Origin of the sequence: Bacillus marasmi (genome assembly GCF_902168435.1) — a bacterium.
Taxonomy (GTDB): Bacteria; Bacillota; Bacilli; order Bacillales; family Cytobacillaceae; genus Bacillus_BU; species Bacillus_BU marasmi.
The window spans coordinates 1-57671 of record NZ_LR656177.1 but is presented as its reverse complement, the minus strand read 5'-3'; the positions used below and the strand labels follow the sequence as shown (position 1 = coordinate 57671).

Genomic DNA, 57671 nt, shown 5'->3' with positions numbered 1-57671 from the left:
TTATTAGAAGCGTTTAATTTAAAGGTATTAGAGGATGATAAAGGCTTCTTCCCACCGTACTATGCGGTTCCAATTGTGAATGAGGAAACATTGACCGCACACCCTGAGCTCAAAAGCGTAATTAATAGCTTGGCCGGCAAGTTGAATGACGAGAAAATGCGTGAATTAAATTATAAGGTTGATAGCTTAAAAGAAGCACCAGCCAAAGTAGCGAAGGAGTTTTTGGAAAAAGAAGGATTGTTATAAGCTTCGGAAGCGTCTTGTTCGGAGAAACGCACAAAAGATCCTATTCGCTGGTGCTTTTACTTGATATAGCGAAGAGGCTGGGACATAAGTATTTCAGCTAAACAAAAAAACGAACTATTAGGTAATTCTACTTAGAAATTCCTAATAGTTCGTTTTTCTTATTTCCATATACTATAGAGCTACCCTGTAATAAATGTGGATCACACATTGAGTGCAAATTTTTTTGCCTGTGGGTCTGTTAACCCGAATGTTGATTTCCTTGTGTTTGAAAATAAGCGGAAGAATTACGCTTATTTTGGAAAAGACCCATATTTCCCTTATAATAACGGGAGTTTTTCCGCTTATTTCATAAAAATCAATTAATTTTGTCTTTTGGGGAGTCGTTAAGCGGAAAATCTACTCTTATTTCAGCTCATTTAGCCCCCCTTACAGACAATAAGGGGAAATTCTACTCTTATTTAGATTCTCATACCTACTTGAAAATCAACACTGATCTCTAATATAGTACTACATAAAAATCATTTGGTTCTGTCCCAGCTTCTTTTTAATCCTTGTCATTCATGAAATGTAGGACGCGGTCGTAAGCCAGCTCATTGCCGATGACAAGGAGAATATCTCCTTCTAAAATCAACGCATATGGTCCTGGTGATATGATTAACTCACCCTTACGCTTAATTCCAACGACCGTTCCACCTGTATTTTGCCAAAACATCAGCTCAGAAATCGTTTTGCCAATATGAATACAGGTTGATTTTACTTCAACCTCTAGTGGCGCAAGCGGATTTGTGTGGCGTAGCTTAACCGAGTAATCGGTAATTTTCCGCAGCGTTTCAAACATTTGTTCATCTAGCTTTTCACGCTCTGTTATGAGTGCATTCATTTGCTTCTCTAGTTCATTAATACTCTCAAGACTTGAGAAACGATTAATATATTTAAAAGCATTTTCACGGGAGGAAATAATGATACCACTGCCCTTTGTCGATTGGACAATTTCAACATCTTCTAAAATTTTGATTGCCCTTCTAACTGTTTCAGGAGAAACCTTATATTCACTGGCCAAGGTTGAGCGTCCATGAATCTTTTCTCCTTCCTTAAACTTCCCATCATAAATACGATTTGCTAGATCAATCGCAATTCGTTCATAGGTTGGAATTTTCGTTCTAATCACGTTCCTGTTCACCACCAGATTTCACTGTTATTACTCTGTACTAATACATACTCACTAACTATACTCCATTCATCATTAGTTTGCGAGAAAACTTCACATATTCAAAATACTTTTTCGAAAATTTTACATTCCTCTTATATTGCCTAAATATTTCCTTTTTACAATAAGAAGAGTAGCAACAAATAATTTTTTCGGAGGATTGTTACATGAGCAGACTGCTTTTTTCGATCCATCAGTTTGAGTGTAAGGTTTTTAGAGAGGTTAATCGCCATTTTGATAAAAGGCTTTTGAATGGTTTTTTTCGCAATATTACTCATCTCGGTGGTGCAACTGTTACAATCACTGTAACTTTGCTCCTACTCTTCATTCTCCCCATTACATTAAAGTGGGTTGGTTTAGCAAGTACTCTTACATTGGCTTTAAGCCACGTACCAGTTCATTTTGTTAAAAAACTCTATCCGCGTCAAAGACCATATAAGAAGCTAGATATGATTAGAATTCCTGCTAATCCGTTACAGGATCATTCGTTTCCTTCTGGGCATACGACAGCAATCTTTTCTGTGATTACCCCATTTGTTTTATATGCACCTATGCTCGCTTTTGGGCTGATTCCTTTAGGAATTTGTGTTGGAATTTCCAGAATGTATTTGGGACTCCATTACCCAACTGATGTCATTGCGGGTGTCGTTTTAGGTTCATCGATTGGCACTGTTTGCTTTTACTTTGTGAACAGCATTTTTATGAGTTTTTAGCTAATTTTAGAACTAGGAGGCGATGGAATGAAAATCGCATTTTTCACAGATACCTTTTATCCTGACATCAATGGAGTAGCCAATACTCTGAAGCGCTATACAGATTATTTAGATTCACGCGGAATTACTTACAAGGTTTTTGCTCCAGAAGGCTTTGATAAGTCGGAAGGAAAAGAATACATTTCAAGTCAAATTCACCGTCTAAAAAGTCTATCATTTTTCCTGTATCCCGAATGCCGCTTAGCATTACCAAATGTTATGCGAATAAAAGCGGAGTTGGAGGACTTTGCCCCCGATATCATTCATGTTGCAACACCCTTTAATGTTGGCCTTTGCGGTGTTTATTTTGGAAATAAATTAAACATTCCTCTTGTCGGATCCTATCACACGGACTTCGATTACTACCTGCAATTTTATGACCTTCAATTCCTTTCAAAATATTTATGGAAGTACATGAAGTGGTTCCATCGACCGTTTCGGAAAATATTTGTCCCTTCTGCTGTAACTTTCAACCAATTAAATCGACATGGCTTTTCGAATCTAGAAAAATGGCCTCATGGTGTTGATTGTCAAGCTTTTCATCCATATTACAATCGTAAAATTGTCCGGAGTAAGCTTGGAATTAACAAAAAATACCTACTAACCTTTGTTGGCAGATTAGCTCCTGAAAAGGATTTAAAGACGCTGATGGCTGTCGCCAAATCGCTTCCGTACGATCTTAATCAGCATTTGCAATGGTTGATTATAGGCGATGGCCCTTTGCGCGATGAGCTTCAAAAAGAAGCAGCATCCAATATGATTTTTACAGGTTATTTAAAAGGTGATAGTTTGGCAGAGGCATACAGTGTATCAGATTTATTTATATTTCCATCTCCAACTGAGACCTTCGGAAATGTCGTTCTTGAAGCCCTAGCCTGCGGAACTCCAGTGGTCGGTGCCAACGCGGGCGGTGTCAAAAATATTATTAATCCGGGGATTACAGGAACTTTATGTGAACCTGGAAATGTGGAGGATTTTACAAGGGCAATTGTTCAGCTTCTCACCCATCGTAATTTGAGAAACGAAATGGGGCTCGAAGCTCGCAATTATGCACTTACCCAAAAATGGGATGATATTTTTGATACATTGATTAGTCAATATTCTGAAATCGTTGATATGCCCCCTGCTGAGAAAATATTTGCTTGATAAAATGAACTTTACTTAGCTTACCTAAGCCAGATGATTCAATCATCCGGCTTTTTATTGTGTCAGGTTATAAATATTAATGTACTCAATGACCCAAAAGCTATGGAGAAAAAAAACAACCGTATATAGCCCTGAAGCAACATAGGTGACCGTTCTCGCTGCATTGCTGCTAGGCACTTGCTTGAAATAGATAAATAAATATAGCAAAAGTGATAGGGTGATTTTTGCCGTAATAAACAGAAACGGATGTAGCTGATAAAGCTGATTCATAATGGGGTTCATTTCCCCGATAATCGAATACTCCAGACCGAAAAAGGTGATTACGCCATCGATCAAATTTAATAGAGAGAGGTAATAAAACAGATAAATCATCGTAATCTCCTTTCGTTAAGGCTTTAGGATAGTAGTTTTTAATAGAGGTTGCGGTTCTTTATTAAGAACAACACCATTGTCATTATAACTTATTTGCTGAATATTTGGAATTTTTTAAACTAATGTTGAAGGGCGAAAATTCAATTGTTGATTAGGTTTAAACCTTTTTTCAAATGCCCAATTTCAAATAAACAAGTGACCTGACTTTGAACAGTTTCATATCATGGGGTAAAAATGCCTAGTTAAAAGCTTTATCACTACAACATGTCATCCTTATTCACTGAATAAAGAATTGGGTATTGGAGATTCGGAAGAAGGCTGAACGTCAAAGGGGTTGTTTTGTTTGAAGAGGCTAATTGTTCTTGCAATCATCGGGCTATGTGCGCAGTTAGTTGATGGTTCACTTGGTATGGCGTATGGAGTCACCTCCACATCGCTACTATTAATGTTCGGGATTGCTCCAGCCGCAGCTTCGGCATCCGTTCACTTAGCAGAGGTGGTTACGACGGCTGCATCAGGAGTGTCACATATTCGTTTTGGCAATGTTGACAAAGGCATCGTGAAAAAATTAATCCTTCCTGGGTCAATTGGTGCTTTCTTAGGTGCTCTTTTCTTAGGGAGTATTCCAGGACATATCATCAAGCCATATGTTTCAGTCTTTTTATTAGGATTAGGGGTCTTTGTCATTTATAGATTTTTGTTTAACAGGAAAGTTGTCCTTGAGCAAAATCAAAAAAATATTAACAAACGATTTTTTATTCCACTTGGGTTTATAGCTGGCTTTTTCGATGCGACTGGTGGAGGTGGCTGGGGTCCAATTGCAACACCCGTTCTTTTATCGAAAAAAAATATCGAAACGAGGAAAGTTATTGGTTCCGTGGATACTAGTGAATTTGCAATCGCCGTATGTTCTTCGCTTGGGTTTTTTATTTCACTCGGCTGGAGTGAAATAAACTTTGTCTGGGTGTTTGCGTTGATGATTGGCGGAATAATTGCTGCGCCGATTGCAGCCTGGCTCGTAAAAATTATTCCTTCGCACCTACTCGGAGTCTTAGTCGGTGGAATGATCATTCTCACTAATGTGAGAACGCTTTTATTGACCTTTAGCCTCCCTTCCAATGCAACAGTTGTCATTTATAGCGTACTAATTGGCCTCTGGATCATCGGCATCATCTTCGTTGCCCTAAATCTCAAAAAACAAAAAACACAATACGAAAAAGCCTAAATTTCACTCCAAATCAATATATCAAATTAACGCAGTAAAGCGATGGGGGACTGTCCCCCATCGCTTTACTGCGTTAAAGGTATGACCACATTTTAATGTGGTTATTTTTTCTAGATTATAATTATTATAATTTAGTATTGATTTTTAATTGAAATCTGTTATCATTTAGGAGTAGCAAAAATATTCTTCGAGGTGATCCAATTGGCAAACAATGAACAAAAATTAACAACTAGCTGGGGTGCTCCCGTTGGTGATAATCAAAACTCGATGACCGCTGGTCACAGAGGTCCTACTTTATTGCAGGATGTACATCTATTAGAAAAATTGGCTCATTTTAATCGTGAACGTGTTCCAGAACGTGTTGTTCACGCTAAAGGAGCAGGAGCACACGGATATTTTGAAGTAACGAATGATGTAAGTAAATATACAAAAGCAAAGGTTTTTAATGGAGTTGGCAAGCGAACACCTCTGTTCGCACGCTTTTCTACAGTAGCCGGAGAGCTTGGTTCTTCTGATACTGTTCGTGATCCACGTGGTTTTGCGATCAAGTTTTATACAGAGGATGGAAACTACGATATCGTTGGAAACAATACGCCTGTATTCTTTATCCGCGATGCAATAAAGTTCCCAGATTTTATCCATACACAAAAACGAAATCCACAAACTCATTTAAAGGATCCTAATGCAGTGTGGGATTTCTGGTCACTTTCCCCAGAAGCATTGCACCAGGTGACCATTCTCATGTCAGACCGTGGTATTCCGGCCACATTACGCCACATGAATGGCTATGGGAGCCATACGTTCAAATGGACGAATGAGGATGGCGACGGTGTGTGGATTAAGTACCATTTTAAAACAGAGCAAGGCGTGAAAAACTTAGCTCCTGATGTTGCAGCAAAAATTGCTGGTGAGAATCCGGATTATCATATTGAAGATTTATTTAACGCAATTGAGGATGGCAATTACCCTGCGTGGAAGCTGTTCGTACAAATTATGCCGTTAGAGGATGCAAACACGTACCGCTTCGATCCTTTCGATGTAACGAAAGTTTGGTCACAAAAGGATTATCCATTAATTGAAGTTGGCCGGATGGTGTTAAATCGCAATCATGAAAACTACTTTGCGGAAGTTGAACAGGCTACGTTCTCGCCTGGAACATTAGTCCCTGGAGTTGATGTTTCACCTGATAAAATGCTGCAAGGTCGCTTGTTCGCTTATGCAGATGCACATCGCTACCGTGTTGGTGTTCAGCATAATCATTTACCAATTAATCGTCCGAAGGTTGAGGTTAACAATTATCAGCGTGACGGCCAATCGCGCTTTGATGGCAATGGTGGCGGCAAAGTCAACTATGAGCCAAATAGCTATGGCGGCCCAGTTGACTCACCGGAAAATAAACAGGCGGCATATCCTGTGACGGGTATTGCCGAAAATGTAAGCTATGACCATCATGATCACTATACACAAGCGGGTGATTTGTATCGCTTGCTGAGTGTAGAGGAGCGTACTCGCCTCGTCGACAATATTGTTGCTGCGATGAAGCCTGTGGAAAAGGATGAAATCAAGCTTCGCCAAATCGGACATTTCTATAAAGCAGATCCTGAATATGGCAAACGCATCGCCGAGGGACTAGAGCTATCTGTACCAAACGAAGTCCAAAAATAATATCCACTTTATCGCTTTAGTGAGGTGGGGGACAGGCCCCCACCTCACTAAAGCACTAAAGGCTGGAGGTTGTTTGCTTCCTCCAGCCTTGGTTTTGGTCAGGCACCTTTTACTTGTTTTTGGATTAGTGGCTTTTCGTAGGATTTGTGCAATAAATGACCAAAGATGGAGGCTAAGACTTGCTGGAACAGCATGCCAATCACAACAGGTACGGCAACTGCTGGCTCGAAATAGGCGACAGCAATAACAGCCCCTGCACTGATATTCCTCATGCCCCCAGTAAACATGAGTGTAGTGACGTCTCCCCTTCCCCATTTTAACAGCTTTCCGACACCTACAGAGATCATGTAGCCGGACGCTGATACCGTGAGGGAGAGAGCTGCAATAGTTAATAGTTTAACGTCAAAGTTCTTCAAATATGGAGCCACGACTGAGCTGTTAATCATGACGACAGCTGCCAAACCAATTTTTGAAAAAGGTGCTAAGGGAACACCGAGTTTTTGCTTGACCTTCCCCTTGGTTACTTCGTGCAATGTCATGCCTAATAATGAAGGGATTACGACCATTCCAAGCAAGCCTTGCATCATTCCGAACGTATCTATTACAACCTTTTCACCTGCTAAAAGTGAAACGCTGTATGGAACGATAAAGGGCGATAGAAAAGTATCTACTAAAATAATCGTTAAGGCTAACGGAGCGTTTCCTTTATAAACCGAAACCCAAATAAAGCTGGTAATTCCAGTTGGAATCACGGCGGCAAGGACTATACCCGTGATGGTGTGAATGTCTCCACTAAAAGTAATATGGCCCAATAACAAAGCCCATAAAGGTACAATAATATGAAGAATTAATAGCACTGTTATTAAACGCATCGGATGAGTAAATACGTCTTTTAACGATTTAAAATTTGACCCTAAGCTGCCGATAAACGTCATGACAGCGAAAATCCACGGTACTAAATATGACCATGACTTTAACTCATCGGTCAGAAGTACTCCGATTATGACACTAACAGGAGTAATGATTGGCATCATTCTCTCGAGTACCCTGTTTATTGATCCAAGCATGATTAATCGCTCCTGTGATTTTGTCGAAAAATTACAAACCAATTTTACTCCAATAAAACGAAAATGAACAGAGAAAAACGCCTCACTTTACCACTTTAACGCAATGGGGGACAGTCCCCCACTACGCTAAAGGGTTCACAAAGTTGACATTTTTGTTTTGGATTGGGGACAGGAATAACTACTACTTTTACCGTATTTATTATTGTACCGAATACAAGGAGGATTAACTTAATGAAGAATTCACTTACACAAGTATTAAACAAACAAATCGCTAATTGGTCCGTTCTATATGTAAAATTACACAATTTCCATTGGTATGTTAAAGGCGAACAATTCTTCACCCTTCATGTGAAGTTTGAAGAGCTATACAACGAAGCGGCTCTACACGTTGATGAAATCGCAGAGCGTCTATTAGCAATTGGTGGCGTGCCTGTTGCAACGATGAGAGAAAACCTTGAACTATCTTCTATTCAAGAAGCTACTGGTCAGGAAACTTCTCAAGAAATGGTGCAAGCAGTGATCAATGACTTTATGATCATTATCGGTGAACTGAAGGAAGGCATGAGCCTTGCGGAAGAAATTGACGACGAAACAACTGGTGATATGCTACTTGCAATCCACTCAGGTCTTGAAAAGCATGTTTGGATGCTATCAGCATATTTAGGAAAATCAATCTAATATTAAAAAACAATCTAAGGTCCAGCATAATATGTTGGACCTTTTTGTCCAGATTTGGAGTTCTTATTTATAATAATTATTAATAAGTATTGACTTTAATTATCAACTATAATAAGATTATTTCATAACAACCGCTAAGGAGTTACGATTTAAGGTAATTGTGTTTCAAGACTAATTACTTCTATTATCAAAGCATTATTTTTACACTACGGAAGAAAAATAACCCTTACATAAGGTTAGGAGGAATTATCTATGTCAAAACCTGAAATTATCGTATACAGCAGCACGGGCTGCCCACATTGTGAAAAAGTGAAAGCCGCTCTTAAAGATTGGGGCTTTGAATATGAAGAACGTAATGCATCAATCCATAAGGAATATTTCGATCAATTAAGAGAAAGAAAAATTATGGGTACTCCTGCTACACTGATCAACGACAAGCTTGTCCTTGGTTTCCAGGAGAAAAAACTAAAAAGACTTCTAGGAATTACAGATGAGCAAGCAGCCGCTGCTGCTGCACAAAACGCAGCTAAGGCTAAGGCTGACGCTGCTCCAGAAAAGGAAGAAACTGCTGCTGACTCTGATGGTATTTTCAAGCCGGTTACAGCTGATGTGTTAAATGAAGTGTACGACTTAGTGACAATCGGTGGAGGCCCAGCTGGAGCATCTGCTGCAGTGTATGCGGCTCGTGGAAAACTAAAAACGCTTGTCATCGACAAAGCTCCTAAAGCAGGTACACTAGCGATTACTCACAAAATTGCTAACTACCCTGGTGTTCGTGAAGAATTAACAGGCTTAGAGCTTTTAACACGCATGCAAGCTCAAGCGAAGGATTTTGGCGCAGAATTCGTACGCTCAAACGTTCTCTCTGTTGATTTTACAGAAGAAATTAAGAAAATTAACATTGCTGAAGGTACCATCCAAGCGAAGAGTGTGTTTATCGGTGTTGGTGCAAAAGCTCCTTCTAGCAAAATTACTGGTGAAGAAGAATTTACAGGTCGTGGCGTTAGTTATTGCTCAACTTGCGATGCAGCGTTCTATCAAGATCGCGTTGTCGCTGTTGTCGGTGATAACGAAGAAGCGATTCACGAAGCTGAAGTCCTTTCTAAATATTGTAAAACAGTTAAGCTATTAATCCCACTTGCACAAGTGAAAGGTGATGCTGACCTGTCAGTATTAGAAAGCAAGCCGAATGTGGAAATTTACAAGCGCTATCGTTTAAAAGAAATCCAAGGTACTGATAGCGTTGAGAAAATTGTTATCCTTGATGATCAAAAAGCCCAACAAACTTGGGATGTTGACGGCGTGTTCTTATACTTAGGTGGTATGATGCCTGGTACAGACTTCTTGAAGGATGCCGTTAATCGTGATGACGAAGGGTATATTATCGTTGATGATTATTTACGCACTAATGTTGACGGTGTGTTTGCCGGCGGTGATGCACGTAGAACGCCAATCAAGCAAGCGGTCCTTTCCGCAGCTGATGGAGCGATTGCAGCATTAAGTGCAGAGCAGCACGTTAACAAACGTTCTAAATTACGTCCACAATATAGCTAATATGTAAAAGCGGCTTGCCACTAGGCAAGCCGCTTTCGCTTTTTATATAATTACTTCGCAAATCTGTGGTTTCCAATTGTTACGGTTACTTCACGTGAGAAGATCCACTGACTAACAGCTGTATTAGGATTATAGAAATAAACTGAGCCATTTCCTTGTCCCCTGAATGCCAACGCCTCGTTTACAGCTTTACGCGCTTCGTCATCCGCAGGCTGATTAATTGAGCCTGTTTTTACAGGTGTGAAGGCGTAGCTTCCACTGCTTGATTGCTGATAGATAACATCTCTAATTGTGTTAGGGAATTCCGCATGATCAACTCGGTTTAAAATAACTGTCGCTACAGCTACCTTCCCGGCATATGGTTCACCTTTTGCTTCAGCGTGGACTAATTGTGCCATGAGTTCCTTATCCGCAGCTGAAACAGTTGAATCAGGAAGATTTAAGCTTTGGCCTGGATAAATCATGTCGCTAGTTTGGTTATTTGCCTGTTTTATTGCCATAACTGGTAAACCGTATTTTACTCCTATTTTATAAAAGCTTTCATCTGGTTGAACAACATGAGTTCCAGCAGCCTCTGATTCTCCATTTATTGCAAACATAGATACTGATAATGATAGTACAGATGTAAAAATTAACTTCTTAAAGTTTTTCATATTGGTGAAACCTCCTAGTAATCTTGTTGTCTTGCTCTACTAAAAGGCTAACATCTGTAATATTTGAATGCAGTATCCAAAAAATGGAACATAAAAAACGACTTAAAAAAGTCATATTTTAATAGAGTTGAAGCAGGTTAATGCAGTATTTTCCATTTTTTTAAAATTGACAGCAATAACCCTCATATGCAAAATCTGGATTCATCTTAACAAACTATTTCAGCAATGTAACAAAAAATGGAGTTATATGGGTCATTCTCCATTACGAGCCAAAGATAATCTTTATTTTTCAAAAAAAATGCCCTTCCGAAATTCGGAAAGGACATTTTTCTTCATTATATTAAGCCTCACGTTTTTTTGTAATCATAATAAGATACAGTAAAATCGATATCATGACTGAGATGGCTGAGGTTAAATAAATGCTGTCGTAGCCGAACTGTTGACTGATTAAGCCAAATAGCATCGCGCCGATTCCAATTCCTAAATCGAAAAATGAAAAGAAGGTTGCATTGGCCATCCCTTTTCGATGCGGTGGAGCTTGGGCGACTGACCAGGCTTGCAATGCGGGCTGAATCGTACCGAAGCCTAATCCATATAGGATGGCAGCTGTGTATAAAATCAAGCTGTTTGGAAGCCACATTAATAGTAGCATGGCGATCATGATGAGCACGGTTCCGGGAATGTACACAGCCTTATGGCCTTTGCGGTCATAAATTTGGCCGGCAAATGTCCTCGTAAGCATTAAGGCTATCGCATAGAGGAGAAAGTACCATTGAATTCCAGGAATGTCCTTTTGCGTTGTATACAATGGAAGGAAAGTGGCAATCCCTCCGAAGGTTACTGTGCTGAAAAAGATTAATAATGACGGTGGTAGCGCTGTTTTTTCAAAAAAATCGGGCCGCTTCTTTGTCCCGGTTCCTGTTGCAGGATGCGGATGGATGGGTTTTTCACCCTTTTTATATTTAATGTTTGCTGCTAATAGTAGTGCAGTTAATCCTAGTGCGGCACATATGAAAAATAGCTGCTTAAAGCTAATCGTCCCTACGAGTGCCAGCCCTAATGATGGTCCGAAAGCCATCGCTATATTCCCTGATAGTCCATAAAAGCCCATGCCTTCGCCACGGCGCTTCGGCGGTATTAAATCGGTTGCAATCGTTCCCGAAGCCGTTGTTGAAAATCCCCAGCCAGCCCCTTGGATAATCCGCAGTACTAATAAAAATATTATGCCAGTAGCAAAACCGTAAGTTGCAACTGAAAGGACAAAGATGGCGAGTCCGGTTAAATATACAAAGCCCCTTCCCTTTGATTCCAGGGCGTGCCCGGCGAAAGGACGTAACAGTAGCGCAGAAAAGGTGAATATACCAACGACAAAGCCAATCATTTGATCATTTCCACCAAGCTTCTCCACAAATAGTGGAATGGTTGGGAGAGTCATTTGAAAGCCTAGAAAAATAAAAAAGTTTGCCAAACAAATTAACACAAAATCCTTCGTCCAAATTTTCTCTTTAACATTTTCTTGCTGAGCTGATTTTTTTGCTATTTGTTGACTCATAATTGTCCTCTTCTCATTTGTTATCATCATCTTCATATAACATCTATTCAACAAAACTTATTTTATCTTATTATATTTTGATTTACTAATGATAATAATTGAAAGCGTTGGGATGCGCAGTATAAATATTCCATTTGATTATCATACTATAAAAGAAAAATTGAGGTGAGGCCATGGGTTTAATAGATGCTTATCATCAATGGAAGGAATCCCGTTATGAAAACCATCTTTCCAATATGAAGAGCCAAAATAAATGTCCAGACTGTAATGGCAAGGGCTATCATACTTTTCCGGTAAACGAATTTGTCTATTACACCAATCCATATGACTGCCCCGGCTGCAACGGCACCGGCCAATACAGCGACTGGGAACAACTAAAATAGAAAAGCGGAAGCGCCTTGCTCACGGGCGACAGGCACAAGCCGAGCCCCAAGGCGCTGTAGCTAGACACTAGTAAATAACAAAACACACCAACGCATTAACGCAGTGGGGGACAGTCCCCCACTGCGTTAATGCGTTGCATTTTTTCTTTGCCAATTGCGTACATATGAGAGTAAAATGAATGGAATAGATTACTAGTATCATATTATGAAAAGGAAGTATGGAGAACGCGTATGCAGCAGCTTATTCTATCTTGGCGTGACGCAATTGTGCACTTCTGGAAAAAGCATCATCTAACAAAGATTATTCTATTGCTAGTTTTGGTTTTTATTTTAGTCACCATATCATTTTTTGCTTTTATGGCAAGTAGAGCCAATGTCCAATCCTTGAAGGACGGCTTAAATCAAGCGACGATTATTTACGATAAGGACGGGGACACCGCCAGTACCATATCGACGAATCGGACAAAGGGGATTACCGTCGAAGAGCTCCCGGTTCATGTTAAAAATGCAGTAGTCGCAATTGAAGATGAACGATTTTATGAGCATAATGGTTTTGATATAAAGGGGATTGCTCGGGCCTTTTTCCGAAATCTATTTGCCCTTGAAATTACGGGTGGTGGAAGTACGTTAACACAACAATTAACGAAAAACGCTTTGCTTTCACCGGAACAAACGTATAAACGAAAGCTAGAGGAACTATTTTTAGCCATCGAAATTGAAAAGCACTACGAGAAGGACGAAATCCTTCAGATGTACTTAAATCAGGTTTATTTTGGCAGTGGTGCCTGGGGAATTCGCTCTGCCTCAAAGAAATATTTTAATAAAACAATCGACCAGGTAACGCTTAGTGAAGCAGCAATGCTGGCCGGTGTACTCCAATCACCTTCTGCGCTTGATCCTTATAAAAATTACGATCGGTCGATGGAGCGCCGTAATGTCGTGCTTAAGAAAATGAAGGAATTAGGGATGATTTCAGCTGAAGACTATAACACTGCTAAAAACGAGCAAATCATGCTCCAGGATGGCGGTGGTAGCTTTATTGAAAGGTCATATCCTTATTACGTAGATTCTGTTTTAAATGAAGCCATCAATAAATACGGATTGACTCAGGAAGAAATCTTCACTCGAGGCTACCATATTTATACGGAAATGGACCAAAATCTCCAAGCAACACTGGAAAAGGTTTATGCAAATAACTCCCTTTTCCCTAAAAGTCAGGACCAAACGGTGCTTGTGCAAAGCGGCGGTATCCTACTCGATCCACAATCTGGTGGAATTCGAGCAGTTGTTGGCGGAAGAGGCGACACCGTGTTCCGCGGCTTTAATCGTGCTACGCAGTTAAAAGCCCAGCCTGGCTCAACGTTAAAGCCGTTGGCCGTCTATACACCGGCACTGGAGGAAGGATATAAATCAACTTCGATGCTCGTGGATCAGCAGCTACCCTTTGGAACGTACCAGCCTGAAAATGCATCGCGGACTTATCAAGGAGAAATCCCGATGTATCAGGCTGTTGAAAACTCTGTGAATCTCCCTGCTGTTTGGCTATTAGATAGAATCGGAGTTGACAAAGGTCTTAATGCCCTAAAACGATTTGGGATTCCTTACGAAAAACAAGATGAACATTTAGCGATTGCCCTTGGTGGGATGCATAAAGGGATTTCCCCGCAACAATTAGCGGAAGCATATTCTGCATTTGCTAATAAAGGTAAGCGGACCGATAGTCATTTTATCACTAAAATAGTCGGACCAACTGGAAAAGTGATTGCCGAACGAAAGGGTAAAACTAAGAAGGTTACCTCCAAGCAAGTAGCAAACGACATGACCTCAATGCTACTTAATGTTGTCGAAACTGGAACCGGTCAACGCACCAAGCTAGAAAACGTTCAAATTGCTGGAAAAACTGGCTCAACTCAGCTTCCGTATCCAGATATCAACGGGACAAAGGACCAATGGTTTGTTGGCTATACGCCAACTATCGTCGGCGCTGTTTGGCTCGGTTATGACCTAACGGATCGAGAGCATTATTTGCCAAATAGCAGTTCCGATACAGTCGTGCCGATTTTCCGGGCCATCATTGAGCAGTCACTGCCTTATATTAATCAAGATGAATTTGAAACTGTATCAATGAATACTAAGCTTGCTGAAAAGGATGAGACTGAAAGAGTCATTAAGGAAAAGGCTGCAGAAGTAAAACAGAAGGCCAAAGAAATTGAAGAAATGATTGTTGAGGAAAGTCCAAAATGGAAGCAGAATTTTGAAGAGGGCGTTCAACTGCTGCTCAATATTGGCGAGGAAGTCATTGAGCAAATTGGTGAATTAGTAAATTAATCCTCAAAGGCTTTATTAAAAATAACAAAAGAGTAGCCTGATTTCATTTGTCATTCATTGAAATCGACTACTCTTTTTCTCTTTCCTTCTTTTTTATTTCCTCAATTTCTGTAATAAAGCTGTTATTGCGGACGCCGGTTCTTCTAATAAATAGATTAGACTCAACCTTAACACTGGCATTTGTAAAATACTCTTCCCAATCATCCGCGATTTTTTCAAAGGCTTTATGCTGTTTCCGGTTTAAGTATTCACCAAATCCAAACACATCTGTTTTATATTCCTCTTGAACTGTTTTAATCATATTCGTCACAGATTCAACAATTAATTCGTTCATATCGCTTTCATACTTCTTATATGTTTTTAAATCTTTAAGCGGCTCCTGACATTGGGTACCTAACAGCTTAGCTTCACCGGTTATTTGCACCTTTAAATCAGCCTTACCTTTGTGGAAACTCGAACTCAAATTAGATGCGCTAGAAACAATTTGAATATCATTGTAAAGCTTTTTATTGTTTTCATCTTCACCGCATTCAACCGTAATATTCGTCCGTTTCAAATCCTGTGTCCACAGATAATTTCGGGTATCCTCAATCGGAAGCGTACCAATCAATTTATCTAGTTTAAAAATGGCTAAACCGTTAATGACCAAGATGGCATCTAACTGATTACTTTTATTATTCTCAACCGTCTTTCCTTTTTTCGGATCACCCTTAATCGTGACAACTGCACATACGGGGTTGATTCCCTTTGAAGTTATCGCAATAATAAAATCGGTCAAACGTACATTTGGATCTCCCCCCCAATCCTCAAGCAAGGCATCTAATTGACTATGAAGCTTAAGCGAAGGATCTCTATGAATTGGATATGTCATTCTTAACACATCCGATGCTTTTGCACCCTCGGCAATTAAAATATTAAAATCATTACGGAATTCACCACTTCGTTCAAGAAAATCGAGAAATCCAACAATTCCTTCTTCAGCAAGTTCTTTATCAATAATCAACACACGGGTATGTGAGTAGATTAAACGTCTGGACATTGCTACATTCATTTTTCTCGCTAATTCCGAGATTGAATTTCCCTCGAGAGAAAAAGTGATATTCGACGTATTCCCCATCGCTGTTGTTTTCGAGAGCTCTGATGCATTTACACTGCTAACTGTATACTTATATTTATGTTTCTCCCCTTTTTCCACAGCGATTCCCGTAATAATACCAATATCATTTAATTCAATTTTATCCCAGCAGCCGCTTAACAAAAACGGGATTAAGAGGATGAGCATGCAACTCTTAGCCCACTTCATCCCCCTCCCCCCTTATTTGGCGGTGCCGGCTTATGGATTTTTCCTTTACTAAATGATTTACTTTTCAAATAAGAAGGTTTTCTAATATCAGCCCAATTGGGGAGTCGAATAAACACATCCCCTTGATCCTCTATAATTATTGGAGCAACTGGTGCTAAATATGGAACACCAAACGAGCGAAGACTGACTAAATGAGCAACCATCAGAACGAGTGACAATAACACCCCGTACAACCCCATTACTGATGCTGCTAAAATAAACAAAAATCTAAGTAGCCTTGTTGGTGTGGAGAAATTATAGATAGGCGATACAAACGAAGCAATTGCTGTAAAAGCTACAACAATGACTAACACATTTGAAACCAAGCCAGCTTCTACGACAGCCTGACCTAGAACAAGTGCACCAACAATCGAAACCGTTTGCCCGACGGCTCGAGGCATACGCACCCCAGCTTCCCTTAGCACCTCAAACGTAAATTCCATCACGATAATTTCAATTACAGCTGGAAAAGGTACGCCTTGGCGCTGCGCTTGCAAGCTTATCAGCAAATCTGTAGGAATTAATTCATGATGATAAGTAACTAAAGCAACATACAATGATGGGAATACCATCGCCACCATAAAAGAAACGTAACGGACGATTCTCATAAAAGAACCAATGAAAAAGGAATGATAATAATCCTCAGGACTTTGAAAAAAATCAGTCAATACGGTTGGAGCCAGTAATACAAACGGGCTCCCATCGACAAGGATGGCAACCTTTCCCTCAATGAGTCCCGCCGCAACGACATCCGGGCGCTCCGTATTAAAGATAAGTGGAAACGTCGTAAACGTTTCATCGGCAATCGCTTCATCAAGCTGACCTGAGTCAAATACCGCATTCATATTAACCGCTTGGATTCGCTTCCTGACCTCAGTAACAATTCCTTCATCCACAACACCTTTCATGTAGCCTATCGCTATCGTTGTACGCGACTCTGTACCAATTGTCAGCTCTTCAAATTGCAAACGTGGATTTTTAATTCTTCTCCTAATCAAGGTGAGCCCTGTTTGAAGCGACTCATTGAAACTATCCTTCGGCCCTCGAATTACCGTTTGGGTGGTTGGCTCATTAATCGAACGGTACTCTGAATTACCGATTGAAAATAAATACGCCTGATCATTTCGATTGGCCATGATGAGAACAAATCCATTTAGCACGTCTGTAGCAATTGCCTGATAATCCTCTTTTGCATGGAAAGGCAATCCAGACCAAATTTTTTGGCGCACCTCCTCAAAGTCCAAGTCGTTATTTGCCTGGCTTTCCGTTTGATTGAGCTGCGATAACGGTGAGAGGATTTTATTACTAACCTCATTCACATCGACCATGCTTTTTAAATAAATAAGGACTCCTTTAGTTTGTGCCATGAAAATATCTTGGACTTCTAAATCACTTGTTGTCCCAAAGATATCCGTAAGCATTTGAACATTACTATCCAATTGACTTGAGATTGATGATGCTTCAACCTCGATTTGTTCGTTTCCCCATTGCTTGGCTTGTGGGAACAGCTTTGATAGTTTTTTTCTAAAAAACTTCATATTTGCTACCTCCCTTTTTACGCTGGCTCCAATAGCCCGTTACAAACAATAGACATGGAAAAAAATAATGAAAAAGCAGCATGACATAGGAAAGGCTTTTCCCATAATCTTTATATTCAATATACGTTGTTCCTATCAACATTCCTGAAAATGCCACTAATATAGCCATCGGAATGAGCATGCTCCGATAAGGGATTGAAAAAAGATGCTCTAGCCCCTTTACACCAGCATAAAAAAAGATGGTGGCTCTCACCAATATCCCAAGCAGCATAATAAACACAATCAAAAGATCGATTCGCTCGATAAAATTTAATAACGAAATTTCATTTGCAGCTGACAAAAGCGGAAAATTTGTACGCTCCTTTAATGGACCAAGCGTCAAAATTTGAAGCAAAGATGAATAACAAAGTATCGCACCACTTAATAAAACTGCAATTATCCCCCATTTCACCGCTTTTTTCTGCGTAGCCATCTGCGGAATAAACACCATTAGTGCAACTATTTCACCAAACGGCAAAGTGATATGAAAGGGAAAAATCGCTCTGAGAATAGGTGTTAAGCCATCTCCTAAGAAAGGTTCCAAATGTCGAACTAACAATTGACCCGAAAATAGCAAGGCCATACCAATAAATAGCAGAAAAACGATACAATAAGGGAAAAATATTTCCGCAGATCTCCCTAGTACCTCAATGCCGTGGTAAATAATATAGACACTAGTAAGGATCATCGTAATCATAAAAACCTCAATTGGCGTACTCGGAAAAATGGTATTGACCATCAATTCCCCTAAATTTCTTACTGACAGCCCCGCACTTAAGAAAAAATATAAAATATAGCCCATCCCAACAATGCGACCCAGTAATTTACCAAAACCAGCATCAAACATTTCATATAGATTCTTTTGGGGAAAAAAATTCATGATACGAAAATGAAAAAGCATGATGAACACGCCAATCCAACTTGCAATCAGGATGGCGATCCATGCATTATTTTTCGCTTCCTCTCCAATATTCAAGATGATGGTGCTGCCCGAATTAAACAGGATAATCAATACGACTAACTGTATTTGTGAAATGGACTCGGTTTGGACTGGCTTCATATTCTCACCTATCAATAAAAAATCATTTTTGCAATCTCTTTTTTGTTATTAATACGATACCTAATAGACATGGGATGCCTATTTGAAGTGGCATATGAAGATAATACGGTACAACCACCAAGCCCTCATCTATGTGTTCTGCCATGTTTGGACTAATTAAGATTGAGTAAAAGGCGATCTGCATTGAAAATGGAAATACCAGCTTACGATACGGAATGTTAAAAATGTGTTCCATTCCGATTAAACCGCCGTAAAAGAAAAGTGAAACCTTCACGATAATTCCAAACATAACCGTAAACACAATAATCAAATCAACCCGTTCAATAAAATTCAATAAAGATATTTCCCTGGCTGCTGTTAATAATGGAAAACTCGCCCGATCTCTAATAGAAACCCCTAACACACCAATTTGGATAATAGAAACATAAACAAGCGTTAGCCCCCCTATGACAACTACCCAGAGCGACGTTTTATTAAGTTTTTTTTTGAAAGTGAGTTTTGATAATAACAAAAGAACCACAATCAATTCCCCAAAAGGAAAACCTATTAAATTAGGAAATATCGTGTTAATAATAGGCTTCATACCATCACCCAAAACAGGCTCAAGATTCATTAAATGAAATTCACCCGAAATCAAAACCCCTAACCCCGTAAAAGCAATAAAGAACATTGTATAAGGAATAAAAATTTCAGCGGTACGACCAAGCACCTCAATTCCTTTTATTAATATATAAGCAACGGTCAATATCAACAGGATAATGACAATCTCAATTGGTGTACTCCGATAAATCGTCGTGACCAAAAGCTCTCCAAAGTCACGTAGCACTCGTGAGGCAATATAAAAAAAGTATAAAATATATAGGAAAATGACACTTTTCCCAAGCCATTTACCAAAGGACGCTTCCAATAACGAGAAGAAGCTTTTCTGATTCGAGCTTTCAAGGAGCCAAAGGTAAAATCGAAACAATAACATACCAATAATTGTCGAAATCCCTATCGCAATCCAAGCATCCTGCTTAGCCTCACCTCCAATTCCGACGACAACTGCCGAGCCGGTTAGAAAGACATAAATTAAGATAGACAGTTGTAAAATTGATAGTGTTTCATTCTTGTTATTGTCCATTTTCTTGACCTTTTTGAAGCTTTTTCTTATGCTCCTTAAAATCCGTGAACATTGCCGTAGCAAGCCCAATCCCTAAGCCAAGCACAATCCACCAACGATTTGTTCCGCCTTCTAAAGAAATGGTGAATATAAACATTTCCTGGAAAGATTTTTTCATTAAAAAAATGTCAATGACAATGATTCCACCAATCATCATCGACATAATGATCAAATAAATAAATGTAATCATGATTGACACACCTTAGCATACTAACCGATTTTAGGATATTGTGTTCATTTTTGGTAATTTTTATGCAGTTTTTTCCAAATACCTATAACAAATAAAAAGACGAGCGGATTCTCATTTGCTAGAATCCAACTCGTCCTTTTTCATTTATTTCTATTATGATTTCCCTTTAATCGCTGCATTGATTTGTTGTGCTGCTTCGGTTACGTTTGGTGCGTTGCTTATTGCTGAGATGACTGAAACCCCGTTTGCCCCTGCTGCAACCACCGCTGCACAATTTTCCCTATTAATCCCACCGATTCCGACAATTGGAATTGGATTTCCCATGTTTCTCAACTCTTGAATTAAGGTGAAACCTGCTGCTTCACGCGCATCTTCCTTAGTTTTCGTCGGATAAACCGGCCCGATGCCCAAATAATCCGCTCCTTGGCTAATGGCTAGCTCCGCCTCTTCGATTGTATGAGCAGAGACACCAAGAATTTTGTCACCAATCCGTGCACGGACACTTTCGACGCTCTCATCTTCCTGTCCGATATGTACCCCATCAGCATCAAGCTCAAGCGCTAAATCGACATCATCATTAATCAAGAATGGCACGTTATGAGCCTGACAAATTTGTTGGAGCTCAATAGCCAACGCCTTCTTCTCCGAACCAGTCAGTGCTCCATTGCCCTTCTCGCGAAATTGAAACAGTGTAACCCCTCCACTAATTGCTTCCGCCACCACTTCCCCTGGTGACTTAGGACAATTAATGCTACCGGCAATAAAATACAACGGTAACAGCTCTATAATACGTTCACGACTTAATCTACTCACAAATTGACAACTCCCTTATTGTGTTAACACTCCAAACTCGACTACAATTTGCTTGCCCCGCGCTGGTTGTATGCCCAATGATTTGTCGGTCCATGTCCTGCGCCAATATGGAGGTCTTCCTCGATTGCCGCCTGAATAAACGCCTTAGCAATTGCTACTGCTTCCTTCACCGTTTTCCCCTTTGCCAAGCTAGCAGCAAGTGCGGCAGAGAAGGTACAGCCTGTTCCATGAGTGTTTTTCGTGTTAATCCTCTTGCTTGTAAAATAGGAAAATTCAGTGCCATCATAAAAAACATCCACAGCTTCATCCGTTGCTTCGTCATGTCCACCTTTTAAGACCACATGCTTCGCTCCGAGGTCAACTAGTTTCATTGCTGCAGCTTGTTTTTCTGCTAATGTTTTGATAGTCATCCCGGTAATGACTTCTGCTTCTGGAAGATTCGGAGTAATGATCATCGAAAGTGGCAGCAGATGCTCCTTCAGCGCGACAACAGCTTCATTTTGTAATAATGATGCTCCACCTTTGGCAATCATGACCGGATCAACCACAAGATTTGTCCATTGATACTGCTTGATTTTTGCTGCAACCATTTCGATAATTTCGGCATTAAACAGCATTCCAGTCTTTAAGGCGTTCGTCCCCATATCTGTACCGATTGCATCGATTTGGCTGGCGACCGCATCTGCACTTAATGGATAAACTCCGTGTACCCCTAAAGTGTTTTGGGCCGTTACGGCTGTTAAGGCAGACATACCAAACACACCGAGCTCCTGGAACGTTTTTAAATCTGCTTGAATTCCTGCACCGCCCCCACTGTCAGAACCGGCAATTGTTAATGCTTTTCTCGTTTCCATTTCGCATTTCCTCCCTGTTAAAATTTTTCTATTCTGCTAAACTCTAAAATTTCATATTTTGATATTTTGTTTAATTGGTTTAAGAACTCAATTTGGAAGCTGCCTGGTCCCTCGCTCGCAGTCTTTTCAGCGGCAAGCTCTGCAGCGACTCCGTACACCGTTAACGCTGCCGCGCAGCCCTCGAGTGTATTATCAGAAACGGCAATAAAAGCACCAATCACAGAGGTTAATAAGCAACCAGTTCCTGTTACTTTAGTTAAAATAGGATGACCATTTGCGATTGCGTATGTTGTCACGCCATCTGACACGATATCCTCTTTGCCTGTCGCAATCACAACGGTATTAAGATTTTGAGCTGTTTTCTTTACGAGTTCACTCACGTTTCCTTGTGATGCTCCGGCATCGACCCCTTTTACCGTCCAATTTTCACCGGCAACATTAGCGATTTCAGCTGCGTTTCCTCTAATCGCAGTAAATTGAATCTCGCTGATTAATTTTTGTGTTACATCTGTTCTAAAAGGCGTTGCCCCAGCGCCGACTGGATCCAACAAGACGGGGACTCCATGCTGATTCGCTGATTTCCCAGCCAAGTGCATGGCCTCAACTGTTCGTTCATTGAGTGTGCCAATATTGATCACAACAGCTTTGGCGATTTTCGCCATATCAGCTACTTCTTTTCGGCTATCTGCCATCACTGGTGATGCGCCAAGTGACAATAAACCGTTCGCGGTAAAATTAGTCACCACAACATTTGTAATATTATGTACCAACGGATTCTCTTCCCTAACCTTCGCCAACAATGATGCTACTTTTTCTGTATTCATTCATGTCTCCTCCTTAATAATAGGGCTTGATTAAAAATAAGTTTCATGTTATTTGTCCTGTTGATTGGAGTGCAGTGCCTACAGCGGAAATCAACAGTAATAACCTGCAAACAAAAAAGCCAGATTCGTTACCGAACCTGACTTGAGTAAGTGAAAATCATCTAGTAATATTTCACACTACTTTCCTACGCTGGTATCATCCAGATCAGGTCCAAAGGGTTTAAAAACAGCATTCGTTTTCGTCTCAGCCCTATCCGGGCACCCCTAGTAGTAACATATTTTCTTATCACAAAATAATCATAGCCCTAATAAGAAACACTGTAAAGAATTATCTATTATTTCTGATTTAGCTTTCTATTTTAGGTCATACTGAAAAATAGATTGCAGTAATTGAGGTGGATTGATGGGGAAGCTTATATATACACGATTTCGAAAGCTGCCTTTAGTGTTGCGATTTTTATTAATTGCTTGCTTTACGATGGTTTTGTTTGGGGTCATCATCCACTTAATAGAACCGGAGCATTTCCCAACAGTTTTTGATGGAATTTGGTGGGCAATCGTGACTGCATCCACAGTTGGCTATGGCGACTATACACCAAAAACAATCCCCGGACGCATCGTCGGTATGCTGTTGATCTTTATTGGTGCGAGCCTGTTAACGATCTATTTTGCTAATCTTACAACTGAAGCGGTCACGCGCCATAATGAATTTTTAGAAGGAAAGCGGGTTTTCAAGGGGATGAGTCATTTAATCATTATTGGATGGAATGAACGTTCACGTAATATGATTGCTGCGATTACTAAGGAAAATCCTAATGCGGAAATCGTCTTAATCGATGAGACGTTGGAATCTCGTCCACGTAAGCTCGACAATGTTCATTTTATAAAAGGTAGAGCAAACTCAGACGAAACGTTGTTGCAGGCAAATATTAGTCATGCATCTAGAGTAGTCATTACGGCTGATCAAAATAAAGATGAATTTCAGGCAGATATGCATACAATTCTTACTTTGCTAGCGATTAAGGGCGTGAGTCCGGAAATGAAATGCATTGCCGAAATTCTTACAGCCGATCAAGTTTCAAACGCCCAACGTGCAGGTGCAGATGAAATTATTCAAGCTAACTTGCTACTGAGCTCCGTCATGCTAAAAAGCCTTCAAGTGAACGAAGAGGAAGGAGGACCAAAACGTTAATCCTCCACTTCTCTCTTCACCCGTAATGAACTTAATCATTTCGATGTTTATTTGAGGATAGTTTCTAGGTTTTGAACAATCGTTTTACCAACCTCTTGAATATTTGCTGGTATTTCTCCATCCTCATCAACTGGCTCCTGGAATTGATTGAATAACGCCGAGCCATTATCGACATGAGCATGGTCATCCAAGCCTTCTTGGTACACATGATTTAACAAATACGGTCGACCTAATTCAACAGTACAATTCCTTGAATCCAACTGGCCATCAACCGCTCTAAACGGGAGCCTTAAATATAAATATCCATCTCTTTCACTCATTTTATAGTCAAACGCACCGTGATCATAATCCCAATTCCCTCCGATACTATAGCCCATCGGTTTTAAAATTTGCTCTAGCTTATATAGGTCAAAGTGTTGCCCCTCTAGTTGTGATGGTAGTTCAATCATAATCAGCTACCGCCCTTTCAAATGTTTTGCTATTAGTTTTTCACGAAACAAAAAAAATAACCCGGAGCATCTCCGGGATATTTTTTGAAAAGCGGAAGCAATTAAGTAGATTATTTTAAACGTTTTTCTAATTCAGCTTTCTTTTCCTCAAAGCCAGGTTTTCCAAGTAGCGCAAACATGTTTACTTTATACGCCTCAACACCAGGCTGATCAAACGGATTCACTCCTAATAAATAACCGCTGATTGCGCAAGCTTTTTCAAAGAAATATGCCAAATAACCAAATGTATATTCATCCATTGCTGGAATTGAAACAATTAGGTTCGGCACACCACCATCAGTATGAGCGAGCATTGTACCTTCAAATGCCTTGTTATTAACAAAGTCAACAGTTTGTCCAGCTAAATAGTTCAAGCCATCTAAATCGCTATCTGCCGCTTCAATTGTTAATTCATGGCGAGGCTTGTCCACTTTAATAATGGTTTCAAATAAATCACGACGGCCTTCTTGAACATATTGTCCTAACGAATGAAGGTCAGTTGAGAAGTTAGCAGATGCAGGAAAAATTCCCTTTTGGTCCTTCCCTTCACTTTCGCCAAATAATTGTTTCCACCACTCAGAAAAATATTGAAGACCTGGTTCGTAGTTAATCAGCATTTCAATCGTTTTGCCTTTGTTGTATAAAACATTACGAACAGCTGCATATTGATATGCTAGATTTTCTTCTAATTCAGATTTTCCAAAATCCTCACGAGCTTGCGCCGCACCCTTCATCATCGCTTCAATATCAGCACCGCTCGCTGCGATTGGCAATAATCCTACAGCCGTTAGAACTGAATAACGTCCACCGACATCATCAGGAATGATGAATGATTCGTAGCCTTCTTCTGTTGCAAGAGTTTTTAAAGCGCCTCTCGCTTTATCAGTCGTCGCATAAATGCGGCCGCGTGCACCTTCAACACCGTACTTTTCCTCAAGCAGCTTGCGGAAAATTCTAAAGGCGATTGCTGGCTCTGTCGTCGTACCAGATTTAGAGATTACGTTGATGGAGAAATCCTTGCCATCAAGCAGGTCCATCACATCTCTCATATAGGTTGAACTTATATTATTTCCTACGAAAATAACTTGTGGGGTTTCGCGTTTTTCCTTTGGAAGAGCATTGTAGAAGCTGTGATTTAACATTTCAATTGCAGCGCGAGCCCCTAAATATGATCCTCCAATTCCGACTACTAGTAGCACGTCGGAATCCTGTTTGATTTTCTCAGCCGACTTTTGAATCCTCGCAAACTCTTCCTTATCATAATTTGCAGGAAGGTCGATCCATCCTAAAAAGTCATTACCAGCTCCAGTTTGCTCATGGAGAGAATGGTGTGCAAGCTTGATGAAATCTCTTAAGTATGTAACCTCATGCTCACCAAAAAATTGAAGAGCTTTTGAGTAATCAAAACGCACATGTGTCATGTATGAGCCTCCGTTTTCTGTATATTCCATTACACTTTAACGAATGATGTGGTGATAATCAATATCTCTCTGGAATATTAAGCGTTTCCATTGTGAAAACATTTTTACATTATTCTACAGAAATAAATAAGTTTCTACATGAGGATTGTAAAATTTTACAAGGATGCCTGATATATTGTCAAAACATCTTCACGATTTAATCTTTTAAAGTTGCCAAACTCCCCGTTCGCCATCGCTCGATCTGCCATTAATTCCAGTTTGCTGTCATCAATGTCATAATCCGCTAATTGAGCCGGTGCTCCGATGCTATTCCAAAATTCGCGAAGCTTCTCAATTCCAGCTAATCCAACTTCCTCGCTTGATTTTCCATTATCATCAACTCCAAATACCCGAACGGCAAGCTGCGCAAAGCGTTCCGGCTTCACCTTGAGCGTATGTTTCATCCAATTCGGGAACAGTATGGCCAAGCCACCACCATGTGGAATGTCATAAACCGCCGATACCGCATGCTCGAGATTGTGAGTTGCCCAATCACCACGGTAACCCATATTCAATATTCCGTTTAATGCCATCGTTCCACAGTACAAAATGGTTGAACGATGATCATAGCTTTCGAGGTCCTCCAACAGCTTTGGTGCTGTTTCAATGACAGTGAGTAGAAGCGATTCGCACATTCTGTCCTGCAGCAAAGTTTCGTCTGTTAGGTGGAAATAATGCTCTAAGACATGGGACATCATATCGACAATCCCATATATTGTTTGATTTTTAGGTACGGTAAAAGTATGAACAGGATCTAAAATGGAGAATTTAGGATAAATATACGGACTGCCCCAGCCATATTTCTCTTGAGTTTCCCAATTTGTGATGACTGAATTTCCATTCATCTCTGAGCCTGTCGCCGCTAAGGTCAACACGGTACCAAATGGCAATGCTGCAGTGACTTGAGCTTTCTTCATAATGATATCCCAAGCATCTCCTTCATACTTCGCACCTGCTGCAATCGCCTTCGTGCAATCTATAACACTTCCACCGCCTATTGCGAGCAAGAATTCAATCCCTTCCGCCTTACAGATTTCCACACCTTTACGGACAGTGGTAATTCTTGGATTAGGTTCGACTCCACTAAGCTCAAAAACAGTTGCCTCGATTTGCTGAAGCAGGGACAATGTTTTATCATAGAGACCACTTTTTTTAATGCTGCCTCCACCATAAACGAGTAGAATTTTGCTACCGTATTGAGGAATCTCCTGAGTTAAACGTGCTAACTGGTCCTTTCCAAAAATAAGCTTTGTTGGATTCAAGAATGAAAAATTATCCAATTACTTCACCATCCTCACCATGTTATTATGAACTATTTCCTTGCTTGACTTGCATGTAACATATTTGATTCGACCTATTTTCGTATTTACCTCCACAATTTACGAATTAGCACAGTACTTTTTTAATCCGTTCAACTGCCCAATCCAATTCTGTTTCGGTAATGATTAGCGGTGGAGCAAAGCGAATGACGGTATCATGAGTTTCCTTACACAGCAAGCCCTCTTCCTTCAATGACTCACAGTATTTTCGCGCAGAAGTATTCAATTCCACTCCGATAAATAAACCACGTCCTCTGATTTCTTTAATTAGTGGTGACTGAATTTCTGTTAGTTTCGTCAAGAAATATTGTCCAAGCTTTAAGGAACGGTCAATTAAATTTTCTTCTTCAATTACTTCCAACGCAGCAATTGATACTCTACATGCGAGTGGATTGCCACCAAAGGTCGAACCGTGTGAACCAGGATTGAAAACACCTAATATTTCTTTATTAGCCGTGACACAGGAAATCGGAAAAACGCCGCCTCCGAGTGCTTTTCCTAAAATAAAAACATCTGGTTCAACATTTTCCCATTCACAGGCAAACATCTTTCCGGTCCGTCCCAGTCCGACTTGAATTTCATCGGCTATGAATAAAACATTGTTGGCTTTACAAAGGTCATAGGCTTTCTTTAAGAAACCATCGGGGGGTATCACAATTCCTGCTTCACCTTGGATTGGTTCAACAAGAAATGCAGCAGTATTAGGGGTAATCGCTTGTTCCAGCGCTTTGATATCGCCGTATGGAATTAAATTGAAGCCTGGAAGCATTGGTCCAAAGCCTCGCTTGTACTCCGGCTCAGATGAAAGCGAAACGGCCGTCATAGTTCGACCATGGAAATTGCCGCTACATGCGATTATTTCAGCAGAATCAGCGGCAACACCTTTCACATCATAAGCCCAGCGGCGCGCAGCCTTAACAGCGGTTTCCACTGCCTCAGCTCCAGTATTCATTGGTAATGCCATATCTTTTTTCGTTAAAGTACAAATCTTTTCATACCACGGACCTAATTGATCATTGTGGAAGGCTCGCGATGTTAAAGTTACCCGGTCAGCTTGATCCTTAAGGGCTTTGACAATCTTTGGGTGGCGATGACCTTGATTTACCGCCGAGTAGGCACTTAACATGTCCATATATTTGTTTCCTTCCGGGTCGTACACCCAGATTCCTTCTGCTTTTGAAATGACAATGGGTAGGGGGTTATAATTGTTTGCGCCAAAGCTTTGAGTTTGCTGAATGATTTGCTTAGATTTAGTCATACAATTTCCTCCTCGTCTGTTTAAAAGCTAATTCTATTATGACTGTAAAAAGAAAAAAGAGCCAATTTCTTCCTAGTTTTTAGGTTATTCACCTAAATGTACTAGTAGAATTTAGCTCTTTGATTCCGTACAAATGATTATATATACTGTTGTTGATATCCGCTTCAATCAACAATTTGCTTTTTTTCAAACCTATTTATTAATTAGGTCTTCTCGTTGCGATTGATCGATCCATTCGCTTAGTTTTTCTTTTAGCGTGTTGAAGCCTTCAGTAATTTCGCCTTCACTTGGAAAATTGGTATTAGTGATTGGACGTTTCTTTTGTTTCTTTTGCTTTGATTGCTGTTCTGCTTGTTCTACTGGTGGTGCTTCGGTTGCCCGAATAGAAAGTCCGATTTTTCCAGCTTCCTTATCGACTGAAAGAATCTTAACGTTAACCTCGTCACCTACTTTAAGATAATCATTAATGTTTTTCACATATCCGTGTGTAATTTCGGAAATATGAACGAGCCCTTGAGTTTGTTCATCTAAAGCAACAAAAGCTCCATAAGGTTGAATACCGGTAACTTTTCCGGTCACAACACTTCCAACTTGAATAGTTTCTGACATAGGAACACTCCTAAAATTATATTTATTTTATCCCAATTATACGCAATATAAAATTATACCATAGTACTTACAACTAATCAAAATAACAAACCTAGCTAATTCTCTAGATTTGGCGCTGTCAAGTTAATAATTTATCTGACTTTTTTAATAATTTAAAAACTTTAACGAAATGTTCACGCTTTCACGAAGAAATGTCTGCTACAATTAAATAGGAAAATTCAAAATGAACTAAGAGGTGAGATATTGATGGCTACACTTGGACAAAACATTCGGTTGGGCAGAGAAAGGCTTAATATGACTCAACAGGAGCTAGCTCGAAAAATCCGAGTTGGTCCCAATACAATTGAAAAATATGAAAAGGGGCTACAACGACCAGATACTCAAACCATTTTGAATATCTCAACAGTATTAGACATCCCTGCCTCTGAATTAGTGGCACAGGATTTTCAACATACAAGCGGATTTGATCATGAAGTGGAGCAACTGGTGAGAGAAATCGGCACTAAGAAAGCAATAACCTTCTTAAAATTAGCTAAAGAGGTAGAAGATGAAGACCTACAAGTGATTAATAAGTTTATCAATGACCTGAAAATAACTAAATAATAGCTATATTATTATTAAATGAGAAAATTTTCTAAATACATGAATAAAAAGGGAAAAACCGGAAATCCTTATATCATAAGGCTTTCTAGTATTCCCCCCTTTTTGATTTGAGGCAGACTCCACCTGAGTCCGCCTCCTTTTTTTATGATTTCATTTAGGCATTAGATGGAATAGGAGTAGAATTTCCGCTTAATTTTCATATTGTATATTTTATAGCAAAAATAAGTGGAGATTTTCCGCTTAATTGCTCAAAAACAGCCTAAATCCCATGATTTTATTGAAATAAGCGGAAATACTTCCCTTATTTACTAATAAAATTAGGTTTTCTCCAAAATAACCGGAATTCCTCCGCTTATTTTCAAACGCAGCACAACCAACATTTAGTGATGACCGAAAAAAGCTCAAGCGGCTAGTTTAGGGACAATCCCTTTGCCACTAGCCGCTTGCCCTAGAACTAGTCAATAAATGCTAGTTCTTAACTTGCACTTTATTCGAAATAAATCGTTTAATTCGAAGCACTGCTTCTTGAAGCTGTTCCATTGATGTTGCATACGAGCAGCGAATATGTCCTTCACCACTTGCTCCAAATACATCACCTGGTACAACTGCAACCTTTTCCTCAGCAAGCAGCCTTTCAGCAAATTCCTGTGAAGTCATTCCCGTACTGGCGATGGACGGAAACGCATAAAATGCCCCTCCTGGGATGTGACAAGTTAAGCCCATCTCATTAAAGGATTGCACAATATAATTACGACGGCGACGATAACTTTTTCTCATTTCAATCACATCTGATTCACCCGTCTTCAACGCTTCAACCGCTGCATATTGAGCCATAGTTGAAGCACACATCATCGCATATTGGTGAATCTTTAGCATCGCTTGCGAAATTTCCTCTGGCGCACAAACAAACCCTAATCTCCAGCCTGTCATCGCAAACCCTTTAGAAAATCCAGAAATTAAAATGGTTCTTTCCCACATATCGGAAATTGCCGCAATACTTGTGTACTGTTCATCGTAAACAAGCTCTGCATAAATTTCATCAGTAATCACTAATAAGTCATGCTTTTGAGCAAATAGTGCAATCTCCTCTAGGTCTTCACGATTTAGCATCGTTCCTGTCGGATTATTTGGTGAACAGATGAATAGTGCTTTTGTTTTATAAGATACAACTTCTTCAAGCTGTGCTGCTTGGATTTTGAAGTCATTTTCCTTTAACGCTTGAACCGTAACAGCCTTACCACCTGCTAATTCGACTAGTGGAGTATAGGAAACGAAGCAAGGTTCAACAACAATTACCTCGTCACCTTGGTCAAGAATGGCGCGTAAAGCAATATCAATGGCCTGGCTTGCCCCTACTGTCACAACAATTTCTGATTCAGGCTTGTATTTTACATGAAATTGATCATTCATATACTTTGAAATGCGTTGTCTTAGTTCAAGCAAACCAGCATTTGCTGTATAGGAAGTAAAACCCTTTTCAAGTGATAGAATCGCTGCTTCCCGAACGGACCATGGTGTAACGAAGTCTGGTTCACCAACACCTAGTGACACAACCCCTTCCATTCCGGCAGCTAAATCGAAAAAGCGACGAATCCCAGAGGGTTTCATATTTTCAACGTTTTTTGCAATATAAGAATTTGACTTTTTCATTACGGTGACACCACGATCCGCTTATCATCATCGGTTTGTTCAAAAATCGTTCCGTCATGTTTGTATTTCTTTAAAATAAAGTGAGTAGTCGTTGATAGTACAGAATCCAATGTGGACAGTTTCTGTGAAACAAACCTTGCGATATCATTCATTGATTTTCCTTCGATAATCACAGATAAATCATAAGCACCTGACATTAAATAGAGGGACTTAACCTCTTTAAATCGATAAATTCTTTCAGCGATTTCATCAAAACCGACACCGCGTTTTGGTGTTACCTTGACATCAATCATCGCAGTTACACCCTCATGTCCTTCAACCTTTGACCAATCAATAATCGCTGTATGGCGAACAAGAATATTATCGTCCTGCAGCTTTTGGATGATTTGCAAAACCTCTTCCACTTCAACTCCTACCATTTTTGCTAGATCAGAAGCAGAAATTCGATCATCCTTTTCTAGAATTTCAAGCACCTCGAGTTCATGTTCGTTTAGCTGCATGAAACTCCCTCCTTAGATTAAAATGTAAAATACTTTTTTGTTTTTAGAATAGTAAGTTCATTTTTTAATTTTACCAAAATTAGCACACAGATGTGTGAATAATTTTAAAATAGGTAAAAATAAAACTCGGTAAGTTGGATTAATTCATAAGTGAGGGATTATCGGATGGTAGTAGATGTGAAAGAAGTGAATGGTATCAATGTTTATTATGAATTTCATCAAAGCGCTTCAGCCCAAAAAACGATGGTCCTCATTCACGGGTTTCTGTCATCATCCTTTAGCTTTAGACGACTTACGCCCTTTCTGAATCAAGATTACAATGTATTGCTTGTCGATTTCCCACCGTTCGGAAAAAGCGGAAAAACAAAAAAGTTTATTTATACATATGAAAATATCGCGAGCACGTTCATAAACTTATTGAATATCCTTAAGCTTGACCAGGTGATTTTAGTCGGACATTCAATGGGCGGACAAATTAGCTTACATATGGCGTATCAACGACCTGATTTCATCGAAAGCCTGGTTCTACTAGGGAGTTCAAGCTATTTAAAGCCCGCCCATCGCGCAATCAGGTATTCAAGCTATCTCCCGTTTTTTCCGATCATCGTCAAAAGATGGTTAGCTAAATCAGGATTATTAAATAACCTACAAAATGTTGTTTACAATCAAAATATGATTAATGAAGAAATGATGAATGGATATATGGAACCATTTTTAAATGAAGATATTTTCCGCGGCTTAACGAAGCTCGTCAGGGACCGCGAAGAGGAACTATCAAGTGAAATTTTAGCAAAAATCACCACGGACAGTCTGTTAATTTGGGGCGAGCATGATCGAGTTGTTCCTGTTTCAGTCGGACGTCGCCTTCATCAGGACTTAACCAACTCAGAGCTAATCGTTCTCGCCGAAACAGGCCATTTGGTTCCAGAAGAAAAGCCAGACCTTGTTTACAATCATATTAAGGATTTCCTAAATAAAAGCTCTTAGTGGGCAAATTTTGTTCGTTTCCTTTAATATGATTATATGTTTTATATTAATTCAGCTAAGGTGGTGGAGATGTGGCTGCAAGTGAATTTAATCAAGTTTTCGATAGAAGCAATACTGCATCGGTAAAATGGGAAATGACCAAGCTCGTATACGGCAAAGACGAATTACTGCCGATGTGGGTCGCCGATATGGATTTTCAGCCACCTACTAAGGTGACTGAGGCCATCAAAAACAGAATGGAACACGGCATTTTTGGCTATACATTTATTCCTCCTTCAACAGGTGAGGCTATCGCGAAATGGCTTGAGCGCCGTCATCAATGGAAGATTAATCCGTCGTGGCTCCAATATTCATCTGGTGTTGTCCCATCCATCAGCATTGTCATTAGAGCATTAACTGAGCCCGGTGACAAAGTGATGGTTCAATCACCAGTCTATACACCATTTTTTGATATGGTTAAACGCAATAATCGTGAGGTCGTAAATTCACAACTAGTCCTTAAGGATCAAAGCTACGAGATTGATTTTGCAGATTTTGAGGAACGGTTACAGGAAGGGGTAAAGCTCTTTTTGTTGTGCAACCCACACAATCCAGGTGGTCGTGTTTGGAGTGAAGCAGAACTACTGAAAATGGGTGAGCTTTGCGTAAAATATAACTGCGTTATTTTAGCAGACGAAATTCATTCCGACTTAGTCTTTAAGCCTGCCCGTCATATCCCAGTCGCTTCATTGAGCAAGGAACTTGAGCAGCAAGTCATTACGCTTATTGCTCCGACTAAAACCTTTAATATCGCGGGGCTTCAAGCAAGTGCTCTAGTAACACCCAATCCGAAATGGCGTAATGCTATTGGTGAAGTGATGCATTCTCAAGGTGCCTTTTCTCTGAATGTGTTTGGGATTGTTGGCATGGAGGCTGCCTATCGCTATGGCGAAGAGTGGCTCGAAGAACTGCTTGAGTATTTGGCTGAGAATATTGCGATTGCCAAACGGTTTATTGCTGAAAAAATCCCGCAAATCTCTGTTGTGAATCCTGAAGGGACGTATTTGCTTTGGATTGATTGCCGAGGCCTAGGATTGTCTGACCAGGAAATCAAAGATCGTCTGTTGAATGTTGGAAAGTTAGCACTTGAACCGGGTCCGAAATATGGCCCTGGCGGCGAAGGCTTCGTGCGGATGAATCTTGCCTGCCCTCAAGAAATTCTGTTGGAAGGCTTGAAGCGGTTGCAGATGTCGTTTGAGTGATTTTTGGTTTGGGAAATTAGTTCGTATGCGGATTAGTGAACTCATAGTGCAGCGGCTCATGCGTTCATTTCTTTATAATTTTGATGGAGTTTTGAACTCATGGGGTGCTCATGCGTTTACTTCTTGTCATTTTTGATTGAGGATTGAACTCATGAAGTGCTCATGCGTTCACTTCTTGTCATTTTTGATAGTGTTATGAACTCATGGGGCTCTCATGCGTTCACTTCTTGTCATTTTTGATGGTGTTATGAACTCATGGGGCTCTCATGCGTTCACTTCTTGTCATTTTTGATGGTGTTATGAACTCATGGGGCGCTCATGAGTTCACTGCTTGTCAATTTTTGTGGAGTTTTGAACTCATGGGGCGTTCATGCAATTCTTTATGTTCCCGTTTTTTGGTTTGAAGCTTCAGTTTGGGCACGTAGAGCTCGTCTATGTGACCGTTTTGATGTTTGGTGCTTCGCTTTGGGCACGTAGAGTTCGTTTACGTGACCATTTTGGTGTTTGAAGCTTCGGTTTGGGCACGTAGAGCTCGTTTATGTGACCATTTTGGTGTTTGGTGCTTCGCTTTGGGCACGTAGAGCTCGTCTATGTGACCGTTTTGATGTTTGGTGCTTCGCTTTGGGCACGTAGAGTTCGTTTACGTGACCATTTTGGTGTTTGAAGCTTCGGTTTGGGCACGTAGAGCTCGTTTATGTGACCATTTTGGTGTTTGGTGCTTCGCTTTGGGCACGTAGTGCTCGTCTATGTGACCGTTTTTGTGTTTGGTGCATCAGTTTGGGCACATAGAGCTCGTTTATGTGACCATTTTTTGATTTGGTGCTTCGCTTTGGGCACGTAGAGTTCGTTTACGTGACCATTTTGGTGTTTGAAGCTTCGGTTCGGGCACGTAGAGCTCGTCTATGTGACCGTTTTTGTGTTTGGTGCATCAGTTTGGGCACATAGAGCTCGTTTACGTACCGTTTTTTGCTTTGAAGCTTCGGTTTGGGCACATAGAGCTCGTTTACGTGACCGTTTTTTGGTTTGAAGCTTCAGTTCGGGCACATAGAGCTCGTTTACGTAATCATTTTATTGTGTGACGTGTGTTCATTCTTCTTAATCATAAGGTGTTTATATGTTCAATTCCGTCCAAAATAGAATTTATAGAAACACATAAAAAAACGAGTGAAGGTTTCGATAACCCTCACTCGCTATTTTCATTATTTTTTGTCCTTTGAAATTCTTCCACAGGCAATTCGCTCACCTGAATCTCCGTCTGGCTGGGTCATGCCATCATCTTTTTCATCAGTAATAACAATTGTTGTTCCGTCTTTTGTAAACAGGGAATTTCGACCTTCGAGGAGCGTGGCCTTCGCTGCCATAATCTCTCCTTTTACTTTCCCATCTTCCCCGACGATGATATTAGGCAAGTCGCCTGTATGTGCTCCCTTTGGATGTAATAAACCATGCTTTTGCTTTCCGGGATTTAAATGCTGCCCAGCTGATTTAAATTGTGGTGGGTTACAGTCCCCTTTATCGTGAATATGAAGCCCGTGCACTCCCGGCGGTAATCCCTTTAAGTCGAGAGTCAGTTTAACTCCACTTGCTTGCTCCTGAAGTTGAATTTTGCCAATTGATTTATTTTCACTATCGACCAGAATTACATCAAGCTTTGTTGGGTTTTCCTTGTGACAGCCAGCCATAATTAAAAATAGAAACACCAGCGCTAGGAAAAAGCGAAATTGATTCTTCCCCATTTTGGAAACCTCCCGAATCGGAATTTACGGTTTATTATTCCTTAAAAGAGGTTGGTTTATATAACAAAAAAAAGGAAGCTTATTAGCTCCCTTTTGTCATCGTTTGTTGGTCAATTTGTTCTTCTAACTTTTTGGCTTTTTCTTCTTGCTTTTTCGAAACTTTAATAATAAAGCGCATCGTGAAGATTGCCGCAATTAAGAAAATAGTACCCGAAATCGCTGCCGGAATATATTCCGATTTATCCTCCGGAAAGTAAAGAAATAGCGCTAACACATACTGCTCAAACATGTTTTTCCCCCTTCTGCCGTTAATGAAAGGCAGGTTCCCCTTGTCCTATTATAGCAAGGACTCATCAAACTTCGTCAACCAATATGTTTGGTTAACAACATTTCAATAGTGATACTATTGAAATCCAATCGATCTGAAGCTCCGGATGATTATTCTTTAACAGTAATTTTTTTAATTGATACTTCCTCTACTGGCTTATCCTGTGCACCTGTCTTTACATTGGCGATTTTATCGACTACATCCATGCCCTGAATGACTTGTCCAAACACGGTATGTTTAAAATCAAGCCAAGGGGTGCCGCCCTTTTGATAAGCGTCGCGAATCTCGTTTGGATAGTCATTTGATTCAATGTATTCCTCTGAATCTTTATCTAATTTTGCATTTTGGACTATGAAAAATTGGCTTGCATTTGTATCCGCACCGGCATTTGCCATTGAAAGCGCACCGCGAATATTGTATAGACTTTCAGAAAATTCATCTTCAAATTTATCACCATAAATACTTTCACCGCCACGTCCGGTACCAGTCGGATCTCCACCTTGAATCATAAAATCGTTAATGACGCGGTGAAAGATGACTCCATCATAATAACCATCTTTACTATGCTTGATGAAATTCTCGACCGTTTTTGGGGCATATTTAGGGAATAGCTTGATTTTTATCATACCCATTGTTGTTTCCATTTCAACGAGTACTTCGTCTTCGCCCACTTCACTGGAAAGCTGCGGATATTCGCGATTTTCATCCTGCTCCTGGTCTTTGGTGGAGTCTGTCGCTTCGTTGCCGTTTTGTGTATCATTGGTGTCGGCATTATCATTGTTTGTTCCACATGCTGCTAAAAGAAATATAAGCGTTGTGACAAGGAATAATACTCTGATTTTCATATTTTCTCCTTTTAAAAGTTGATTTGTTTTTAATATTATAACCATAATGAATATGGAATCCAATTTCAAGTTAGGAGGAGTTATAATGAGTGAATTAAAGGTTGGCGATCACGTAACTGCCATATATAAAACTGGAAAATACATAGGTGAAATTACCGATATTAGACCTCAAGCCTATTTAGTTCGGATGCTCGCCGTTTTAAAGCACCCGATGCAGGGGGACTTGCACAATCCAAAGGATGCTGATGTCGGCTTTTTCCACCAACGTCGCGCCCTTGCACACCGTGAACAGGCCAATGTTCCAAAACAAATGGTAAAGCTTTATGATGCTGAAATTCCCGAATATGTTGAGTCTTTGAAAGAAGCAATTGCCAAGATGAAACAGGAATTAACGGAAATGGCTACCCCATGGGCCGAGCAAAGCTTAAAACTAGTTGAGGAATTAGAAGGGGAATATTTTAAATAATATTTGCTACTATGTGGTTTTTGGTGATTACTGGAATTCCTTTTTGGATTGAAGATCATTTTAAGCCGACTTTTGTTCCATTGGACCTCTCTATGAGACACTTTGATGGTTTTTAAGCCGACTTTTGTTCCATTGGACCTCTCTATGAGACACTTTGATGGTTTTTAAGCCGTGTTTTGTCCCATAGGACCTCTCTATGAGACACTTCAGGGGTTTTTTAGCTGACTTTTGTTCCATTGGACCTCTCTATGAGACACTTCAGGGGTTTTTTAGCCGACTTTTGTTCCATTGGACCTCTCTATGGGACACTTCGATGGTTTTTAAGCCGACTTTTGTTCCATTGGACCTCTCTATGAGACACTTCAGGGGTTTTTTAGCCGACTTTTGTTCCATTGGACCTCTCTATGAGACACTTCAGGGGTTTTTTAGCCGACTTTTGTTCCATTGGACCTCTCTATGAGACACTTCGGTGGTTTTTTAGCTGGTTTTTGTTCCATAGAGCCTCTCTATGGGACACTTCGATGGTTTTTGAGCGGTGTTTTGTTCCATTGGACCGTTAAATATCAAAATGAAAAGCCAAATCAGTTTAAATTGATTTGGCTTTTCATGCGAATTTATTAAATAGCTGCGAAAAATCGACGCGGTCACCAATAGTTGGTGGCTTTGGTCTTTCTAAGTACTTTTTATCCTTTTCAACAAGCTTGAAAATATTATAAGTTGTCAATGCATCGTCTAGAGCCCGATGGTGTTTTCCGGTTCCTTCTTTGCCGTATTCCTGGACTGCCTTCCATAACCCGGTTTGATTTTGATCGCCGAAGAATCGTTTATATTCCATCGATAGATCAATTTCTTTCCCATTGAAAGGAAATGGCACATCATTACGCTGACAGTTTTGACGAAGCACTCTCATATCCATATTTCCCCATGTGATGATGGTCGTTGGAAAGATTCCGTTTAAGTCATGCATCTTTTTGACCAGATCCTTAAAAGATATCCCTTGATCAACCTGCTTTTGTGAAATGTGAAGGAAAGATTTACAGCGCTCGCTTAATATAGGAAAACGGACAGGAGTAACAAATGAGGAAAATTGTTCATTAATTTGATCACCATTTACTGAAACAATCCCTGCCTCAATAATTTCTGGAAAAAAACCACGAAATCTTTCACTTCTTTCAGGCATTGTAAATTCAAAATCAATAAATAAATATTGATGACTATCCCTCATTAATTCACCTGCTTTCATTTGCAATCACTACATTCAAAATATTTGCTTTTATTATAACATGAACTACGTTAATTTTTTAAATTTTTATTCAAATCTTAATATGCTATCTCTTTTAAAAAATAAATGCCACCAAAATATTATTTTGGCAGCATTTTCATTATTTTTTCAATTTAATAACGGCAACGGTACAGCGGGAAATGCAAATGAGTTGACCTGCTTCATCTGTTATTTTCACGTCCCAAACCATCGTCGTTTTACCGCGATGTAATAACGTTCCAATTGCCGTTACAAGCCCATCCCTTTTCGCCTTCAGATGATTGGCGTTGATTTCAAGACCCACTACTGCTTCCGTTTCTTGGTCAACCAGCGAATAGGCACCTAAACTGGCAACTGTCTCGGCTAAAGCCACCGAGGCTCCACCATGCAAAAATCCCATCGGCTGCCTTGTTCGCTCATCAACAGGCATGGTTGCAGTTACAGCACCATTTTCAACTCCCGTAATCTCTATACCTAATGCACCCATTAAGGTTTTACTAAAATCCATGCTATTTTCTCCTTATGGCAAATTTTATGCGTGCGGCCCGTGCCCCCGTAATGTTCTATATTTTCTTAGCAACTTTCTACGGATTAGTCTTAATATGATTACGATGCAAACCACCGTGGCAAGTCCAAATAATAGCTCATTACCATACAAAAGGACCAAGTCCATTTTATCATTAAACCAATAACCAATTGAAAAGGTAATACTGAGCCAAATTAACGCGCCGCTATATGAAAAAATCATAAATGATTTAAAGGAATACCTGCTGACGCCGTATAAAAACGGCACTAAGTTGCGGAATCCCGGCAAGAAATAACTCAATGACAGCGAAAAACCGTGATAACGTTCAATCAGCTTAAACGAACGATCGATTTTACGCGATAGCCTTTTTCTATTCTCGAAAAAATGAAGCAATGGTCTGCCGACGAAGCGACCTATCACATAACACGTTGTTAACGCGCAAACAATTCCACTATACGTAACGATGAATGCGACTACAGGGTGAAGGACTTGCTCAAATGAAAGGAAACCAATCGTCATCCCAATTACTTCATTAGGGATGGGAATTCCAAATATTCCAAGCCAGAGCCATAAAAATAGTCCTAAATACCCGTATTTCTCAGTTACTTGTAATATTAAATCCATGTCCATTTGTATTTCCTCCTTTCAAATGCTCCGATTGAGCTGGAGGTCCGAGAAAATTTCATAATAAAATATATAATGACCTTTGTATGTTTATTTTCAGTGAAATAATGAAAAAACACAAGTAAGAAAATATAAACAAAGAGCTAGCTTGGAAGGAAAAATTCATCTCCCTCATAAGCTAGCTCTTCTTGATTTTAATAATATGGATAATACGGCGGATAGTACGGATATGGTGGATAAGGATAATATGGACGAGGATATAACAACTGGCTACCTAACAATCCACCTAATACTCCACCAACAAACGGACCTCCTAAACCATAACCAAAACCACCGAACGGTCTTCCATATGGTCTTCTCCCATATCCGTATGGCCGTGGTCGTGGACGACGAAAATCATTCATTCTGCCTACCTCCTATTTCTTTTTACATACGCTGCCCTACACTATTTCATATGCAAAAAGGAAACAAAAGGAATGGGCAAACGCCGTTATGGGCCTTATTTCATCGGTTCAAATCTTTCCACTAACAACGCTAATGTTCTAGTCATTGCCCCCGTCGCCCCCGATGGTCCAAGATCATAGTCGCGTTTTGTTACAGATGTTCCAGCAATATCTAAATGAACCCAAGGTGTATCCTCAGCAAATTCACCAACAAACGCTCCACCCATAATCGCATGACCTTCCCGACCTGGAGAATTGTTCAAATCAGCGATTTTGCTGTTTCGGACTCGTTCCTTATCCTTTGGAAAAATCGGTAATCTCCACATTTGCTCACCAGCTTCGTACGCCGACTCGAGCACTTGTTCAAACAGGCCTTCATGATTGGTTAAAGCCCCCGTTGTATCTTCACCAAGCGCAACGATTACGCCTCCTGTCAGTGTCGCAACATCGATAAGGTAATTTGCACCGTGATGCTTGGCGTAGGTAACAGCATCAGCCAAAACTAATCTGCCTTCTGCATCTGTGTTTAACACTTCAATCGTTTTCCCGCTCATAGAAGTAATCACATCGTCCGGCTTGAGCGCTCCCCCGCTAATCATATTATCTGTTGATGGAATGACTGCCACCACATTTTGTTCCGGACGCAGTTCGCCGATGATTTCCATTGCACCAAGGACTGCTGCAGCTCCACCCATATCGGTTTTCATGCCGACGATTCCGTCCTTCGTTTTGAGCGAATAACCACCTGTATCGAAGGTAATCCCTTTTCCTACAAGGCCAATTACATCGGTCCATTCGTCTTTTCCATCGTATTTGAGCACAATCATTTTCGGTGGCTGCTCTGAGCCTTGATTAACAGCAAGCAGCGCTCCCATGCCGAGCCTTTCCATGTCTTCTCTTTCTAAGATTTCAAGCTCAAAACCGTACCTTGCCGCGAGCTCTTCAGCATAATTTGCCATGTCAGTTGCTGTGAGCATATTTCCCGGTAAATTAACTAAGGTACGTGCAGAATTTGTGCCTTGCCCGTAAACAGCTCCAACTGTTACAGCTGCGTTAATTTCCTCTGGATCTGCCAATTCGGAATAAATCGTAATTGAATTTATTTGTTTTTCAGGCTCATTAGACTTTTGCTTATAGCCTTCAAATCGGTATGTAGCAAGCGTAAAGCCTTCACCAAGGGCATGAGCTAAATCAAGAATTTCAACATCTCCTCTGACGAAGGAATCTAATGCAACAGCCAGCTCGGTGTATTTCTGTTTTTGAAGCATCTTAAAAGCGTGACCAAAAACTTCGCGGATATTTTCAAAATTGCTTTGCTTTTCCTTGCCTAAACCAACAAATATTAATTTTTTTATGTTGAATTTTCCTAATGTATGGATGACCGTTATCTCTTTTCGTTTTCCGGATATCTCATTATTTTTAAACAGTTCTGTAAGATGACCATCAAAGGCCTGATCCACTTCTGCTAAAAATCCTTCAAGCTTTGCTGGCCGATCATATACACCAATAATTAATCCGGCATGGCTAGCTTGTAAATCCCAGTTTGTCTTTATTTGAAACATGTAATGCACCTCCAACTGTTAATATCACTATTATATCGAAATATTAAATTTCTTGAGGCCTTTTATGCTCATTCTTAAAATAACTAATGTTGTTACCGTTTTTTTCCAATATTATACTACGTTATCAATGGCATAAAATGCAAATTTGAAGGATAATAAGATATAGAAAGCGCAAACCAAATGTTGGCAAAGTTGTACAACGCAAGTGGAAATGCGGATGTTGGCAAAGTCGTATAATGCAAGTGGAAAACCGAAGTTAATCTGATTTTGAAAAGGGGGAGTCCCTTATGGATATGCTCACAAATTTTCCGTTTTGGTCAGCGATTGCGGCGATTTTTTTCGCCCAATTTGTCAAGGTTCCGATTCAATTTCTGGCAACGAAGCAAATTAATTGGTCGTTATTAACAAGCACTGGCGGGATGCCGAGCTCTCATTCTGCTGCCGTTACCGCTTTATCTACTGGCGTCGCATTAGAGGCAGGATTGGATTCACCGATTTTCGCCGTATCTGCCTTGTTCGCCATCATCACCATGTTTGATGCCACTGGGGTCCGCAGGCAAGCCGGTGAACAGGCAATTGTCCTAAACCAGCTTGTCGCTGACTTTAATAAAATTATTGAGGAAGCTAAGCATTGGACACAAAAGCCTGAAAAGGAAAAACGGAAGGAATTAAAGGAGCTGCTTGGCCATAAGCCAATCGAAGTCTTTTTTGGAGGATTAACCGGGATTGTCCTTACATTTGTCATTTATTATTTCATCTAAACAAATCATCATTTTTACATATAAACAGGGCGAATACCACACGTGGATTCGCCCGTTTTTTCATGTGTAATTTGCGATTATAGCTGCTTTCCCTTTTATTATTCTGTTGATATGATTTGCTGGCGAAACACTTGCATCGCTTCATTTTCATTTAGCTCAGTCAGCATATTTTCGGTCAAGGAGCCTGCCCCAATCTCAACAATATAAACATCTAAGGTACGTTTACCCCATTGGTTATATACTTCATCCACCGTGTCGAAGTAAAGGTCAACCTCATTACCTTTAATCGCACCGCCCTTATCAGCAACGACGCCATACCCATAGCCGGGAATAAACAATATTGTCCCAATTGGAAAGACGCTCAAATCAGCCGCAACTGTTGAGAACAAGTCGCGCTTTACCTTCACTCCAGAATAGGTAATCCCGAACTCTGGATGTCCCGGATTTTTCCCAGTCGATTCATAGCCTGCAGTATATCCGGTTGCAACGACAGTTTTTTTCGGATATTTAGACCAATCTACTGACTCTTCCAATGTCGAAGGTCCCTCGGCTGATACTTTTGTTTCAACATATTGCCCGATTGATGTTGCGATGTGCGCAAAAATCTTGCCAACTTCCACACCAGAAATCGCCTGGTATGTTGTCATTAATGCTGCAAAAAATAAACCAGACATAACAATTCGTCTCGTCCATTTTTTAAGTTTTTTAGTCATAAATCTATTCAATCCTCCCAAATCTATTCATTCCCAGGGCACCGAGAATTATGCATGAAGTATTCAATTAAAATTTTTCAAGACTTATGGGAGAAATAAAAAAACCACAGTGAGGATACTGTGGATATTTCTATATCGATCAATATTCAATTTTAACAAATTAAAACATGGCATAGCCTTTTTTGCGTAATAGTTTCATAGTAACTCCTGCTAAAATGGCTCCAGCCAAGCCGCTCACTAAAATCAGCATGTCCGCTGGTGCTAAACCGCTCATTAATTCACCTAACTCAGCAAATGCTTCCTTACTATTTTGGAAGTATTCAATAAAGCGAACCTTATCTACTATGAAAATAGCAATAAATGGATATACAACTGCCATAATCCATGTCATTCTTAGTAGCATGTTTAAAAGGAAACCGATACCAAAAAATAACACGAAAAATAAAAGCATTGAAATAATAAGCGTAACGATGGTAAGTTCCATCAAGCTCCCTCCCCCTAACACTTCATTTAAAAGTGTACTCAACTTAGCAGAGGTAGTCAATCCATTCGTGCTTTTTCGCGACGATTTTTCGACTACTTTTTCACTTTTCTGAGAAAAGCGGAAGCGGCTTGGTCAGCCCCGACAAGCTTAAGACGAGCCGGCCGAAAGGTTGTTCTTTAACCTTTTGGACGGATTGGCTTAAGACCTCGAGGGGCTAGCCGCTGCAGCTAGACAATGAAAAGCGGAAGGCGCCCGCTTATCGGCGACAAGCACAAGACGAGCCGGCCGAAAGGTTGTTCTTTAACCTTTTGGACGGATTGGCTTAAGACCCCGAGCCCCTAGCCGCTGCAGCTAGACAATGAAAAGCGGAAGCGGCTTGGTCAGGGGCGACAGGCACAAGACGAGCAGGCTAGAAGGTCGTTCTTTGACCTTCTGGACTGATTGGCTTGTGACCCCGAGCCCCTAGCCGCTGCAGCTAGACAATGAAAAGCGAAAACAAAAAAACAACCCAATTTGGTTATATAAACAAAATTGGGTTGCCATTATTATTTACAAATTACAAGACGTTAAATTTACCTTTTTTCATGACGAGTGAAGCTCCACCAATCAATAATAAAGCACGGTTGTCAACCATTTTCTTCATAAATGATGCTTTAGAGCCTACTAATTTCTTACCAAAAACTAAGCCGATTGCATCGTCATGTCCAAGTGAACAAACAGAACCTTTAATATCCGGCTTGAATGCTTCTAAATCAGCCTTGCCTCTAATTAATGAAGTGATGTTTCTTGCGCAGCATTCACCTTGCTGCATCGCAATTTGTGCAGTTGGTGGGTATGGGCGATTGATTTCTTCATTGATCATTAATGAGCAGTCACCGATGACGAAAAGATGATCACTTCCTGGTGCTCTTAAATCAGGCTGAACTTTTACTCGACCGCGCATAGATTCAATTCCTGATTTTTCAATGATAGAGTTACCTCTAACACCCGCGGCCCAAACAACAGTGCCTGCTTTAATTTCTTCGGTATCATTCTCGCCTTTAGCAACGATGATTCCTTCTGGAGTACATTCTTTAATCGCCGTACCGATGCGGAATTCTACACCTTTTTTCTCAAGTGCAGCAACCGCATAGCTTACTAGCTCAGGATCAAATCCAGGTAACACCATTGGTGCAGCCTCGACACAAATTAATTTCACTTTGCTTTGATCAACATCATACTCACGGCATAATTCAGGAATACGATTTCCCATCTCACCAAGGAATTCAATTCCAGTAAATCCTGCACCACCGACAACAATCGTTAAACGATCGTCATTCTTTTCTTCTTCAGAGCTATATGTTGCAAATTGAAGCTCAATGTGCTCACGAATTTGTCTAGCTGCATTCACGTTAACAATAGAGAATGCATATTCTTTTAAGCCTTTGATACCAAATGTTTCTGATTCGCCACCAAGTGCTACAACTAGATAATCATAGTTAAGCTCACCGTTTTCCAAAACAACTTTCTTGTCAGCTGTATTAATCTCAACAGCAGTGTCTTGTACAAATTCAACCTTACTACGGTCGATAACGTTATTAATTGGATAACGAACACGATCATGGTGTAGAGTTCCCGCACTAGCTTCATGTAACCAAGTGGTTTCATAGTGATAATCATGCTTGTTCACTAATGTGACATCCGCTTCGTTAACCCCTAGCATTTTCTGTAATCTCGTTACTGTCATTAAGCCACCGTAGCCTGCCCCTAATACTACTACCTTCGCCTTACTCAAAGTAATCCATCCACCTTTTCGAAATAATTTCTTTAATTTTCTATGTTTATTGTCTTTGCTTGTTTAATCCATACTATTTATGCAAGTGAAGTTTGTGATGTACTTCACTTATATTGACAAAAAATCGTTAGAAAAATGTCACAAAAAATTAACATTATCTCTATGTAATAATATTCTATTTATGTAGCATTTTCAAGTGCAAAAATTTCTTTTAAAATATATGTCTAATTTTTACGAAATAAAAAGCCATAAAAGATCCAATTATTTCACGATTTTTCAGAATAGTTAGACTATAATAATAAACTATACAAAAAGTTTTATCAAATTAGTTTGGGGGTTATCGAGTGAAGGAAGATCAGCAAGTATATGATATTACAATCATTGGCGGCGGACCAATCGGATTGTTTACCGCATTTTATGGTGGCATGAGACAGGCAAGTGTGAAAATTATTGAAAGCTTGCCACAGCTAGGCGGACAATTAGCTGCACTATATCCGGAAAAATACATATATGATGTAGCTGGATTTCCAAAAGTACGGGCTCAAGAACTGGTTAACAATCTTAAAGTGCAAATGGTCAAATTCAATCCATCAGTAGTCTTGGAACAAGCCGTTGAGAAGGTTGAGAAGCAAGATGATGGAACATTTAAATTAACAACTAACAAAGAAGTTCATTATACAAAAACCGTCATCATCACTGCTGGCAATGGCGCTTTCCAACCACGTCGGTTGGAATTAGAAAGTGCGGTAAAATATGAATCGAGTAACCTTCATTATTTTATCGATGATCTAAATCAATTTGCAGGGAAAAAGGTAGTTGTATTTGGTGGCGGTGATTCAGCGGTTGATTGGACACTGATGCTTGAGCCAATCGCCGAAAAAGTAACAATCGTACATCGTCGGGATAAGTTTCGAGCGCATGAGCACAGTGTTGAAAACCTTCAAAATTCAAAGGCTTATATGAAAACTCCATTCGTTCCAAAGGAATTAATTGGTGATGAAACCGGTATTAAGCAAGTTGTAATAAAAAATGTTAATGACGAATCTCTTGAAACAATCGATGTTGATGCAGTCATCGTCAACTACGGCTTCGTTTCATCCCTTGGTCCAATCAAGGAATGGGGGTTAAAGGTTGATAAAAATTCGATTGTTGTAAATTCTAGGATGGAAACAAATGTGGCCGGTATTTATGCAGCTGGTGATATTTGTACTTATGATGGAAAAGTAAAATTGATTGCCTGTGGATTTGGCGAAGCACCTATCGCAGTGAACATCGCCAAAAACTACATCGACCCAAAAGCAAGAGTTCAACCTTCACATAGCTCTTCAATGTTCAAATAGAAAACAAGGGTGGCAATTTCAAGACAATAAAAAAGCAAAGTGAGCGTTGAGTCACTTTGCTTTTTGTTATGATTAGCACTCCTCAGGAGTACCAGTTTCTGTTGCCGTACGGAATGATGAACCGCAACCACATGATGCGATCGCGTTCGGATTATCAATGGTAAATCCTCCGCCCATCATGGATTCTTTATAATCAATAACAGTGCCTTTTAAAATCGGTTGGCTTTCGGCGTCAATTAAAATCTTAATGCCATGCTGTTCAAACGATTGATCACCTTCAGCAACTTCATGGTCAAAGCCCATGCCATAAGATAACCCGCTACAGCCTCCACCTTTTACAGCCACACGTAGAAAAGCTCCTACTTCTTCATTTTGCTCTGCCATATGTTTAATTTGCAATGCGGCAGCTTCGGTAATGGTGATAATTTGTTCCATCCTTATCCCACCTTTCTCGGAACTCGTTTGTTATTAGTATATACACCAATACAAAATGGTTCAACGATTCCGATTCGGACTACATTTTCAATTAAAACATAGGGTTATCATCTAAATACTGATATATATTGTCAGTTAGCTCTTCAGCTGTAGATCCTTTAACGATTTCGCCGTTTACTACTGCAAAAAGTGTCGATTCACAAATTCCACAAAAACTCATACACCCATATTCTATTACATCAAGATTTGGGTCCTTTTGAAGCTCTTCGAAAACTTTTTGGGATCCATTTACTAAGTTGCCGATGCAAAACTCGATCAATGGCTTAATCATATATCCCTCACCTCACTCTTCTAACTGTTTTATCCTACTTTACTTCACAATTATCGTCAATTACCGAAGTCGAAAGATTTGTAAGGATTTCGCCCTGAAAATGTTGAGATTTTGTGACAACTTAGTTATACTGTTAAGTGTTTACATATGTCGAAATATACAATTTTTCCTGTATTATAAGTCTTTAGTGATTCGGCCAAGCTTTAGTGTTATGGAAAATGGCCCTACTAACATGCCAAGATTACACAGAAGATATTGCCAATTTAGAATTAGAGATAGATAGAGAAAGCAGTTAAAGATAGCTGCAGAAAAATGGGGAAAAGGGGAAATATTGAATGAAAAATCTAGTTATACTTGGTGGCGGATACGGCGGAATGCGTATTATCCAACGCTTATTACCTAACAATTTACCAGAAGATATGACAGTTACACTCGTTGACAGAAATCCATATCATTGTCTAAAAACAGAATTTTACGCATTAGCAGCAGGTACTATTTCCGACCAGCATGTACGTGTACCTTTTCCATCCCAACCAGGATTAAAACTAGTTTACGGTGAAATCGATTCTATAAATCTAGATGAAAAAACAATTTCACTAGAAAATCAAGATACACTCAGCTACGATGATTTAATCATCGGTCTCGGCTGTGAAGATAAATACCATAATGTTCCTGGTGCGAATGAATTCACCTACAGCATTCAAAATATCGAAAATGCGCGCAACACTTATCAAGCCCTAAACAATCTACCTTCTGGCTCAGTTGTGGCAATTGTTGGAGCTGGCTTAAGCGGCGTGGAATTAGCAAGTGAACTAAACGAGAGCCGTAAGGATTTAAAAATTAAACTATTTGACCGCGGGAACTATATTTTATCGTCATTCCCTGAAAAATTAAGTACGTATGTAGAAAACTGGTTTGATACTAATGGCGTTGATATTATTAATAATGCCAATATAACTAGAGTAGAAGAAAACGTCTTATACAATCATGATGCACCAATGTCTTTTGATGCCATCGTCTGGACAGCTGGAATTCAGCCAGTTAAAGTCGTCCGCGACCTAAATGTTGAAAAAGACAATCAAGGTCGAGTTGTGTTAACTCCACAGCACAACATTCCAAATAACGAACATGTTTATGTTCTTGGTGACTGCGCAAGTCTGCCACACGCACCTAGTGCACAGCTGGCAGAAGGACAAGCCGAGCAAATCGTTCAAGTTTTACAGAAACGCTGGGCAGGCGAAGAGCCTCCAGCAGAATTCCCAGAAATTAAGCTTAAGGGTGTGCTTGGATCATTAGGTAAAAAGCATGGTTTCGGAATGCTCGTTGACCGCCCAATCACAGGTCGTGTAGCTAGATTACTAAAATCCGGTATTTTATGGGTTTATAAATATCATAATGGTTGATTTGTTTTGCTTGATACCGCATGAAGGGATTTTCCTTTCATGCGGTTTTTTGTGTTGTACTTTTTTATCAAAAGAGAGTTTGAATTTACCTAGAACCATTTTTCCTCCGTCAGGTAAACTCATTTTGAGTTTGAGTTTACCTAGAACCATTTTTCTCCCGCCAGGTAAATTCATTTTGAGTTTGAATTTACCAAGAACCATTTTTCATGGCCCAGGTAAATTCATTTTGAGTTTGAATTTACCTAGAACCATTTTTCTTCCGCCAGGTAAATTCATTTTGAGTTTGAATTTACCTAGAACCATTTTTCATGGCCCAGGTAAATTCATTTTGAGTTTGAATTTACCTAGAACCATTTTTCTCCCGCCAGGTAAATTCATTTTGAGTTTGAATTTACCTAGAACCATTTTTCATGGCCCAGGTAAATTCATTTTGAGTTTGAATTTACCTAGAACCATTTTTCTTCCGCCAGGTAAATTCATTTTGAGTTTGAATTTACCTAGAACCATTTTTCTTCCGCCAGGTAAATTTATTTGGGGTTTGAATTTACCTAGAACCATTTTTCCTCCGCCAGGTAAACTCATTCCGAGTTTGAATTTGTCCAACACCAGTTTTTAGCTCTCGTGATATCCATGCTGCTCCATTACTTCATAAATTGCCTTCAATCGCGGATTTCCTTCACCAACGATTTGATCACCAATGACAACAACTGGGTAAAACAGATCTTCTTCGATGACTTTTTGTGAAAACGCCTGCCTATCTTGGTCCTCTGGGGGATTAAATATATCGATATAAATAACCTGAAATGGCTGATTGGGAAATTTTCTGCTTATTGCCGCTTCAAGCCATTCGATGGTATCCTTTGACGAGGGCAAACCCACACAACTAGCACAAGTTTGCTCGGCCCCATAGACAACAATTTCCAATCTTTCTTTTTCCAATCGCCTCACCCTCTCTTAAACGTAAACACGTTAATAATATTCTAATATTATTCACCATTTTATGTTAGATTTAAGGATTCTGAATAGATTTTTACGTTGGTTGTGATTATAATAAGAAGAAGAAAGGAGTAGATTAAATGTCAGAACAAGATATGTTAACACAAGTTCAAGAAGTATTAGATAAATTACGTCCATTCTTATTGCGCGATGGCGGTGACTGTGAATTAGTTGATGTAGAAGATGGCGTTGTAAAATTACGTCTTCTTGGTGCTTGCGGTAGCTGCCCAAGCTCAACTATCACTTTAAAAGCTGGAATCGAACGCGCATTACTTGAAGAAGTTCCAGGCGTTGTTGAAGTCGAACAAGTATTCTAATCAAGTTGCTAAACGCCGCAACTAAACAAAATAAAAAACATGGCCGAATTCACTCATATGTGAGAGAATTCGGCCTTTTATTATGCTGAAATTAATTTTTTTCGCAAGTTTCAACAAGACTTACAGAACTTCCAAGGCTATCGATTTTAAGCTCAAGTACATCCATATCAGGTAATGCTGAACTCAATTCTTGCGCTAGTGCTACGCCAGTTCCAACCGGAGCAAAGCATAGTATGGAAGGACCTGCACCACTTAGCGCTGCACCAAAAGCACCATTATTTTCTGCGAGCTCTTCAACTACCGCCATATGTGGTACGAGCGTGCGGCGATATGGCTGATGATAGCGATCTGCCTTCATCATTTTACCTGCAAGCTCAAAGTTTCCACTCAGAATGGCCGCAACGAGTAAATTCCCAACTGCGCCTGCTTTTACTGCCTCTGGAAAATCTACCTGTTCTGGCAGCACATTACGAGATGCCTTAGTTAACAACTCTTCTCTTGGAACAACAACTACCAAGTCACAGTTTAAGTCAGTAAATACCGCTTTATGAACCTCAGCTTCAGTTTGATAACCAATAAATAACCCACCGTAAATAGATGGACCGACATTATCTGGATGGCCCTCGATTTCTGAAGCAATCTTAAGCTTCTCTTCACGTGAAAGCTTAAGGTCGCACATACAATCGGCAAGTTCAATTCCTGCCACAATCGCGGAAGCACTAGAGCCTAGCCCTCTTGCTAAAGGAATGTCACTATCGACACGCAAACGGCAAGGAGGCATGATTTTTCCAAATTGAGCAGCGGTATCAATCGCGATTTTACAAATATAATTAGTTTCATCTGAGGGGAAGCATGCAAGCTCTTTGCTTTCTGGGATTACCTCCCATTTATCGCTCTTTTCAGCTGTGATCGTTAAGTAAACCGATACAGCTAAACCGATAGAATCAAACCCCGGGCCGAGGTTTGCCGAACTGCCCGGGACTTTGATCAAAAACATGCCATCCTCACTCATTGATGGACAACTCCCTTAATATACTCCGCTACAGCTTTTTCATCGTTAGGAAGTGAAACCGGCTTGATTGGGCTTGCAGAGATCGCTGTATCTGGATCCTTTAAGCCGTTACCAGTCAATATTGCTACAACAGTTGATCCCTTTGGAATCTCGCCACTTTGAACCTTTTTAAATACACCTGCGATAGATGCTGCTGAGCCTGGCTCTGCAAATACGCCTTCTTTAGAAGCGATTGCACGGTATGCTGTTAGGATTTCTTCGTCAGTTACTTCATCAATTAGACCGTTTGATTCTTTCGCAGCGTTTACTGCTAAATCCCAGCTTGCAGGGTTACCGATACGGATAGCTGTTGCGATTGTTTCAGGGTTTTCGAAAACACGATTGTGAACAATCGCCGCTGCACCAGCAGCTTCAAACCCAAACATTTTTGGTAGGTTATGACCTTTTTTCTCGTTATATTCTTTAAAGCCTTTCCAATAGGCGCTGATATTTCCAGCGTTACCAACTGGAATTGCCAAAATATCCGGTGCTTGACCTAATTGGTCACATACTTCAAATGCACCTGTTTTTTGGCCTTCTAAGCGATATGGATTGACCGAGTTAACAAGCGCAACCGGTTCTGTTTCGCTGATTTTGCGAACCATTGCCAACGCTTGGTCAAAGTTTCCTTCGATTGATACAATTTCTGCACCATACATAACGGCTTGAGCTAGCTTACCAAGAGCAATTTTACCTTCAGGAATAACAACGATACACTTCATTCCTGCTCTTGTTGCATAAGCTGCTGCTGCTGCAGAAGTATTTCCTGTTGATGCACAAATAACTGTGTCTGCGCCGTCTTCTTTTGCTTTTGCTACGGCAAACACCATACCACGGTCTTTGAACGAGCCAGTTGGGTTAGCACCTTCTGTTTTCACATAAAGGTTAATCCCCAATTCTTCGGAAATTTTCTCCAATTTAATGAGCGGTGTATTCCCCTCGTTTAAAGTTAATAATGGAGTGTTTTCCGTAACTGGTAAAAATTCCTTGTACTCTTCAATAAGACCTTTCCATCTCATCCTCTTTCGCCTCTTTCCACACGATATGAACATTTAATTTCTTTGACTGCTGGTAAATCCTTTAATTCATTTAGTATCTCTTCATAGTCTTTTAAGCTTGCGTGATGCGTAACCAAGACAATTTCTGCTGTTTCTTTTCGTTTTAAAGGCATTTGCAGTATCTTCTCAAAGCTTACCTTATGTTTTGAGAATATTCCAGTAATATCCGCAAATGTACCTACTTCATCATACACATGAAGACGCAAGAAGTATTTTGAGAAAATTTCATCTGCGCTCTTCAATTTCTTAGGATACTGTGGTGTAACTGCGCTGCGACCATTGACACCAAGGCGCATGTTCTTAATTACGCCAACGAGGTCAGACACAACCGATGTTGCAGTCGGTAAACTTCCTGCACCAGGACCATAAAACATAGTTTCTCCAACAGCATCACCGAATACGTAAACTGCATTATATTCGTCATTTACGGATGCTAGTGGATGATTTTCCGGTAAAAGTGTTGGCTGAACGCTCACTTCCACTTTATCATCTTCGTCACGACTCGCAATGCCGAGTAACTTCATTGTATAGCCTAATTGTTTAGCATATTTTAAATCATCTTCCGTGATTTGCGTAATCCCTTGAACCTTTACATCGTCGAGGTCAACCTTCATCGAAAAGCCTAGTGTCGCTAAAATAGTCATTTTTCTAGCTGCGTCTAAGCCTCCAACATCAGAAGTTGGATCAGCTTCTGCAAACCCTAGTTCCTGAGCTTCTTTTAGCACTTCAGCATATGCTGCCCCTTGCTTCGTCATTTTTGTTAAAATGAAGTTTGTTGTACCGTTAACAATTCCCATCATTTTCAAAATACGATCAGATGCTAAACCATCTACTAAACTACGGAGAATTGGGATACCACCGGCAACGCTCGCTTCATAAAATAAATCACAGCCGTTCTCTGCAGCTACAGTATGTAGTTCAGTTCCATATACGGCCATTAAATCTTTATTTGCTGTTACAACATGCTTTTTTTGTTGAAGAGCCTTCAATAAATATCCTTTTGTATGGTCGACTCCACCCATTACTTCGATCACAACATCTATTTCTGGATCCTCTAAAATCTCGTTAGCGTTCGTTGTTAAAAGCTCTTGTGGAATTTCAACCGCTCTTGGTTTATTAATATTATTAACGAGGATTTTCTTTATTTTAATAGGACAACCTACCTGATGCATCAATTTATCTTGATGGTTCTCAATAATCGTTACGACACCGGAACCAACCGTACCTAGACCTAACATGCCAATCGAAATTGCTTTCATTCCTTAAGTCCCCCCGCCCACATGTTCTTTCTAAATGAACAATTGTATTCATATAAAAGACATTATATTTCTAGTTTTCAGATTTTACAATAGTTTTTTGCCCCTTTTTCCATATTAACCGCTTTCATTATAAATAAATTTTGAATTAACCAACAATTCATTATGTAAAAAAAAGCGGAAGGTGCCTGCCTATCGGCGACAAGCACAAGACGAGCCGCCCAGAAGGTTGCACCTTACCTTCTGGGCGGATTGTTCGAAAAGCGGAAGCGGCTTGACCAGGAGCGGTAGGCATAAGACGAATCACGCAAAAGACGTTAGTCTTTGGAGTGATTTGGCTTATGACTCGTGCTCCTAGCCGCTGTAGCTAGACAAGCTTGTGACCTCGAGCCGATGGCACCTGCAGCTGGATGTAAAAAAACCTGTGAGCAGTTTTTGTTCACAGGTTTAGATTTTTTAATGAGACAATTGTAATTTCCAATCTTTGTTAACCACTGTTATTGGGTCATTTCCTGTTAATACCTTGTCAATGTTCTCTAGACACAATTCCATCATCGTTTCTCTTGTTTCAACACTTGAGCTACCGATATGCGGAAGCGCCACTACATTTGGTAATGTTAACAGTGGATGATCTGCTGAAATTGGTTCAATCGTGAATACATCTAAGCCAGCACCGGCAATCGTATTATTTTTTAAAGCAGCAAGTAATGCTTCCTCGTCAACGACTGGACCACGTGAGGCATTAATAAAGATAGCTGAACGTTTCATACTCGCAAACACATCAGCCGTAAACAAATTGCGTGTTTCATGTGTCAGTGGCGTTAAACAAACAATAAAGTCGGATCTTTTAACTAGCTCATCAAATGAAACATATTGCGCCCCGATTGCCTCTTCCACTTCAGGCTTCCGAGTCCGGTTGTGGTACAAAATCTCCATATCAAAGCCGGTAGCGCGTTTAGCAACTGTTTCACCAATTTTCCCCATACCTACGATACCAATCGTTTTGTGGTGGATATCATGTCCAGCTAGCAGTAATGGACTCCAGCTTTGCCACTTACCTTCTTTGACAAACTCAGCCGCTTCAACTAGACGTCTAGCTGTTGCCATCAATAGTCCAAAGGTTAGATCAGCAGTTGTATCTGTCAATACATCTGGAGTATTACAAACTGCAATACCATGCTCCGTTGCCGCTGCAAGGTCGATATTATCAAATCCAACAGCAAGATTAGCAATAACCTTAAGGTTTGAACCAGCCTTAATTACTTCCTCATCAATTGAATCAGAAAGCATCGTCAAAAGCGCGTCCGCCTTTTGCGCTTCATCCAATAATCGCTGTCGTGGCACAGGCACATCTTCCTTATCCCACATACTAATCGTATAGCGATTATCCAATTTTGAAATAACATTCTCAGGGAGTTTTCTTGTAATAAAAATGTAAGGTTTCATCGTCTACCTCATTTCCCGTATATCATGTTTACTATTTTAATATACTACAAGAGAAGGTTTCCATGAAAGCAATACGGTTCATTCATTAATAAATCCCCTTCAACCAATCAATTTCAGGAATTTTCATGGTACGAATTGGGACTTCGACCAACCCATAAAAGCTGGCCAAAAATTGTTCGTACTCGCTAGAATGATTTAGAATTTTTTGCAGTCTATCGTCTAGCGTATGTTTAGTCTGCTCAGAATTTGATACATAATACTCCTCGACACATTCAAAATAATGAAGCGGAAACAAGAGGCGTGCATATAATAATCGCCAAGAAAATGGCGAGAGTCTCGTTTTACTTTGATACTCAGAAAAGAATTGCCTTAATTCAGGCTGATACGTTTGGCTGTTATGAAAATAACGCTCCCTTGTCCACTCGGCTATATCTCGCGATAAGTGATCGAGTATCCAATCAAACGGATTTTTAAATAGCGACGCCTCTCCCCATGTTCCTTCAGAAAATCGTTCATGAGCGACGGTACCATGATCAATGCTTGTTGGTGCCTCATCCAACTCTGTATCGACTAAATACTGAATCGCATTTTCAGCTAAACCACAATAATATGGAAACGATTCTAAAAACAATCGCTCAAATTCATTTTCTGGATATTGATAAATCATCGAAAGCCAGACCTTTTCCATTTGTTCTAAACGTTTTACCCAAATATCCTTCCATTGACCCAATCTGCTCAGCTTCTCAATCGGCACTGTCAAAGTCAAACCTCGTTGATGGAACTTTGCCAATTTACGACCTAACTGTGCATATGACCGGCGCTTCATTCCACCATTCAAGGCTAATACACAAGCTTTTTCATCCTTCCATTGACTCAATATTTCTCCGTTTTTAGCTGGATAAAAAATCGGCACATTCCGATCGCCAGTCGTTACTAAATGTGCAGAAATTGCATTTAATTCATTAATTACTTCTTGTTCTTGTTTAACCGGATGTATAAGAAAGTAAAGCTGGTCACCTCGTTTACATCCAGAGTAATGTCCAATTGAAATCTCTTCCTCAGCCTTGATTCCATAGTGATGTTCAAGCCATTCCTGTATCATTTTAGAATCCCCTCCTCATGGCTTTTCCCTTATATACATATATGAATTTTTTGCCAAAAACTTGTTTGTAACTTATCATTAGTAATGAATAAGCAAATTTTTATAGGAAAACATGAAGATGAAGCATGTATTATAGGAGCATATTTTCAAAAAACGGAGTATATATATTATTAAAAGCGGAAGCGCCTGTTTAGCGATGTTTGGTGGGCTGGAGCACTTCGACTGAGATAAAGGAAACACGAAGAGCGCATGCGATTCGATGTTGACGCAATCGTTGCGGTGAAGACTGGCGAAGTACACTATACGCTTGGTGCTGAAGCTGGATAGAGAAAAATAAATAGAAAAGGTGAGCACATGGAGGAAGAAATCAAAATCGTAAAAATGTCAGATAAAACTGCTCTCAAAATGTTGAATGAAAGAGGAGTTGAATTAGAAGATATTGCAAAATTAGTCTATTACCTCCAAGAAAAATACCACCCAAACTTAGACATGAAGGATTGTCTTCATAACGTCGAAAGGGTACTTGCAAAGCGCGAGGTTCAAAATGCTATATTAACGGGGATTCAGCTCGATGTTCTCGCTGAGAAAAAGCTGTTAGACAGCCCACTTCAGCAGCTTATTGAGACTGATGAAGGTCTATATGGTGTTGATGAAATCCTTGCTTTTTCAATCGTAAATGTTTACGGCTCAATCGGCTTTACCAATTACGGTTTTATAGATAAGCAAAAACCAGGGATACTTCAAAAGCTTAACGATAAATCCACTGGAGAATGCCATACATTTTTAGACGATTTAGTCGGTGCGATTGCCGCAGCGGCCTCAAGCAGACTCGCCCATCGAGCTGCGAATGTAGACTAATTAGAACGCAAAAGAGGTCAGACTTTGGGGTCTGACCTCTTTGTTAGTGATTTGCCCCGATTAAATGCCCATTTTTTTGCTTTGCATTCCCTTTTGGGCACATAGCGACTGGCTATACTGCCTTTTTTTGGGTTTGAAGCCTCGTTTGGGTTCATAGAGGCTGGCTATGTGACCGTTTTTCAGGTTGAAGGCCTCATTTGGGCACGTATAGCTTGTCTATGTGACCGTTTTTCGGTTTTGGGGCTTCTTTTGGGCACGTAGCGCCTGGCTACGTGACCGTTCTTCGGGTTGAAGGCCTCATTTGGGCACGTATAGCTTGTCTATGTGACCGTTTTTCAGTTTTGGGGCTTCTTTTGGGCACGTAGCGCCAGGCTACGTGACCGTTTTTCAGGTTGAAGGCCTCGTTTGGGCACGTATAGCTTGTCTACGTGACCGTTTTTCAGTTTTGGGGCTTCTTTTGGGCACGTAGCGTGTCAAGTCCATATTCTTGTGTAAAAACCTGTAACAATGTTTTTCGCATAAATCTTCATCTTGATTAGTGGACTATACATATTTCGAATTTACGTTGAGGGGCGGGTATGATAGCCTGTATGGCAAG

Annotated in this window: 58 protein-coding genes, 1 pseudogene and 1 riboswitch (1 of these 60 running past the window's edge); of the genes and pseudogenes, 20 read left to right on the top strand and 39 right to left on the bottom strand. The window is 40.1% G+C overall.

The window, feature by feature from the left end:
- Positions 1–246: the final stretch of an ABC transporter permease/substrate-binding protein gene (locus FXW34_RS17540; RefSeq protein WP_147535355.1), read on the top strand. The gene continues 1317 nt to the left of window position 1, outside the view; the window shows 246 of its 1563 coding nt (coding positions 1318–1563); its start codon lies off the left edge, out of view; it ends in the stop codon at positions 244–246.
- A gap of 544 nt (positions 247–790) precedes the next feature.
- Here FXW34_RS17540 and FXW34_RS17535 read toward each other — a convergent pair.
- A complete protein-coding gene (locus FXW34_RS17535) occupies positions 791–1414 on the bottom strand; it encodes a GntR family transcriptional regulator (RefSeq protein ID WP_246141151.1) in 624 nt (207 codons plus the stop codon).
- A gap of 206 nt (positions 1415–1620) precedes the next feature.
- Between FXW34_RS17535 and FXW34_RS17530 the strand changes: the two genes are divergently transcribed.
- On the top strand, positions 1621–2166 hold the full coding sequence (locus FXW34_RS17530; protein ID WP_147535354.1) for a phosphatase PAP2 family protein: 546 nt from the start codon (positions 1621–1623) through the stop codon (positions 2164–2166).
- 27 nt (positions 2167–2193) lie between these two features.
- Positions 2194–3351 (top strand): glycosyltransferase family 4 protein, encoded by a 1158-nt coding sequence (locus FXW34_RS17525; protein ID WP_147535353.1) that lies wholly within the window; start codon positions 2194–2196, stop codon positions 3349–3351.
- Positions 3352–3405: 54 nt separating this feature from the next.
- Here FXW34_RS17525 and FXW34_RS17520 read toward each other — a convergent pair whose 3' ends face one another.
- Positions 3406–3723, bottom strand: a complete 318-nt coding sequence (locus tag FXW34_RS17520; protein WP_147535352.1) for a DUF5658 family protein — start codon at positions 3721–3723, stop codon at positions 3406–3408.
- 343 nt (positions 3724–4066) lie between these two features.
- Between FXW34_RS17520 and FXW34_RS17515 the strand changes: the two genes are divergently transcribed.
- Together FXW34_RS17515 and katA are read left to right on the top strand one after the other, a co-directional pair.
- Entirely contained in the window at positions 4067–4948 is an 882-nt protein-coding gene (locus FXW34_RS17515; RefSeq protein ID WP_147535351.1) for a sulfite exporter TauE/SafE family protein, read from the top strand.
- Positions 4949–5149: 201 nt separating this feature from the next.
- Positions 5150–6613, top strand: coding sequence for a catalase KatA (gene katA / locus FXW34_RS17510; RefSeq protein WP_281292945.1), 1464 nt, complete (start codon positions 5150–5152; stop codon positions 6611–6613).
- Between the two features lie 98 nt (positions 6614–6711).
- On the opposite strand, the gene FXW34_RS17505 is transcribed toward katA, so the two are convergent.
- Positions 6712–7680: a bile acid:sodium symporter family protein gene (locus FXW34_RS17505; protein ID WP_147535350.1), complete on the bottom strand. Its 969-nt coding sequence runs from the start codon at positions 7678–7680 to the stop codon at positions 6712–6714.
- 231 nt (positions 7681–7911) lie between these two features.
- Here FXW34_RS17505 and FXW34_RS17500 point away from each other — a divergent pair, with 231 nt between their 5' ends.
- Positions 7912–8358, top strand: coding sequence for a Dps family protein (locus tag FXW34_RS17500; RefSeq protein ID WP_147535349.1), 447 nt, complete (start codon positions 7912–7914; stop codon positions 8356–8358).
- Positions 8359–8610: 252 nt separating this feature from the next.
- Positions 8611–9912: an FAD-dependent oxidoreductase gene (locus FXW34_RS17495; protein ID WP_147535348.1), complete on the top strand. Its 1302-nt coding sequence runs from the start codon at positions 8611–8613 to the stop codon at positions 9910–9912.
- 50 nt (positions 9913–9962) lie between these two features.
- Here the strand turns inward: FXW34_RS17495 and FXW34_RS17490 are convergent, their stop codons facing one another.
- Together FXW34_RS17490 and FXW34_RS17485 are read right to left on the bottom strand one after the other, a co-directional pair.
- Positions 9963–10565 (bottom strand): cell wall hydrolase, encoded by a 603-nt coding sequence (locus FXW34_RS17490; protein WP_147535347.1) that lies wholly within the window; start codon positions 10563–10565, stop codon positions 9963–9965.
- Positions 10566–10905: 340 nt separating this feature from the next.
- Entirely contained in the window at positions 10906–12117 is a 1212-nt protein-coding gene (locus FXW34_RS17485; RefSeq protein ID WP_147535346.1) for an MFS transporter, read from the bottom strand.
- Between the two features lie 173 nt (positions 12118–12290).
- Between FXW34_RS17485 and FXW34_RS17480 the strand changes: the two genes are divergently transcribed.
- Both FXW34_RS17480 and FXW34_RS17475 read left to right on the top strand, forming a co-directional pair.
- Positions 12291–12500, top strand: coding sequence for a methionine aminopeptidase (locus tag FXW34_RS17480; RefSeq protein ID WP_147535345.1), 210 nt, complete (start codon positions 12291–12293; stop codon positions 12498–12500).
- 231 nt (positions 12501–12731) lie between these two features.
- On the top strand, positions 12732–14828 hold the full coding sequence (locus FXW34_RS17475; RefSeq protein ID WP_147535344.1) for a transglycosylase domain-containing protein: 2097 nt from the start codon (positions 12732–12734) through the stop codon (positions 14826–14828).
- A gap of 67 nt (positions 14829–14895) precedes the next feature.
- On the opposite strand, the gene FXW34_RS17470 is transcribed toward FXW34_RS17475, so the two are convergent.
- From FXW34_RS17470 to thiM, 8 genes are all read right to left on the bottom strand, one after another.
- The gene (locus FXW34_RS17470; protein WP_147535343.1) at positions 14896–16131 is read right to left on the bottom strand and encodes a Ger(x)C family spore germination protein; all 1236 of its coding nucleotides are present in this window, start codon (positions 16129–16131) and stop codon (positions 14896–14898) included.
- Positions 16128–17708 carry a spore germination protein gene (locus FXW34_RS17465; RefSeq protein ID WP_246141149.1) on the bottom strand — a complete coding sequence of 527 codons (1581 nt, stop codon included), beginning with the start codon at positions 17706–17708 and terminating at the stop codon, positions 16128–16130. Before FXW34_RS17465 ends, FXW34_RS17470 begins: the two co-directional genes overlap by 4 nt.
- Complete coding sequence (locus FXW34_RS17460; protein ID WP_147535342.1) at positions 17695–18807, bottom strand: GerAB/ArcD/ProY family transporter; 1113 nt, start codon at positions 18805–18807, stop codon at positions 17695–17697. Before FXW34_RS17460 ends, FXW34_RS17465 begins: the two co-directional genes overlap by 14 nt.
- Positions 18808–18829: 22 nt before the next feature.
- Positions 18830–19930 carry a GerAB/ArcD/ProY family transporter gene (locus tag FXW34_RS17455; RefSeq protein WP_147535341.1) on the bottom strand — a complete coding sequence of 367 codons (1101 nt, stop codon included), beginning with the start codon at positions 19928–19930 and terminating at the stop codon, positions 18830–18832.
- A complete protein-coding gene (locus FXW34_RS17450) occupies positions 19920–20159 on the bottom strand; it encodes a hypothetical protein (RefSeq protein ID WP_147535340.1) in 240 nt (79 codons plus the stop codon). The genes FXW34_RS17455 and FXW34_RS17450 overlap by 11 nt, the downstream gene beginning before the upstream one ends.
- A gap of 153 nt (positions 20160–20312) precedes the next feature.
- A complete protein-coding gene (gene thiE / locus FXW34_RS17445; RefSeq protein ID WP_147535339.1) occupies positions 20313–20972 on the bottom strand; it encodes a thiamine phosphate synthase in 660 nt (219 codons plus the stop codon).
- A 41-nt stretch (positions 20973–21013) separates the two neighbouring features.
- Complete coding sequence (thiD, locus tag FXW34_RS17440; protein ID WP_147535338.1) at positions 21014–21826, bottom strand: bifunctional hydroxymethylpyrimidine kinase/phosphomethylpyrimidine kinase; 813 nt, start codon at positions 21824–21826, stop codon at positions 21014–21016.
- A gap of 17 nt (positions 21827–21843) precedes the next feature.
- On the bottom strand, positions 21844–22650 hold the full coding sequence (gene thiM, locus FXW34_RS17435) for a hydroxyethylthiazole kinase (protein ID WP_147535337.1): 807 nt from the start codon (positions 22648–22650) through the stop codon (positions 21844–21846).
- A 165-nt stretch (positions 22651–22815) separates the two neighbouring features.
- A riboswitch (TPP riboswitch) is annotated at positions 22816–22926 on the bottom strand.
- A 127-nt stretch (positions 22927–23053) separates the two neighbouring features.
- Here thiM and FXW34_RS17430 point away from each other — a divergent pair.
- On the top strand, positions 23054–23842 hold the full coding sequence (locus tag FXW34_RS17430) for an ion channel (RefSeq protein ID WP_147535336.1): 789 nt from the start codon (positions 23054–23056) through the stop codon (positions 23840–23842).
- 47 nt (positions 23843–23889) lie between these two features.
- Here the strand turns inward: FXW34_RS17430 and FXW34_RS17425 are convergent, their stop codons facing one another.
- From FXW34_RS17425 to yugI, 5 genes are all read right to left on the bottom strand, one after another.
- The gene (locus FXW34_RS17425; protein WP_147535335.1) at positions 23890–24291 is read right to left on the bottom strand and encodes a YugN-like family protein; all 402 of its coding nucleotides are present in this window, start codon (positions 24289–24291) and stop codon (positions 23890–23892) included.
- Between the two features lie 110 nt (positions 24292–24401).
- Positions 24402–25751, bottom strand: coding sequence for a glucose-6-phosphate isomerase (locus tag FXW34_RS17420; protein WP_147535334.1), 1350 nt, complete (start codon positions 25749–25751; stop codon positions 24402–24404).
- Between the two features lie 155 nt (positions 25752–25906).
- Positions 25907–27070 carry an iron-containing alcohol dehydrogenase gene (locus tag FXW34_RS17415; protein ID WP_147535333.1) on the bottom strand — a complete coding sequence of 388 codons (1164 nt, stop codon included), beginning with the start codon at positions 27068–27070 and terminating at the stop codon, positions 25907–25909.
- Between the two features lie 106 nt (positions 27071–27176).
- Positions 27177–28367 carry an ornithine--oxo-acid transaminase gene (locus FXW34_RS17410; RefSeq protein ID WP_147535332.1) on the bottom strand — a complete coding sequence of 397 codons (1191 nt, stop codon included), beginning with the start codon at positions 28365–28367 and terminating at the stop codon, positions 27177–27179.
- 192 nt (positions 28368–28559) lie between these two features.
- Positions 28560–28976: a S1 domain-containing post-transcriptional regulator GSP13 gene (gene yugI / locus FXW34_RS17405; RefSeq protein WP_147535331.1), complete on the bottom strand. Its 417-nt coding sequence runs from the start codon at positions 28974–28976 to the stop codon at positions 28560–28562.
- Positions 28977–29222: 246 nt separating this feature from the next.
- Here yugI and FXW34_RS17400 point away from each other — a divergent pair, with 246 nt between their 5' ends.
- On the top strand, positions 29223–29579 hold the full coding sequence (locus FXW34_RS17400; protein WP_147535330.1) for a helix-turn-helix domain-containing protein: 357 nt from the start codon (positions 29223–29225) through the stop codon (positions 29577–29579).
- Positions 29580–30047: 468 nt separating this feature from the next.
- Here the strand turns inward: FXW34_RS17400 and FXW34_RS17395 are convergent, their stop codons facing one another.
- Together FXW34_RS17395 and FXW34_RS17390 are read right to left on the bottom strand one after the other, a co-directional pair.
- The gene (locus tag FXW34_RS17395; RefSeq protein WP_147535329.1) at positions 30048–31229 is read right to left on the bottom strand and encodes an aminotransferase; all 1182 of its coding nucleotides are present in this window, start codon (positions 31227–31229) and stop codon (positions 30048–30050) included.
- Entirely contained in the window at positions 31229–31729 is a 501-nt protein-coding gene (locus FXW34_RS17390; RefSeq protein WP_147535328.1) for an Lrp/AsnC family transcriptional regulator, read from the bottom strand. The genes FXW34_RS17395 and FXW34_RS17390 overlap by 1 nt, the downstream gene beginning before the upstream one ends.
- A gap of 165 nt (positions 31730–31894) precedes the next feature.
- Here FXW34_RS17390 and FXW34_RS17385 point away from each other — a divergent pair, with 165 nt between their 5' ends.
- The 3 genes from FXW34_RS17385 to FXW34_RS23045 all read left to right on the top strand — a co-directional run bounded on the left by FXW34_RS17385 (position 31895) and on the right by FXW34_RS23045 (position 34465).
- Positions 31895–32716 carry an alpha/beta fold hydrolase gene (locus tag FXW34_RS17385; protein WP_147535327.1) on the top strand — a complete coding sequence of 274 codons (822 nt, stop codon included), beginning with the start codon at positions 31895–31897 and terminating at the stop codon, positions 32714–32716.
- Between the two features lie 71 nt (positions 32717–32787).
- A complete protein-coding gene (locus FXW34_RS17380; protein ID WP_147535326.1) occupies positions 32788–33957 on the top strand; it encodes a MalY/PatB family protein in 1170 nt (389 codons plus the stop codon).
- 370 nt (positions 33958–34327) lie between these two features.
- Complete coding sequence (locus FXW34_RS23045; protein ID WP_187119009.1) at positions 34328–34465, top strand: hypothetical protein; 138 nt, start codon at positions 34328–34330, stop codon at positions 34463–34465.
- A gap of 691 nt (positions 34466–35156) precedes the next feature.
- Here the strand turns inward: FXW34_RS23045 and FXW34_RS17375 are convergent.
- From FXW34_RS17375 to FXW34_RS17365, 3 genes are all read right to left on the bottom strand, one after another.
- Positions 35157–35693 carry a superoxide dismutase family protein gene (locus FXW34_RS17375; RefSeq protein WP_147535325.1) on the bottom strand — a complete coding sequence of 179 codons (537 nt, stop codon included), beginning with the start codon at positions 35691–35693 and terminating at the stop codon, positions 35157–35159.
- Positions 35694–35775: 82 nt separating this feature from the next.
- Entirely contained in the window at positions 35776–35982 is a 207-nt protein-coding gene (locus FXW34_RS17370) for a hypothetical protein (protein WP_147535324.1), read from the bottom strand.
- A 149-nt stretch (positions 35983–36131) separates the two neighbouring features.
- Complete coding sequence (locus FXW34_RS17365; protein ID WP_147535323.1) at positions 36132–36866, bottom strand: peptidylprolyl isomerase; 735 nt, start codon at positions 36864–36866, stop codon at positions 36132–36134.
- Between the two features lie 85 nt (positions 36867–36951).
- Between FXW34_RS17365 and kapB the strand changes: the two genes are divergently transcribed.
- On the top strand, positions 36952–37332 hold the full coding sequence (kapB, locus tag FXW34_RS17360) for a kinase-associated lipoprotein KapB (protein WP_147535322.1): 381 nt from the start codon (positions 36952–36954) through the stop codon (positions 37330–37332).
- Between the two features lie 604 nt (positions 37333–37936).
- Here the strand turns inward: kapB and kapD are convergent.
- From kapD to FXW34_RS17335, 5 genes are all read right to left on the bottom strand, one after another.
- Positions 37937–38557: a 3'-5' exonuclease KapD gene (gene kapD / locus FXW34_RS17355; RefSeq protein WP_147535321.1), complete on the bottom strand. Its 621-nt coding sequence runs from the start codon at positions 38555–38557 to the stop codon at positions 37937–37939.
- Positions 38558–38714: 157 nt separating this feature from the next.
- Positions 38715–39101, bottom strand: coding sequence for a PaaI family thioesterase (locus FXW34_RS17350; RefSeq protein WP_147535320.1), 387 nt, complete (start codon positions 39099–39101; stop codon positions 38715–38717).
- Between the two features lie 24 nt (positions 39102–39125).
- A complete protein-coding gene (locus tag FXW34_RS17345) occupies positions 39126–39749 on the bottom strand; it encodes a DedA family protein (protein WP_147535319.1) in 624 nt (207 codons plus the stop codon).
- 188 nt (positions 39750–39937) lie between these two features.
- Complete coding sequence (locus tag FXW34_RS17340) at positions 39938–40147, bottom strand: hypothetical protein (protein ID WP_147535318.1); 210 nt, start codon at positions 40145–40147, stop codon at positions 39938–39940.
- Positions 40148–40242: 95 nt separating this feature from the next.
- Positions 40243–41748: a leucyl aminopeptidase gene (locus FXW34_RS17335; RefSeq protein WP_147535317.1), complete on the bottom strand. Its 1506-nt coding sequence runs from the start codon at positions 41746–41748 to the stop codon at positions 40243–40245.
- A gap of 287 nt (positions 41749–42035) precedes the next feature.
- Between FXW34_RS17335 and FXW34_RS17330 the strand changes: the two genes are divergently transcribed.
- On the top strand, positions 42036–42509 hold the full coding sequence (locus tag FXW34_RS17330) for a divergent PAP2 family protein (protein ID WP_147535316.1): 474 nt from the start codon (positions 42036–42038) through the stop codon (positions 42507–42509).
- Positions 42510–42607: 98 nt separating this feature from the next.
- Here FXW34_RS17330 and FXW34_RS17325 read toward each other — a convergent pair whose 3' ends face one another.
- The 3 genes from FXW34_RS17325 to FXW34_RS17315 form a co-directional block, all read right to left on the bottom strand.
- The gene (locus FXW34_RS17325; protein WP_147535315.1) at positions 42608–43222 is read right to left on the bottom strand and encodes a 3D domain-containing protein; all 615 of its coding nucleotides are present in this window, start codon (positions 43220–43222) and stop codon (positions 42608–42610) included.
- 160 nt (positions 43223–43382) lie between these two features.
- Positions 43383–43706 carry a YuiB family protein gene (locus FXW34_RS17320; protein WP_147535314.1) on the bottom strand — a complete coding sequence of 108 codons (324 nt, stop codon included), beginning with the start codon at positions 43704–43706 and terminating at the stop codon, positions 43383–43385.
- Positions 43707–44262: 556 nt separating this feature from the next.
- The gene (locus FXW34_RS17315) at positions 44263–45480 is read right to left on the bottom strand and encodes an NAD(P)/FAD-dependent oxidoreductase (protein ID WP_147535313.1); all 1218 of its coding nucleotides are present in this window, start codon (positions 45478–45480) and stop codon (positions 44263–44265) included.
- A gap of 344 nt (positions 45481–45824) precedes the next feature.
- Between FXW34_RS17315 and FXW34_RS17310 the strand changes: the two genes are divergently transcribed.
- Positions 45825–46820, top strand: a complete 996-nt coding sequence (locus FXW34_RS17310; protein WP_147535312.1) for an NAD(P)/FAD-dependent oxidoreductase — start codon at positions 45825–45827, stop codon at positions 46818–46820.
- A 72-nt stretch (positions 46821–46892) separates the two neighbouring features.
- Here FXW34_RS17310 and FXW34_RS17305 read toward each other — a convergent pair whose 3' ends face one another.
- A complete protein-coding gene (locus FXW34_RS17305) occupies positions 46893–47255 on the bottom strand; it encodes a HesB/IscA family protein (RefSeq protein ID WP_147535311.1) in 363 nt (120 codons plus the stop codon).
- Between the two features lie 91 nt (positions 47256–47346).
- Positions 47347–47586, bottom strand: coding sequence for a YuzB family protein (locus FXW34_RS17300; protein ID WP_147535310.1), 240 nt, complete (start codon positions 47584–47586; stop codon positions 47347–47349).
- A gap of 335 nt (positions 47587–47921) precedes the next feature.
- Here FXW34_RS17300 and FXW34_RS17295 point away from each other — a divergent pair, with 335 nt between their 5' ends.
- A complete protein-coding gene (locus FXW34_RS17295; RefSeq protein ID WP_147535309.1) occupies positions 47922–48989 on the top strand; it encodes an NAD(P)/FAD-dependent oxidoreductase in 1068 nt (355 codons plus the stop codon).
- Positions 48990–49601: 612 nt separating this feature from the next.
- Here the strand turns inward: FXW34_RS17295 and FXW34_RS17290 are convergent.
- Complete coding sequence (locus tag FXW34_RS17290; RefSeq protein ID WP_147535308.1) at positions 49602–49928, bottom strand: YuzD family protein; 327 nt, start codon at positions 49926–49928, stop codon at positions 49602–49604.
- Between the two features lie 83 nt (positions 49929–50011).
- On the opposite strand from FXW34_RS17290, the pseudogene FXW34_RS17285 reads away from it, so the two are divergent.
- Positions 50012–50302 (top strand): annotated as a pseudogene (locus tag FXW34_RS17285) (NifU family protein).
- A gap of 91 nt (positions 50303–50393) precedes the next feature.
- Here the strand turns inward: FXW34_RS17285 and thrB are convergent.
- The 5 genes from thrB to yutH all read right to left on the bottom strand — a co-directional run bounded on the left by thrB (position 50394) and on the right by yutH (position 56215).
- Positions 50394–51314 carry a homoserine kinase gene (gene thrB, locus FXW34_RS17280; protein WP_147535306.1) on the bottom strand — a complete coding sequence of 307 codons (921 nt, stop codon included), beginning with the start codon at positions 51312–51314 and terminating at the stop codon, positions 50394–50396.
- Positions 51311–52372 carry a threonine synthase gene (gene thrC / locus FXW34_RS17275; protein ID WP_147535305.1) on the bottom strand — a complete coding sequence of 354 codons (1062 nt, stop codon included), beginning with the start codon at positions 52370–52372 and terminating at the stop codon, positions 51311–51313. Before thrC ends, thrB begins: the two co-directional genes overlap by 4 nt.
- The gene (locus tag FXW34_RS17270) at positions 52369–53670 is read right to left on the bottom strand and encodes a homoserine dehydrogenase (protein WP_147535304.1); all 1302 of its coding nucleotides are present in this window, start codon (positions 53668–53670) and stop codon (positions 52369–52371) included. Before FXW34_RS17270 ends, thrC begins: the two co-directional genes overlap by 4 nt.
- Positions 53671–54123: 453 nt before the next feature.
- Complete coding sequence (locus FXW34_RS17265; RefSeq protein WP_147535303.1) at positions 54124–55113, bottom strand: 2-hydroxyacid dehydrogenase; 990 nt, start codon at positions 55111–55113, stop codon at positions 54124–54126.
- A gap of 85 nt (positions 55114–55198) precedes the next feature.
- Positions 55199–56215 (bottom strand): spore coat putative kinase YutH, encoded by a 1017-nt coding sequence (gene yutH, locus FXW34_RS17260; protein WP_147535302.1) that lies wholly within the window; start codon positions 56213–56215, stop codon positions 55199–55201.
- 381 nt (positions 56216–56596) lie between these two features.
- Here yutH and FXW34_RS17255 point away from each other — a divergent pair, with 381 nt between their 5' ends.
- Positions 56597–57073: a phosphatidylglycerophosphatase A family protein gene (locus FXW34_RS17255; RefSeq protein WP_425457447.1), complete on the top strand. Its 477-nt coding sequence runs from the start codon at positions 56597–56599 to the stop codon at positions 57071–57073.
- The last annotated feature ends 598 nt before the right edge of the window (positions 57074–57671 follow it).

Coding starts and splice junctions, on each gene's coding strand:
- FXW34_RS17530 (WP_147535354.1), top strand. CDS start 1,621: ATGAGCAGACTGCTTTTTTCGATCCATCAGTTTGAGTGTAAGGTTTTT.
- FXW34_RS17525 (WP_147535353.1), top strand. CDS start 2,194: ATGAAAATCGCATTTTTCACAGATACCTTTTATCCTGACATCAATGGA.
- FXW34_RS17520 (WP_147535352.1), bottom strand. CDS start 3,723: ATGATTTATCTGTTTTATTACCTCTCTCTATTAAATTTGATCGATGGC.
- FXW34_RS17505 (WP_147535350.1), bottom strand. CDS start 7,680: ATGCTTGGATCAATAAACAGGGTACTCGAGAGAATGATGCCAATCATT.
- FXW34_RS17500 (WP_147535349.1), top strand. CDS start 7,912: ATGAAGAATTCACTTACACAAGTATTAAACAAACAAATCGCTAATTGG.
- FXW34_RS17495 (WP_147535348.1), top strand. CDS start 8,611: ATGTCAAAACCTGAAATTATCGTATACAGCAGCACGGGCTGCCCACAT.
- FXW34_RS17490 (WP_147535347.1), bottom strand. CDS start 10,565: ATGAAAAACTTTAAGAAGTTAATTTTTACATCTGTACTATCATTATCA.
- FXW34_RS17485 (WP_147535346.1), bottom strand. CDS start 12,117: ATGAGTCAACAAATAGCAAAAAAATCAGCTCAGCAAGAAAATGTTAAA.
- FXW34_RS17480 (WP_147535345.1), top strand. CDS start 12,291: ATGGGTTTAATAGATGCTTATCATCAATGGAAGGAATCCCGTTATGAA.
- FXW34_RS17475 (WP_147535344.1), top strand. CDS start 12,732: ATGCAGCAGCTTATTCTATCTTGGCGTGACGCAATTGTGCACTTCTGG.
- FXW34_RS17470 (WP_147535343.1), bottom strand. CDS start 16,131: ATGAAGTGGGCTAAGAGTTGCATGCTCATCCTCTTAATCCCGTTTTTG.
- FXW34_RS17465 (WP_246141149.1), bottom strand. CDS start 17,708: ATGAAGTTTTTTAGAAAAAAACTATCAAAGCTGTTCCCACAAGCCAAG.
- FXW34_RS17460 (WP_147535342.1), bottom strand. CDS start 18,807: ATGAAGCCAGTCCAAACCGAGTCCATTTCACAAATACAGTTAGTCGTA.
- FXW34_RS17455 (WP_147535341.1), bottom strand. CDS start 19,930: ATGGACAATAACAAGAATGAAACACTATCAATTTTACAACTGTCTATC.
- FXW34_RS17450 (WP_147535340.1), bottom strand. CDS start 20,159: ATGATTACATTTATTTATTTGATCATTATGTCGATGATGATTGGTGGA.
- thiD (WP_147535338.1), bottom strand. CDS start 21,826: ATGGAAACGAGAAAAGCATTAACAATTGCCGGTTCTGACAGTGGGGGC.
- thiM (WP_147535337.1), bottom strand. CDS start 22,650: ATGAATACAGAAAAAGTAGCATCATTGTTGGCGAAGGTTAGGGAAGAG.
- FXW34_RS17430 (WP_147535336.1), top strand. CDS start 23,054: ATGGGGAAGCTTATATATACACGATTTCGAAAGCTGCCTTTAGTGTTG.
- FXW34_RS17425 (WP_147535335.1), bottom strand. CDS start 24,291: ATGATTGAACTACCATCACAACTAGAGGGGCAACACTTTGACCTATAT.
- FXW34_RS17420 (WP_147535334.1), bottom strand. CDS start 25,751: ATGACACATGTGCGTTTTGATTACTCAAAAGCTCTTCAATTTTTTGGT.
- FXW34_RS17410 (WP_147535332.1), bottom strand. CDS start 28,367: ATGACTAAATCTAAGCAAATCATTCAGCAAACTCAAAGCTTTGGCGCA.
- yugI (WP_147535331.1), bottom strand. CDS start 28,976: ATGTCAGAAACTATTCAAGTTGGAAGTGTTGTGACCGGAAAAGTTACC.
- FXW34_RS17400 (WP_147535330.1), top strand. CDS start 29,223: ATGGCTACACTTGGACAAAACATTCGGTTGGGCAGAGAAAGGCTTAAT.
- FXW34_RS17395 (WP_147535329.1), bottom strand. CDS start 31,229: ATGAAAAAGTCAAATTCTTATATTGCAAAAAACGTTGAAAATATGAAA.
- FXW34_RS17390 (WP_147535328.1), bottom strand. CDS start 31,729: ATGCAGCTAAACGAACATGAACTCGAGGTGCTTGAAATTCTAGAAAAG.
- FXW34_RS17385 (WP_147535327.1), top strand. CDS start 31,895: ATGGTAGTAGATGTGAAAGAAGTGAATGGTATCAATGTTTATTATGAA.
- FXW34_RS23045 (WP_187119009.1), top strand. CDS start 34,328: ATGCAATTCTTTATGTTCCCGTTTTTTGGTTTGAAGCTTCAGTTTGGG.
- FXW34_RS17375 (WP_147535325.1), bottom strand. CDS start 35,693: ATGGGGAAGAATCAATTTCGCTTTTTCCTAGCGCTGGTGTTTCTATTT.
- FXW34_RS17370 (WP_147535324.1), bottom strand. CDS start 35,982: ATGTTTGAGCAGTATGTGTTAGCGCTATTTCTTTACTTTCCGGAGGAT.
- FXW34_RS17365 (WP_147535323.1), bottom strand. CDS start 36,866: ATGAAAATCAGAGTATTATTCCTTGTCACAACGCTTATATTTCTTTTA.
- kapB (WP_147535322.1), top strand. CDS start 36,952: ATGAGTGAATTAAAGGTTGGCGATCACGTAACTGCCATATATAAAACT.
- kapD (WP_147535321.1), bottom strand. CDS start 38,557: ATGAGGGATAGTCATCAATATTTATTTATTGATTTTGAATTTACAATG.
- FXW34_RS17350 (WP_147535320.1), bottom strand. CDS start 39,101: ATGGATTTTAGTAAAACCTTAATGGGTGCATTAGGTATAGAGATTACG.
- FXW34_RS17345 (WP_147535319.1), bottom strand. CDS start 39,749: ATGGACATGGATTTAATATTACAAGTAACTGAGAAATACGGGTATTTA.
- FXW34_RS17340 (WP_147535318.1), bottom strand. CDS start 40,147: ATGAATGATTTTCGTCGTCCACGACCACGGCCATACGGATATGGGAGA.
- FXW34_RS17335 (WP_147535317.1), bottom strand. CDS start 41,748: ATGTTTCAAATAAAGACAAACTGGGATTTACAAGCTAGCCATGCCGGA.
- FXW34_RS17330 (WP_147535316.1), top strand. CDS start 42,036: ATGGATATGCTCACAAATTTTCCGTTTTGGTCAGCGATTGCGGCGATT.
- FXW34_RS17325 (WP_147535315.1), bottom strand. CDS start 43,222: ATGACTAAAAAACTTAAAAAATGGACGAGACGAATTGTTATGTCTGGT.
- FXW34_RS17320 (WP_147535314.1), bottom strand. CDS start 43,706: ATGGAACTTACCATCGTTACGCTTATTATTTCAATGCTTTTATTTTTC.
- FXW34_RS17305 (WP_147535311.1), bottom strand. CDS start 47,255: ATGGAACAAATTATCACCATTACCGAAGCTGCCGCATTGCAAATTAAA.
- FXW34_RS17300 (WP_147535310.1), bottom strand. CDS start 47,586: ATGATTAAGCCATTGATCGAGTTTTGCATCGGCAACTTAGTAAATGGA.
- FXW34_RS17295 (WP_147535309.1), top strand. CDS start 47,922: ATGAAAAATCTAGTTATACTTGGTGGCGGATACGGCGGAATGCGTATT.
- thrB (WP_147535306.1), bottom strand. CDS start 51,314: ATGAGTGAGGATGGCATGTTTTTGATCAAAGTCCCGGGCAGTTCGGCA.
- thrC (WP_147535305.1), bottom strand. CDS start 52,372: ATGAGATGGAAAGGTCTTATTGAAGAGTACAAGGAATTTTTACCAGTT.
- FXW34_RS17270 (WP_147535304.1), bottom strand. CDS start 53,670: ATGAAAGCAATTTCGATTGGCATGTTAGGTCTAGGTACGGTTGGTTCC.
- FXW34_RS17265 (WP_147535303.1), bottom strand. CDS start 55,113: ATGAAACCTTACATTTTTATTACAAGAAAACTCCCTGAGAATGTTATT.
- yutH (WP_147535302.1), bottom strand. CDS start 56,215: ATGATACAGGAATGGCTTGAACATCACTATGGAATCAAGGCTGAGGAA.
- FXW34_RS17255 (WP_425457447.1), top strand. CDS start 56,597: ATGTCAGATAAAACTGCTCTCAAAATGTTGAATGAAAGAGGAGTTGAA.